Raw genomic sequence first — 56,855 nt, forward strand, 5'->3', positions numbered from 1 at the left:
TCAGTTGCGCTCGCGTCACACACCACGGTCTACCGGATCAGGACCCGCCGCGAAGGTGAATCACACAGATTGATCACGACCGAATACGTGCCCTAGAAGCCCGGCAGGTAGCGCACCAGGACGTCCGCGCGGGTGCCGTCCAGGGCGCCGTACAGCAGCGTGGTGCCGAGCGCGTCCACGGCGGGCGCGGAGGACGGGCCGACGGCCTCGGCGACCCGCTCGATCCGGCCGGTCCGCAGGTCCCGCCGGAAGACGTCCGTGGCACCGTTGGTGTCGTCGGGCACCAGACCGGCGTCGTCCGAGGCGAAGTAGGCCCAGCGGTCGTCCGCCGTCATGACGGCCGGCTGGGTGCCGGCGGGGGCCACCTCGGTCACCGCGCCCGTGTGCAGGTCGCGGGCGTAGAGCGCGACCCGGGTGGCGCCCTGGTCCGGTTGGAACACCCGGAACAGCGCGAACCGCCCGTCTGCGCTCAGCCGCCCCTGGCGCGCGGCGTCGCGCAGGGCACCGCTCGGGTCGACGCTCGCGCCCTCGGTCCGGCCGGTACGGGTGTCGTGGACGTAGAGCGGGAACAGCTGGCGGGTGGGCGGCGGCTTCAGGGCCTTCGGGGCGGGCTGGGCGACCGGCAGCAGGTTGGCCGCCTTCGAACGGAAGGCGACGGTCCTGCCGTCGGCGCTGAGCGAGGGCTCCACCGAGCCTCCGTCGGCGGGGGCGCCGCCCTGCCCGGCGGTCACCAGGCGGGTGGTACCGGTCAGGCGGTCGGTCAGGTAGATGTTGGCGATGCCCGCCCGCGCCCCGGGGGCGAGGTCGGCGCGGTCCGAGGAGTAGGCGACGAAACGGCCGTCGGCACTGATCGCGGGGCTGAGCGAGTTCCCGACGCCGGTGCCCGCGATGAGCAGCTCGGTGTGGCCGGTGCGGCGGTCGCGGACGTAGACGTCGGTGCGTCCGCTGCCGTGCCCGGGGACGGCGTTGGCGGCGTCGCTGCTGAAGGCGACGTACCGGCCGTCGGCGCTGATCGCGGCCTGGCTGCTGGAGCCGTCCAGCTGGGCACCGTCGTCGGCGAGGCTGACCCGCTCGGTCTGCCGCGTCCACAGGTCGCGGACGAAGACGTCGTAGAGGCGGTTGGTGTCACCGGGCACCAGGTTCGAGGCCAGCGAGGTGAACAGGGCGTAGCGGCCGTCGGCGCTCAGCCCGAGCGGCTCGGACCAGTCGTCGGCGGGCGCGCCGTCGGGGCCCACGTTCACCCGCACCGTGTCGCCGGTCGTCGCCGCGAACGCGAGCGTGGACGCAGGTGCAGGCGCGGGCCTGGCGTGTGCCGCCGGTGCCCCGGTGCCCGCCAGCAGCGCGGCCGCCAGCGTGCAGGCCATCCGTACCGTCGTCGTCTTCATGGGCTCCATACCTTTCTTGGTGGGTTGGTCCGGGTCATTCGTAAGATCAGGACACCCAGGGTGTCGGGTATGGCTGTCATGGGTTAGCCGCTGTCGTGGCTTGAGGGGATTGGCCGCCCGACACCCCGCGACGACTCGACCGCTAACTGGGATGCGCGAACCAGATCGCTCGTATGGACACGTCGGCGAGGTCGTCTGCTGGGACCGAGTACACGTACGTCGAGTGAGGAGGGCCTGGTGCCCGAACTGTGGGCCGGGACGGATGCGGGCAAGGCCGAGCACCACTGCACGGTGATCGACACGGACGGCAAGACGGTGCTCTCCCGCCGGGTGCCGAACAGCGAGGCCAAACTGCTCGAACTGCTCGGCGACGTACTGGAGTTGGCCGAGGGCGGTCGGGTGACCTGGGCTGTCGACCTGAACGCCGGCGGGGCCGCTCTGTGGATCGCCCTCCTGGTCGGCCACGGGCAGCAGCTGCTCTACATCCCCGGCCGCACCGTCCACCACGCCTCCGGCTCCTACCGGGGCGACGGGAAGAGCGACGCCAAGGACGCCTTCGTCATCGCGGACCAGGCCCGGATGCGCCGCGACCTCCAGCCGCTCCAGGAGGCGAGCGAGATCGCCGTCGACCTGCGCATATTCACTGCCCGTCGCCTGGACTTGGCGGCCGACCGCACCCGTGCGATCAACCGTCTGCGCGCACAGATTCTGGAGTACTTCCCCGCCCTGGAACGCGCCTTCGACTACAGCGCGTCCAAGGCGGCCCTGGTGCTGCTGACCGACTACCAGACTCCCGGCGCCCTTCACCGGGTCGGTCGCACGAGGCTGACGACCTGGCTGAAGAACCGCGGCGTCCGCAGCGCGGCGAAGGGCGCCGACGCCGCGGTTACCGCTGCCGAAGCCCGGCGCACCGTGGTCCCCGGGGAGAAGACCGCCGCGAAGATGGTCCACACCCTGGCCAAGGAGGTGATGGCCTTCGACGAGGGGATCGCCCTGACCAACGCCCTCATCGAGGGCCGGTTTCGCGAGCATCCCGACGCAGAAGTGATCACCAGCATGCCCGGCGTCGGCACACTGCTCGGCGCCGAGTTCATCGCCGCCACCGGCGGAGACATGAGCGCCTTCGGCAGTCCCGACCGCCTCGCTGGCGTCGCAGGCCTCGCCCCGGTCCCACGCAACTCCGGGAAGATCAGCGGCAACATGAAGCGGCCCCGTCGCTACAGCCGCCGGCTGCTGCGGATGTTCTACATGTCGGCCCAGGTCGCATCGACCTGCTGCCCTGTCTCGAAGGGCTTCTACCAGCGCAAACGCCCCGAGGGGAAGTCCCACAAGCAGGCCGTCCTCGCCCTGGCCAGGCGCCGCCTCAACGTGCTCTGGGCTCTCATACGCGATCGGCGGCTCTTCGAGGTGGTCACGCCCGGGTCCACTGCCGCAGCGACATGAGGCAGTCACAAGGCGTCACCGCCTCGGCTTGACAACATGATTGGGAATCCCCTCCCCTGTGCTCCGGCCGAGCCAACCGTCCGGCCGTGGCCACGGTCAACCCGGCCGCCCGCCCATGGACACGATTTCGCCAACTCCCGCACACAGCAAGCGCGCACCGACCGCACGGCTCGACCCGGAGAGGCCACCGCAACCGGCCCGAACGGGAGGACGAGAGCCCGGGGACGACCTTGTGCGAGTGCTCTGCCGTGGCCACCGGCCCTGCCGGGGCCCGCCACGGACGCGCCTGCGCATCGGGCGCGTTCCCGCTCCGCCCTGCCTGATCGGCAAAACTCCTTGGACACGGATGACCTTCGGTGCGAAGGTCCATGAATGACCGTTGACGAACCTTTTGCCCTGCCCGCGCCCCTGCCCGGCGGCCTGCTCCTGCGCGAGTCCGGGCCGGCCGACCTGGAACAGATCGGCGCGCTGCTCGCCGAGCGCGGCGTCCCGGCGGACGCGATCGACCACCGCCTGGTGGTCGAGGACCCGGACGCCGGCTGGTCGGCCTGCGCGATGGTGGTCGACGGCGACCGGGTGGTGTCCACGGCCACCCTGCTCGACGAGGAACTGCGCCTCGGCGGCGTCCGACTGCCCGCCGGGCAGGTCGAACTGGTCGCCACCGCCGAGGACTACGAGGGCCGCGGCCTGGTCCGGGCGCTGATGCAGTGGGCGCACGCGCGCTCCGCCGCCCGAGGGCACCTGGTCCAGGTGATGATCGGAATCCCGTACTTCTACCGGCTGTTCGGCTACGAGTACGCGATCGACATCCCGGTCTCACGGCCGGTGCGCGGCACCCCGCCCGCCGAGGGCACGCCCGCCCTGCGCACCGCCCGGGCCACGGACCTGCCCGCCCTGGCCGCGCTCCAGGACCAGGCGCAGCGCGGGTTCGACCTCGCGATGGGCCACTCCCCCGCCCGCTGGCGCTGGCTCCTGGCCCACGACGCGACCACGCTGCGGGTGGTCGAGCGTGCGGGCGAGGCGGTGGCCATGGCGCGCACCACCCCGGTGGACGACGGCGAGTTCCACCTCGCCGAGGCGGCCGCCGTCGACGAGCGCGCGGCACGCGAACTGCTCGCAGGCGTCGCCGCGCTGGCGCCCGAGGCCCAGCTCCACGTGGTGGACCGCCCCGGCACCCTGCCGGCCACCGCCTGGCACGAGCTGCTGGACCACACGCCGCGCCCCGAGGCGGAGCAGTACTACGTCCGCATCCCCGATCCGGCCGCACTGCTCGACCGGCTGCGCCCGCTGTTCCGGCAGCGCCTCACCGCCGCCGGACTGGACCTCGCCGGCCGCGAACTGCTGCTCTCCACCTACCGCTCGCACTACCGCATCCCGGTCGGCGCGCAGGGGCTGGGCGAGGTGGTCACGGGCGGCACGATGCAGCGCCCCGGCTCGGGCGGCGGCGTGGGCGTGGCACCGGACCAGCTGGCGGCGCTGCTCTTCGGCCCGTACGGGATCGAGGGGCTGAGCCGCATCCGTCCGGACGTGTACGTCCGCGGGGAGGACGAGCCGTACCGGGCGCTGTTCCCGCCGCAGACGGCCGACCTGCTGACGTACTACCTGCCGTGACATCCGCCGCCGGGATGTCGGCCAACCCCCTGTCGGGACCCGGCGGGTGGGGCGTAGGGTCCGCCAGGTGAACGAACTGATCTTCCGGGGGAAAGACCTGTTCCGCCCGTCCTGGTCCACCTTCGCGGTGCCACTGCTCGCCCTCGCCGTCGAAACCGTCATCGGCTACGTGAAACTCGGCGCCTTCGGCATGACCCTGCTGCTCGCCGGGACCGTCCTGATCGCCGTGCCGGCCTGGATCCTGGTCCTCCGGTCCTGGAGCCGGGTCGGCGCCGACGGGATCACCGTCAACTGGGGCCTCGGCAGCGGCCGCACCTACGCCTGGCAGGAGGTGCGCTGGATAGACGTGCGGGAGACCAAGGGCAACGGCACGGCCACGTACGCGGCCCGGATCCACCTCGCCGGCGGGCGGCGCCGCTCGCTGCCGGGCCTCAGCAGCAGCACGATGTACCCCGGCCGGAACTTCGAGGCGGACTTCCGGCGGCTCCTCGACTGGTGGAAGCACAGCACCGACCCGGCACAGCGCGTCCAGCCGCAGAAGCAGTTCCGGGACCGGCTGACGCCCACGGTGGTCGGGGTGGTGCTCGCACTCGTCCTGATCCCCGTGATCTACGTCGTCTTCTACGTGCTGCGGCAGCGGTAGCCGCCGGGGCGCGCGGCCGGCCCCGGCTCCCAGGGCGGGAGCCGGGGCCGGTGTGCGTTCAGCCCGCCTGACGGACGCCTGACGAACCGTCACCGCCGCCCCGGGTAGCCCGGCCGGCCCTGCGCTGGGCTCCGGCGTTTCGGTCAGCGCAGGCCGTCCCACAGGAGTCGTTCGGGCCGGGCGGGGTCGTGACGGACGGCGGGTGCGGTGGCGTCCAGGAACATGACGGACCGGCCGGGCAGGTAGGCGGGCCAGGGTGGCAGGTGGCCGCTGGTGGGGCGGCCGTGGTGGGCGAAGGAGGTCCAGGCGCCGCGTATCCGTTCGGACAGCAGCGGATGGGCTGACGTGTCCGTCAGCGGGTCGTGCGGGTTCCCGAAGACGGGGCCGAGTTCGGCCATGTGGCAGGCGCCGAGGGAGCCGTCCAGGGCCGGGGAAGGCTGGGTGAACTCATAGAAGTAGGTGTCCGCGCCGTGGGCGGCGCGGGCCTCTGCGATGCGGACCGCCGGCAGACGGTAGCCGTGGTCGGTCATCACTGCCGAGAACAGGTCGGCGGCACTGGCCTGCGGTCGGGCCTCGGCGTAGACGGCCCGCGCGGTTACGGGCTCCAGCCCGAGAGCGTCGAGGAAGCCGTGCAGGAAGCCGTCGTCGATGTGGTCGGCCATGCCGAGCGGTACCAGGAACAGGCGGAACTCCTCGGCGGTGACGCCCGTGAGCAGATCCAGCCCGCGGCCCGCACCGGCAGCGATGGCGTCGACGGGGCGCTCGGGCAGCGTCGCGGTCCCGGCCACAGGCAGAACGGTCGTGCCGCCTCCTGCGGACTCGCCCCACTGGCCCGGATCGGTACTGCGGGCGATCTCCTGAGCGAGTCGGCTGTTGGCTGCGGCCAGGTCCTGCGATGGGACGGCGGCGAGGGCTTCAACGGTGCACTCGGCGCCGACGAGTGCGGCCAGGCGTTCGGTGATGCGGCGCGCGGTCTCGGGCGTGTGCGCGTGATGTCCGGCCCCGCTCTGGGTGATGGCCCGCCGGAACAGGCCCTCGGCCCGGGGCATCGCCATGAGCGCGGTGATGCTGATCGCTCCGGCCGACTGCCCGAAGACGGTCACGTTGCCGGGGTCGCCGCCGAACGCGGCGATGTTGTCGCGCACCCACTCCAGCGCGGCGATCTGGTCCATGAGACCGAGGTTTGCGGTGCCGTCGGGCAGCAGGAGGAAGCCCTCCGCGCCCAGCCGGTAGTTCAGGGTGACGCAGACGACGCCGTCGCGGGCGAGGACGGAGCCGTCGTAGGTGGGCAGCGAGCCGGACCCGTTGCGGAAGGCGCCGCCATGGATCCACACCATGACGGGTAGCCCTTCGCTGGACCGGTGCGGCGAAGGCGTCCAGACATTGAGGTTGAGGCAGTCCTCGCCCTGGGGGCCCGCCTCCGTGAGAAGGCCGGCCATGGCAGGGGCGTAGCCCGGCTGCGGTGCGCTCGGGCCGTGGACGAGCGCGTCGCGCACGCCGCTCCACGGCTCGGGGGTCCGGGGCGGACGCATCCGGTTCACGCCGAACGGCGGTGCCGCGTAAGGGATGCCCAGAAAGGACGCTACGCCCTCGTGGAGGTGACCGCGGACCTGACCGTAACGCGTGCTGACTGTGACGTTGCTCATCGGGAAGTCCATTTTCGGAAGAGCTCGGGATGTTGGGAGCGGTAGGAGCCTTCCGCCCGCCCAGCACGGCCGCAACCGAATTCCCTCCCGCCCGCGGCATCTCCTGTCCCGGCCCACTTCCGCCCGGACCCCGGACACGGTCCGCGCCCGTGCTTCACAGCCCCCGCACAGCAACGGCCCGAGCACTCCTCACGACCCGACTGTCGGCTGACAATCGGCTGACAGTCAGCGGACCACGGTGACGGTGAAACCCTCCGGCGCCCGCAGGTCGACCGCGCCCGTGTGGTCGGTGGTCACCTCGATCGGCAGTCCGGCCACGGTCAGCCCGTCGATCCGCAGCGACTCGTACCCGGCCGGCACCTGTGCCCGGACCTTCAGCCGGCGGCCCGGCGCATCCGCCTCCAGGCCGAGCACCGACTGGAGGACCGCGACGGCGGAGGCGGCGGCCCAGGCCTGCGGCCGACAGGACGCCGGGTACGGGACGGGCCGGGCGTAGTGCTCGCGCGGGTGGCCGCCGAACAGCTCGGGCAGCCGGTGGTCGAAGGCCGCGGCAGCGCGTACCAGTCCTGCGGCCAGCGGCGCGGCCGCCTCGTGCAGCCCGGCCCGGGCGAGGCCGTGGACGGCGATGGCGCTGTCGTGCGGCCAGACCGAACCGGTGTGGTAGCCGAGCGGGTTGAAGCCGGCCGCGGCCGCGTCCAGGGTGCGCAGGCCGAAGCCGCCGGCCATGCCGGGGGCGGTGAGGCGACGGGCCACCAGTTCGCTCTCCTCGGCGTCCAGCAGCCCGGTGCCGAGCAGGTGGCCCATGTTGGAGGCGATCGAGTCCACCCGGCGCTTGGCCCCGTCGAGGGCGACCACCGGGTAGCGGCCGTCCTCGTCCTCGGTCCAGAAGTGGGCCCGGAAGCGCTCGCGCAACCGCTCGGCCCACTGCCGCCAGTGGTCGGCGCCGGGGCGGCCGAAGGCCTCCAGGAGGTCGGCCGCCGCGAGCGCCGCCTCGTGGGCGTACGCCTGGACCTCGCTGAGCGCGATCGGGGCGTCGGCGATCCGCCCGTCGCGGTAGCGGATGCTGTCGGAGGAGTCCTTCCAGCCCTGGTTGGACAGGCCGCGGCCGGTGCTGTCCAGGTACTCCAGGAAGCCGTCGCCGTCCGCGTCGGCGTATCGCTCCAGCCAGCCGAGGGCGGCCTCGGCCTGCGGGAGGAGCTCCTCGACCTGGTCGGCGGGCAGGCCCCAGCGCCAGGCGTCGTGCAGCAGGACGAGCCACAGCGGGGTGGCGTCGGCGGTGCCGAAGTAGCAGGGCGGCAGGTGGGAGCCGGTGTCGAGGTGCTGCTCCTCGCGGCGGACCTCGTGGAGGATCTTGCCGGGCTGCTCCTCGGTGGCCGGGTCGACGGTGCGGCCCTGGCGGCGGGCGAGGGTGCGCAGGGTGCCGGCGGCGAGCTCGGTCCCGAGCGGGAGCAGCATCCGGGCCGCCCAGAGCGAGTCACGGCCGAACAGGGTGAGGAACCAGGGCGCGCCGGCGCCGAGGAAGGTGTCGGCGGGGCTCAGCGGGTCGGTGAGCAGCAGGCCGCGCAGGTCCTGGTGGGAGCGGGCGAGCCAGTGACCGAGGTCGTGTTCGCGGCCGGTGACCGCGGGGGTGTGCCAGGGGGCGGCGTCGGTGGGCGGGGCGGGGAAGAGGTCGCCGTCGCGGTGTTCGGCGGTGCACTCCAGGACGGCCTGCCAGGACTGCCCGGGGGCCAGTTCCAGGTCGTAGCCGAGGGTGCCGGTGGCGGCGTCGAGGTGGTCGGGGGCCGGGCTGAGGGCGAGGACGGCGGTGAGCGGGCCGTCACTCCAGCGCAGCCCGTCCGGCTCGGCTTCGGCGGTGTGGGGGGTGCCGGTGCGGCCGGCCTTGACGGTGTCCATGGCGGCGAAGTCGCTCTCGGCGCGCAGGTCCAGGCGCAACCGGGCGGTGAGGTCGCCGGCGTTGCGGACGGCGAGGTGTTCGACCAGGCGGCCGGGCCGCAGTTCGCGGCGGCGTTCGAGGGTGACGGCGGGGTCGGCGGTCAGTTCGGCGAGGCCGCGCAGCACGGTGACGAAGGTGGTGCTGCCGTCCGGGCCGTCGGCGGTGGCGACGGGTGCGTTGGGGACTCCGGCGACGGTCGCCTCCAGGCGGGAGAGGATCCGCCGGTCGCCGTGGTAGAAGCCGTCCGCGCCCTCGCCGATCCGGCCGTCGGGGCGCGAGGCGCAGAAGCTCGGGGCGGCCACGGAGAGCCGGGCGTCGTGCAGGAACGGCTGCAGCTCAATCGCTGACATGGTCTCTTCATCCTCTGCTGGGGGCTTGACAGTTGCTTCCACCCGGGCGCAACCTTTCTGCCGTTGGAGCGTTCCAAGACATTAACCCCCCTGGTGGGAATGATGGAACCCCGTATTGGAACGCTCCAAGATCTTGTCAATGAAGACAGAACCTAGGATCGCCGTCATGCATGCACACTCATCGCCCCGGCCCAGGGCAGGGTCCGCCGTGACCCTCGAAATGGTCGCCGCCCGGGCCGGCGTGGGCCGTCAGACGGTGTCCAACGCGATCAACTCGCCCGAACTGCTGCGCCCGCAGACGCTGGAGCGGGTCAGGCGCGCCATCGACGAACTCGGTTACCGGCCCCACCGGGCCGCGCAGGCGCTGAAGACCAGGGCCAGCCGGCTGATCGGCTACGGCATCCGCTCCAGCAGCACCGGCGTCCCGACCCCGGTCCTGGACCAGTTCCTGCACTCGCTCTCCGAGGCCGCCGACCGGGCCGGGTACCGGGTGGTGCTGTTCGCCGTCGCCCCCGGGGACGACGAACTCACCAGCTACCGGCAGCTGCTCGACGAACACGGCGCGGACGGCTTCGTGCTCAGCGGCACCGACCGCGGCGACCGCCGCCAGGGCTGGCTGCACGAGCAGGGCGTCCCGTACGTCGCCTTCGGCCGCACCTGGACCGGCCGGGACGTCGGCGACTGGGTCGACGTGGACGGCGCCGCCGGGACGTCCACCGCCGTCCGGCACCTGGCCGGGCTCGGCCACCGCAAGATCGGCTTCCTCGGCTGGCCGAAGGGCTCCGGCGTCGGCGACGACCGCGCCCGCGGCTGGCAGAACGCGATGCGCGACCTCGGACTGCCCACCCGGGGCCGCCGGGCCGAGAGCCCGGACGACCCGGAACGCGCCGCCGAGGCCGCCGAGCGGCTGCTGGCGGCCGGCGCCACCGCGGTCGTGGCCGCCAGCGACACCCTGGCACTCGGCTGGTACCAGGCACTGCGCCGGGCCGGCCGCATGCCCGGCCCGGACGCCGCCGTCATCGGCTTCGACGACTCGCCGATCGCCCCACTGCTGTTCCCGTCCCTGTCCAGCCTCGCCCAACCGCTCGACGCGGTCGGCCGCGCCTGCATGCGGCTGCTGCTGGAACGGCTCGGCGACCGGCAGCGCCCGACCGAACACGTCCTGCTGGAACCCGAGTTGGTCCTACGCGAAAGCGTGTGACCCCTCCCCGAGCCATCTCCGCCCACCCCCACCCACCCTCGCAAGGAGATCCCGCATGGCCACCTCCCGCACCCTCGCCGCGGCCGCCGTCTGCGCGGCCGTCGCCCTCGGCGCCGTCACCGGCTGCTCCTCCTCCGGCGGCTTCGGCGACTCGACGGCCAAGCAGGCCTCCGGCGGCAGCCAGGACCTGACGGTGCTCATCGCCACCTCCGGCGAGGCCGAGACCGCCGCGGTCAAGGCGGCCACCGCCGCCTGGGCACAGAAGACCGGAAACACCGTCACGGTGCAGATCGCCAGCAACATCAACCAGCAGCTCGGCCAGGCCTTCGCCGGCGGCAACCCGCCGGACCTCTTCTACGTCAACTCCGACCAGTTCGCGAACTACGCCAAGGGCGGCTCGCTGTACGCCTACGGCGACCAGGTCCCGGACGCCGCGGACTTCTCCGAGCAGCTGCGCAAGGCCTTCAGCCACGACGGCAAGCTCACCTGCCTGCCCAAGGACAGCTCCACCCTGGGCCTGGCGATCAACACCGCCATGTGGCAGCAGGCCGGCCTGACCGAGGCCGACTACCCGACCACCTGGCAGCAGCTCTCCGACGACGCCGCCAAGCTCACCAAGGACGGCGTCACCGGCCTGGTCACCGCCCCCGACTACCAGCGGCTCGGCGCCCTGCTGAAGGAGGCCGGTGGCTGGATCACCAACCCGGAGCAGAACGCGATGACCGCCGACAGCCCGGCCAACAAGCAGGCGCTGGAGTACCTCCAGTCCATGATGAAGGCCGGCTCGGCCAAGTACGTCGCCGAGGTGGACGCCGGCTGGGGCGGCGAGGCGCTCGGCAAGGGCAAGGCCGCGATGACCATCGAGGGCAACTGGCTCCAGGGCGCGATGGCCAAGGACTACCCGAACGTCGCGTACAAGGTGCTCCCGCTGCCCGCCGGCCCGGCCGGCCCCGGCACCCTGGCCTTCAGCAACTGCTGGGGCATCGCCGCCAAGAGCCGGCACCAGGCCGCCGGCGTGGACCTGGTCAAGCACCTGACCTCGGCCGACCAGCAGCTGGAGTTCTCCAAGGCCTTCGGCGTGATGCCCTCGCGCACCAGCGCGCTCGCCACGTACGCCGAGAAGTACCCGGAGTCCAAGGCCTGGGTGGACGGCGTCGCCACCTCCCAGGCGCCGGTCACCATCGCCGGCTTCAACCAGGTGCTCACCCAGTTCAACACCGACCTCCAGTCGCTGAAGACCGGCGACCCGGCGGCCATCCTGGGCACCCTCCAGCGCAACGGCGAGCAGGCCCTGAAGAATGGCAAGTAAGCGCACCATACGCACGGCCCGCGCCCGGACCGGGCGCGGCCTGCGCGAGGGAGCATGGGGCTGGCTGTTCACCGGCCCCATGGTCCTCGTCCTCGGCCTCTTCATGGTCCTGCCCATCGCGATGGCCCTGTGGGTCAGCCTGCTGCACTGGGACGGGCAGTCCAACCCGTTCAGCGGCAACGCGGACTTCGTCGGCCTGGACAACTACCGGCGGCTGTTCGCCGAGGACGGCCTGGACCGTACGCTCTTCGCCACCTCGATGCGCAACACCCTGTACTACGTCCTGCTGACCGTCCCGCTCCAGACGGTGCTGGCACTCTTCCTCGCCATCGCCGTCAACCAGCGGATGCTGCGCGGCCGCAGCGCCCTGCGCACGGTGTTCTACTTCCCGTCCGTCACCAGCTCGATCGCCGTCTCGACGGTCTTCCTGTTCCTCTTCCAGGGCAGCGGCGCCGTCAACCGGATGCTCGGCTGGCTCGGCGTCCAGGGACCGAACTGGTTCGCCGACCCGCGCGGCCTGGTCTGGCTGGTGCTCGGCTGGTTCGGCGTCGACCAGCCGGCGCCCGGCGCGGGCGGCCCGCTCGGACTGTCCTGGTCCGAGTGGTTCGCCGGGCCCTCGGTCGCGATGTGCACCCTGATCCTGATGGCGGTCTGGACCACCTCCGGCACCTTCATGCTGATCTTCCTCGCCGCTCTCCAGGACATCCCGCGCGAAGTGGAGGAGGCCGCCGCGCTGGACGGCGTCAACCGCCGCCAACTGCTGCGCCACGTCACGCTGCCCGCGCTGCGGCCGGTCCTCTTCCTGGTCCTCACCCTCGGCCTGATCTCCACCTGGCAGGTCTTCGACCAGGTGTACGTGATGGGCAAGGGCGCCCCCGGCAACACCACCCTCACCCCCGCCTACCTGTCCTACTCGGCCGGCTTCGACAACGCCGACTACGGGCAGGGCGCCGCCATCGCGTTCGTCCTGCTCGGCCTGATCCTGCTGCTCACCGCCGCCCAGCGGTGGGTGCTGCGGGAACGGGACGGCAAGCCGCGAGGCGGCCGGAAGGGAGCCCGCCGTGCCGCGCACTGACACCCCGCGGGCCGAGGACCGGCCGGTCCTCGGCCGCTTCCCCCGACCGCTGCGGTACCTCGGCTACGCGGCCCTGGCCGGCTTCGCGCTGCTCTACCTGCTGCCGTTCCTGCTGCAGCTGGCGAACAGCTTCAAGACCGACCCGGACGCGGCCGCCCACCCGATGTCCCTGCTGCCGGACGGCGCCACCCTCGCCTCCTACCGGCGGCTGTTCGGCCTGGCCGACGACGTGGAGAACGTCCCGTTCCCACGCTGGCTGGGCAACAGCGTGGTGGTGACGGTCCTGGTCACGGCCGGCCGGGTGCTGTTCGACTCGATGGCGGGCTACGCGCTGGCCCGGATCAGGTTTCCCGGGCGCCGGCTGCTGTTCGCCTTCGTGCTGGCCGTGATGGCGGTGCCCGGTGTGGTGCTGCTGATCCCGAAGTTCCTGGTGCTGAAGAGCTTCGGCATGTTCGACACCTACAGCGGAATGGTCCTGCCGCTGCTGGTCGACGCCGCCGGGATCTTCATCATGAAGCAGTTCTTCGAGTCGGTGCCGCGCGAGATCGAGGAGGCCGCGCGGATCGACGGCGCCGGGACCTTCCGGATCTTCTGGTCGGTCGTGCTGCCGATGTCACGGCCCTCGCTGATCACCCTCACAGTGCTCTCCTTCCAGGGGTCCTGGAACGAGTTCACCCACTTCCTGGTCTCCACCCAGTCCAGCGACCACGACACCCTGACCACCGGCCTCGCGCACTTCGTCGCCGGCGGCCTCGGCTCCGGCACCCAGTACCCGCTCAAGCTGGCGGCGGCGCTCGTCTCCACCGTCCCGGTGGCCGTGCTGTTCTTCCTCTTCCAGCGGCACTTCGTGCGCGGCGCCAACTCGGGCTCCTCCAAGGGCTAGCCCGGCCCCGCTCGCTTCCCGTCCCTTCCGAACCATCCTGGAGAACGCCCGTGCCCGCCCGCATCGAGGACTACGCGCTGACCGGCGACATGCAGACCGCCGCCCTGGTCGGCCGGGACGGCTCGGTCGACTGGCTGTGCCTGCCCCGCTTCGACTCCCCGGCGGTCTTCGCCGGCCTGCTCGGGACCGACGAGCACGGCTTCTGATCGGCACCATCGAGGCGATCCAGCGCGAACTGTCCACCGAGGACGGCTTCGTGCTGCGCTACCCCACCCACGACGACACGTCCGGCGACCACGTCGAGAACGTGGACGGCCTCTCCGGCCACGAAGGCGCCTTCCTGGCCTGCTCGTTCTGGCTGGCCGACGACCTCGCCATGATCGGCCGGGTACAGGAGGCCCGCGAACTGTTCGACCGGCTGCTGGCACTGCGCAACGACCTCGGCCTGCTCGCCGAGGAATGGGACCCACGCCTCAAGCGCCAGGGTCGCCCTTCGACCCCGCCGGGCTCCTGGCAGGAGCCGGCGGTGAGGATGTGCCGATTCACCGGAGGCGCTCCGGTGTCGAGGACGGTCGTCAGCGAAGCCCCGGCCCCTGCGTGACGGGCAGGCACTCGGCGAGCAGGGCGAGGATGTCGCGCCAGGCCCGCTCGGCGTGCAGCGGGTGGTGGCCGACGCCGGGGAGGACGGTGTGGTCGACCGGCGGGTGGTGGAAGGCGTGCCGGGCTCCGCCGTAGACCACGAGGCGCCAGTCGACACCTGCGGCCTGCATCTCGGCGGCGAAGGCGTCCCGTTGCGCGGCGGGCATGATCGGGTCCTCCGAGCCGACCCCGGCCCACACGGGGCAGCGGATGCGCGCCGCCTCACCCGGTCGGCCCGTGGTGAGCGCGTTGACCGTCCCGATCGCCCGGAGGTCGACGCCGGCGCGTCCGAGTTCCAGCGCGATCGCGCCCCCGGTGCCGTAGCCGATGGCGGCGATCCGGTCGGGGTCGGTCCGGGGTTCGGCGCGCAGCACGTCGAGTGCCGCACGGCCGATGCCCCGCATCCGGTCGGGGTCGGCGAGCAGCGGCATCACGCGTGCCAGCATCTCCTGCGGGTCGGTGAACCAGCGTCCGCCGTGGAGGTCGAAGGCCAGGGCCACGTACCCCAGTTCGGCGAGGGCGTCGGCTCGGCGGCGCTGGAAGTCGTTCAGGCCCGGCCCCTCGGGGCCGATCAGGACCGCGGGCCGGCGGCCGGTACCGGCGGGCAGCGCGAGGTGCCCGATCATCGTCAGTCCGTCGGCCGGGTACTCGACCGTGCGTGTCGTGACCATCGTCATGGGACGGGACAGTAGTGCCGGCCGGGCCCCGGTTGGGCCGGTCTTCGCCGTCGGCAGAGGAGGTGGCGCGGGCCCTCACGCCGTGCCGGTCGGGCGGCGGCCCGTAGTTCCAGCCCGTCGAGGATCAGGTCGAGCCCGAACTCGGACTCGTCGCCGTACGCGTAGCCAGGTTGCAGCAGGTGCCCGGCCCCGGACGGGCCGCCAGACGGGGCCTGCCCGAAAAGATTTGCGGCTCTTGGCCATCGTTTTGGTCGATGTGGTTAAAGACCCGGCCAAAAACTCGGGTGAACCCTTGCCGATAATGTGATCACATGTGCAGGCACTGTGGCGTTGTGCGTCGCAGGGGAGGGAACGGTCCGCTCCACCGAGCGGGCCCGATCAACAGGAGTCGTACCATCAACACCGCCATCCGCAAGGCCGCCCGTGGGGCGATGCCCGTCGCCGTCACCGCCTCCGTGCTCGCCACCGGCCTCACCGCCTGCGGCACCGTCCAGCAGCTGTCCGCCGCACAGAAGGTGTCGAAGGCCTTCGACAAGGTCGGTGACGGCAAGTCAGCCGGCTTCACCCTCTCCATCGCTGCCACCCCCGAGCAGGTCGCCGCGTTCGCCAACACCGGCGAGCACAAGGGCGGCAAGGGCCTGGTCGGCTCCGCCCGGGGCGGCGACCGCGAGATGGACGAGAAGACCGCCAAGGCGATCTCCGGCCTCTCGGTCTCGGTCGCGATCTCCGCCGACAAGCCGCTCAAGGAGGTCGAGGCCTTCAAGAACGCCGGCAAGAACGGCGAGAACACCGACCTGACGCTCGACAAGTCGGTGCGCATCTCCTACCTGCTCTCCGACCGCAGCGGCACCGCGCTGCTGGAGTACCGCCAGGTCGACGGCACGGGGTACCTGCACGCCGATGCCAAGGGCCTGGTGAAGCTCGTCGGCGAGGACCCGTCCTCGGTGGACGAGCTCCGCAAGGAGCTGCCCGAGGACCTGAAGCCGGTCGGGGACGTGCTGGCCGGCAAGTGGGTCTCCATCGACCTCCAGTCGCTCGCGGACCAGGCGAAGGAGTCCGACGGCAAGAAGGCCGCCCCGGGCGCCGCGCCCACCGTCGACCCGGAGCTCGGCGGCCAGCTGCTCAACTCGATCAAGGACGTGCTCGGCCGCACCGTCACGTACGAGGACAAGGGCAAGAAGGACGGCACCGAGCACCTCTGGATCAGCGCCCCGGCCCGGCAGCTGGTGGACGAGATGTACAAGGCCGTCAAGCCGCTGTCCGCCAAGTTCCCGAAGCAGCTCGGGCAGTTCCCGGACCAGGCCCCGAGCGACGTGCCGGACCGCCGGATCGGTGTCGACCTCTACCTGAAGAACGGCGACTTCTCCTCCGCCACCTTCGACCTCGCCCAGCTGGCGGACAAGGTGGAGCCGGGCGTCAACTTCCCGGTGAAGCTCGCCTTCAACCAGACGGCCCCGAACGTCCAGGCGCCGTCCGACGCGGTCAAGTTGACCAACGACCAGCTGATGGACGCGGTACTCGGCCTGGCCACCTCGGGCGGCGCGGGCGGCTTCGACCCCGAAGACATGGGCGGGATCACGGTCCCGACCGTCCTGCCGCTGAACGACCCCCAGCTCAAGGAACTCGCCGGGCTCGGCATCACGGAGACCGAGGCGCTCGCTTTCAACAAGGCGGGGCTGTCCTTCGAGGACATCAAGGAGATCGCCCTGGCGGCCACGCCGCCCAAGGCCTGACCTCCACCTGTGAGCGGCCGACCGCATGCCCGCGGTCGGCCGCTCGCGCGTTCCCGGCCCGCGCCGGGGGCCCGGTCACCGGCCGCGCGGCGGCGTCGGCGTACCCGGACGTACCCGACGTGCCCGTCGTCAGGCGTGGGCGGCGGCGCACTCCGGGTGGCCCCAGGAGCTGCCGACCTTGGTGATCTTGTCGCCCTTGGCGTACGGGCGGCTGCACGGGCAGGTACCGGGGAAGCGGGCGTTCAGGGTGCGCGAGCCACCGCTCCGCTTGGCGGTGCCGCCCGTTCCGGTGGCGGCGGGCCGGGTGGTGCGCGCCTTGGGGGCCTTCGTGGCGGCGGCCGGCTCGGGGACCGGCAGGTCGGCGGCGGTGCCGGAGGCGTCCTGCTGGGTGCGGGCGGCGTCGCTGGCCGCCTTGTCGGCGATGGCGTTCAGCGGGTCGCCGTCCACCTGGTGGGCCGGCACGTACACGAAGGTGACGTCCCGGCCCTCCAGCAGGGCGTCGATCGCCTGGATGAGCTCCTGGTTGGCCACCGGCTTGCCGGCCGCCGTCTTCCAGCCGTTGCGCTTCCAGCCCTTCAGCCACTTGGTCACCGAGTCGCGGGTGTAGGTGCTGTCCAGCCGCACCTCCAACGGCACCGCCGGGTCCGTCGCGGCCAGCAGCTGCCGCAGCGCCGTCAGCTCGCCCACGTTGTTGGTGCTGTGCCCGAGCGCGCCGGCCTGCCAGCGCTGGGGCGCCCCGGCGGCGTCCGCGACCACGTAGGCCCAGCCCGCCGGACCGGGGTTGCCCTTGGCTGCTCCGTCACACGCTGCAATGACTCGTTCGACCATGCCCCGATCATGCCTGGTCGGGCGGCCCGGAGCCAAAGTCGCTCAGCTGCGCAGCAGCGGCAGCAGCAGCGCCGCCGACCAGCTGAAGTTGGTCGCGTTGCGTCCCTCCCCCGTCAACGGGTCGTAGTTCTCCCGCACCGGGCCGTCCCCGGCCAGCCCGGCGGCGGTGGCCAGCAGCCGCTCGACCGTCCGCCGGGCGTCCTGCTCCCAGCCGTAGCGGCGCAGGCCCTCGACGGCGAAGTAGGTCTGGTCGAGCCAGGCCAGGCCCCGCCAGTAGCCGGCCGGGTCGAAGGACGGCGAGCTGCGGGCCACGGTCGGGAACGGCATGGCGGTGCCGAACTCGGCCGGGTCGAGCAGCAGCCGGCGAACGGCACGGGCCTGGGCGGCGGTGGCGGTGCCGGACCAGAGCGGGATCGCGCCCTCGATGCCGCGGCCGCGGGCGGTGAGGCGGGCGCCGGTGGCCAGGTCGGTGTCGTGGAACCAGCCGGTGGCCGGGTCGTACATGGTGTCGCGTACGGCGGCGTCGATCCGGTCACCGCGGGCGCGAAGCCGTTCGGCGGCGGGCCGGTCGCCCAGTTCGGCGGCGATCAGCGCCAGGTGGCGGTGGTCGGCGGCCAGGTAGGCGTTGAGGTCGACCGAGCGCTGGTCGAGCGACCAGCCGAGCAGCGTCCCGTTCGCGTCCCGGTTGGGGACCACGGTCGCGGCGTCGAAGCGCGGGGCGTTGTCCATCCCGGACTCCCAGGCCGCCGCCTCCCGGCAGTCCTCGGCGGTGGCGTTGGCCGGGTCCACGGTGGCACCGTACTCGCACAGGCCCTCGCCGAGGTGGTCCCGGGTGCGGTACCACCAGTCCTGGTAGGCGGTCAGCCGGGGCAGCATCTCCCGCAGGAAGGCCCGGTCGCCGCTGCGCCGGTAGACCTCCCAGACCGCCCAGGAGGCCAGCGGGGGCTTGGAGTTGCGCTCGTTCCAGTTCCCGCCGCCGGTGCCAGGGTCGTTGTAGAAAACGCAGTCGGGGACCATTCCGGCGTCCTGCGGGCGGTCGACGGAGCCGACCCCCGTCCGGTGATCGAACGGCGTCTGGTGGTCGAACACCGCCCGGATCTGGTCGGCGGCCAGGCCGGGCGCGAAGGCGGCGGTGCCGACGGCCTGCTTCCAGGTGTCCCACGCCCAGACCCCGCTGAACCACTTGTAGGACAGCGTGGGGGTGACGGCGTCGTGCCGGATACGCCCGGCCGGGCTGCGCCAGTTGGTGACCAGGGTCTGCACGCACTTGGCGGCCGTGCGGCGGCGGGCGGCCGGGACGCCCTCGGTGGCCCGGGTGAGGTACCCGTGCCACCGGGCGGTGCCCTGCGCCGCGACCCGCTCCGGGGTGCGCAGCGCGGCGTCGGACTCGGCGGCGGCCCGGGTGTACTCGGCCTCGGTGAAGGTGTAGCTCTCGGTCCAGTCCAGGCTGCGGGTCTCCCCCGGCGCCAGCCGTACCGGCTCGGCGAGTTCGGTGCGGTGGCCGTCGCCGTCGGCGCTCAGGACGACCCGGACGGGCCGCGCGTGGCGCACGGCGAAGCGCTCGGTGCCGTCGGTGAGGTAGTCCCAGGTCTGCCGGACCCTGGCGAAGCGCACCTCCGGGCCGCGTTCGGCGGCGACCAGCTTCGGCGCGTCGTGCTGCGGGCCGGTGGCGGGGCGCAGCAGTCGGCCGGCCCAGGCGACGGCCAGGGTCCGGACGGCCGGGCCGGTGTTGGCCAGCCGGGCCCGGAGCAGGGCGGTGCGGTTGCCGGCGAAGCGCAGTTCCAGGGTGAGGGCGAGGCCGCCGCCGAGGTCGTGGGACAGCCGCAGCAGGCCGGGCAGCGAGCTGCTGCGGGTGGGTGCGCCGGCGGTGAGGCCCAGGGGGCGGCCCTGTTCGGTGAGCTGGAGGCGGCTCAGGCCGTCGCTGAGCCACCAGGGGTACTCCTGGGCGATGTACAGCGGGCCGGTGAAGCCGCCGGGCTGGTCGGTGGGGCGGGGCAGGGCGTAGGCGTGCCAGGCGCCGAGGTCGGCGAAGACGTTGATCGGGTTGTTGCCGCGTGCGTCGCCGGGGTAGGCCTGGGCGGGGGTGCCGTGCAGGTCGAGGACGTCGGCGTAGCGGTCCTCCGGCCAGGCGTCCGCGACGGGGGTGTCCGCGTGGGCGGCGCAGGCGCCTGCGAGGGTGCCGGCCGCGGCGAGGGCGGCAGAGCCGACCAGGACGTGGCGGCGGGTCAGCGGGTTCACGGGCGCTCCTGGGCGGCGGGGAGACGGATGACGGCGGCGCCGAGCGGCGCGAGGGTGACGGCTCCGGCGGCCTCGGTGCCGGTGAGCAGGTCGGTGCCGGGTGTGGGGAGCGGGACTCGCAGCTCGTGCGGGGCGTGGTTGAGCAGGAAGAGGTAGCCGGTGCCGTCATCGGCGTGCCGGCGGGTGGCCTCGACGCCCGCCGGGAGGTCCGGCAGTTCGGCGCCCGCCCCGGCCTCGGCGAGCGCCAGGTCGAGCACCGGGCCGGGGCCCGCGCCGAGGTGGCAGCTCAGGTACCAGGCGCTGCCGGTGCCCAGGCGGTTGCGGGTGACGGCCGGGAGGCCTGCCAGCGCGCCGGAGTCGTAGTGGGCGACGGTCTCGGCGGCCTCGGTCTCGATCCATTCGCTCCAGCGCTCGGCGTGCAGCTCGGTGTGCGGCTCCGCGCCGTCCAGCCGTACGACGGTGCTCGCGCCGTCCGGGATCGGCCAGTGCTCGTCCACCACGATCCCGAGCAGCTCGCGCAGCGGGCCGGGGTGGCCGCCGGGGTGGATGTGGTCGTGGCGGTCGGTGATGCCGCTGAACGGGCCGCAGACCAGCCGGCCGCCGTCCCGCACGTAGGCCGTGAGCCGGTCGGCGGTGGCCGTGTCGAGCAGGTAGAGGTTGGGGGCGAGCACCAGCGGGTAGCCGTCGAGCTCGGCGGTGGGCGGGACGAAGTCGACGGTGACGCCGCGCTCGTACAGCGCCGCGTACCAGGGGCGGAGCAGGTCGGGCCAGCGCATCCGGGCGGAGGGGTGGTCGTCCAGTTCCAGCGCCCACCAGCTGTCCCAGTCGAGCAGGACGGCGGCCCGCCCGCGCAGCCGGCTGCCCGCGATCTCGCCGAGCCGGCGCAGTTCGGCGCCGAAGCGGACGGTCTCCTGCCAGCCCCGCGAGGCGGTGCCCCGGTGCGGGAGCATCGCGCTGTGGAACTTCTCGGCTCCGGCCACCGAGGCGCGCCACTGGAAGTGCAGCACCCCGTCGGCGCCGCGGGCCAGTGCCTGGAGCGACCAGAGGCGGTAGAGGCCCGGGTGCTTGGGCACGTTGACCGGCCGCCAGCTGACCGCGGAGGGGGCCTGTTCCATCAGCAGCCAGGGGCGGCCGCCCTTGAGCGAGCGCATCAGATCGTAGTTCATCGCGGCGTTGACGTGGGCGCGCGGGTCGGCCGGGTCCGGGTAGGCGTCGTCGGAGACGAAGTCCTCGTGCCGGCTCCACTCCCAGTAGTCCAGTGCCTTGAGCATCGACATGAAGTTGGTGGTGACCGGGACACCGGGCGAGACCTCGTCCAGCACGGCCTTCTCGGCACGGTGGAGGCCGAGCAGGGCGTCCGAGCAGAACCGGCGCCAGTCCAGCAGCTGCGTCGGGTTGACCGGGCCGGGCGCGGTGCGCGGCGGCTCGATCTGCTCGAAGGAGTTGTAGTGCTGGGACCAGAAGGCGGTGCCCCAGGAGCGGTTCAACTCCTCGATGGTGCCGTGCCGTTCGCACAGCCATCGGCGGAAGTCGGCGGCCGAGGCGGGGCAGAAGCACTCCTGGACGTGGTCGCCGTACTCGTTGTGGATGTGCCACAGGGCGAGCGCGGGGTGGTCGCGGTAGCGCTCGGCGAGCGCCCGGGTGAGCCGGACGGCGGCGTCCCGGTAGGCGGGCGAGGAGGGGCAGTAGTGCTGGCGCGAGCCGAACTCCAGCCGCACCCCGTCGGCGGTGACCGGCAGCAGCTCGGGGTGGGCGCGCACCAGCCAGGCTGGCGGGGAGGCGGTGGCGGTGGCCAGGTCGACGGCGATGCCGTGTCGGTGGACCAGGTCGAGCAGGCGGTCCAGCCAGCCGAACTCCCAGCTGTCGGGGTCCGGTTGGAGTCGCGCCCAGGAGAAGACGCCGACGGTGACCAGGTTGACCCCGGCCTCGGCCATCAGCTTCACGTCCTCGGCCCACACCTGCTCGGGCCACTGCTCGGGGTTCCAGTCCCCGCCGTACAGCAGGCCGGGCACCCGGGTGAGGTGGTTCCTACGGGGGGTCATTCGGGGGTCATCCCTTCAGCGCCCCGCCCAGCAGGCCAGCCACGAACTGCCGCTGGAAGACCAGGAAGAGCACCATCAGCGGGAGCGTGGCCAGGAAGGAGCCGAGCATCAGGCCGGAGTAGTCGACGTGGGTCAGTCCGGTCAGTGTGTTCAGCGCGACCGGCACGGTGTACTTGTCCTCGGTGTTGAGCATCAGCAGCGGCCAGATGAAGCTGTTCCACTGACCCATGAAGGTGAAGATGACCAGTGCGCCCAGCTGCGGCCGCACGCACGGCAGCACGACCTGGTAGAAGGTGCGCAGCTCGCCGGAGCCGTCGATCCGGGCCGACTCCAGCAGCTCGTCGGGGAAGTCCAGGAAGCCCTGGCGCATCAGCAGGATGCCGAAGGAGTTGGCCAGGAACGGCACGATCACGGCCTGGTAGCTGTCGATCCAGCCGAGGCTGGCCATCATCTGGAACAGCGGGACCAGCAGCACCTGCAGGGGGATCATCATGGTCGCCAGCACCAGGCCGAGCAGCAGCCCGCGGCCGCGGAAGCGGTACTTGGCCAGCCCGTAGCCGCACATCGCGGACAGCAGCGCGCTCAGCACGGTGTAGACGACGGCGATCCCGAGGCTGTTGAGCAGCACCCGGCCGAAGCCGATGGTCTCCTGGAGGTGCACCAGGTTGCGCAGCAGGTTGCCGCCGGGCAGGAACGGCGGTGGGGAGTGGAACAGTTCGGAGCTGCTGTGGGTGCTGGCGATCAGCATCCAGGCGAAGGGCACCAGGCTGAGCACGGCGCCGAGGGTGAGAACGGCGAGGACGGCGATGCGGCCGAGCCGGGCGGGCAGCGGGGTGCGGCCGAGCCGGGCGGGCCGGCTTTCCGGCGAGGTGCTGATCATCGGCGGCGTTCCCTTCCGTAGAGCCGGAACTGCAGCAGTGAGACCGCCGCGATGATCAGCACGACCACCCAGGCGATGGCGGCCGCGTAGCCGAAGTCGAGCTGCTGGAAGCCGACCTTGTAGAGGTAGACCACCGGGGTGAGCGTGGCGTCGCCGGGGCCGCCTCGGGTCAGCACGTAGTTCTCGTCGAAGAGTTGCAGGGTGCCGATGGTGGAGGTGATGACGCAGAACAGCACCACCGGGCGCAGCTGCGGCAGGATCACGCTGGTGTAGGTGCGCACGGTGCCGGCGCCGTCGAGGGCGGCGGCCTCGTACTGGTCGCGGCCGATCGCGTGGAGTCCGGCCAGCAGGATCACCGCGTTGTAGCCGGTCCATCGCCAGGTGACCGAGCCGATCAGCGAGATCCTGGCCCAGGTGGGCGAGTTGAGCCAGTCGACCGGGCCGAAGCCGAGGGCGTGGAGGAACTGGTTGGCGAGGCCGCCGTCGGTGCGCAGCAGGACCTGGAAGACCACGGCGTAGGCGACCAGGGTGGTGATCGCGGGCAGGAAGAACACCGCCCGCCAGCCGGATCGGAACCGCAGCCAGGACTGGTTGAGCAGGACGGCCAGCACCAGGGCGAGGCCGATCATCACGGGCACCTGGACGGCGAGGATCATGCCGGTGTTGACCAGGGAGTGCAGGAAGGCGGGGTCGTCGAACATCCGTCGGTACTGGTCCAGGCCGACCCAGACGTCGGCGCCGTCGCGGCGGGCGGTGAAGCTCTGGTAGAGGCTGGCGCCGAGCGGGTAGGCGAAGAAGGCGACGAAGAGGACGGTGGTGGGCCCGGCGAACAGCCAGGCGGCGGTGCGTGGGGAGCGCCGGCGGCGGGCGGGGGCGGCCTGGCTCGGGGCCGCCGCTTTGCGCAGGGAGGCCGGGAGGCTGCTGGTCATCGGGCCCGCCCCTACGCGACCGTTTGGCGGCCGGTCGCGGTGGCGATCTGGCGGGCGGCGGAGCGCAGCACGGTGCCCGGGTCGGCGCCGTTGTGCAGGACCTGGTTGACGGCGGTGGTGACGATGTCGCCGGCCTTGGAGTCGTCCGCGGTGAGCTCGACGGTGGGGATGCCGCGGGTGAGCCCGGCGAACATCTGCATGGTCGGCTGGCCGCCGTAATAGGGGGCGGGCTGCTGGAAGTACGGGTCGTCCAGGGCGGGGAGGTAGGCGGGGAAGAGGCCCTCGTGCTGCATCATCGAGGCCTGGTTGGCCTTGTCGGCGAGCAGGAAGGAGAGGAAGGCCCAGGCCGTCTCCGGGTTCCTGCTCTGCGCGGTGACACACAGGGTGGAGCCGCCGGTGTTGGAGGTGCGGACGCCGCCGGGAGTGAAGGCGGGCAGCGGGACGACGCCGAACTTGCCGCTGAGGTCGGCCATTTCGGCGGTGAGGGTGCCGTCCCACCAGGCGGCGGTGGGGGTGGTGGCGGCCTTGCCGTCGTGGGTGCCGGAGACGAGTCCGTCCCAGCCGTTCTCGAAGTCCACCAGGTCGCGGTCGACGAGCTGCTTCAGCAGGGTGAGCGCGCGTTCGGCGGCGGGGGTGGCGACGGCCACCTTGCCGTCGGTGAACCAGCGCTGGCCCTGCTGTTGGAGCAGCATGGCGAAGAGGCTGTCCTGTTTGGCGTCCAGGATGAGCAGCTTCTTGCCGGTGGCGGCCTTGAGGGTGGTGCCGGCGGTGACGTAGTCGTCCCAGGTGTTGAGGCCGGCCGGGTCGATGCCGGCCTGCCGGAACAGGTCGCGCCGGTAGAACAGGGCGCACGGCCCGCTGTCCCAGGGCAGGGCGTGGACCCGGCCTCTGGCGTCCGTAACGGTGCGCCAGGAGGCTTCCGCGAACTGGGACTTGAGGTTTAAGGCACGGCTGGTGAGGTCGACCAGGGCGTTCGGGAAGTTGCCGATGTAGGTGGGCAGTTTGTGGCCCTCGACGGTGAGGATGTCGGGCAGTCCGCTGCCGGCGCCGAGCCCGACGGTGATCTTGTCGTAGGCGTTGTCGTAGCCGATGTCCACCACCTCGATGGTGGTGCCGGGGTGGGCCTGTTCGAAGACCTTGCCGAGCCGCTGCATGGCCTTGGCGGCGACGTCCCAGGACCAGATGGTGACCTTCCCGGCGAGGGCGGCGCCCGGGCTGCCGGTGAGCTGCTTGGCGCTGGTGCCACCGGCACCGCCGGTCGCACAGCCGGTGGCGCCGGCCACCAGCAGTGCGCTGCCCGCGAGTCCGGCCGAGAGGATGCGGCGGCGGGACGGTCCTGGCGCTGATCCGCCCTGGTCACGGGCGAGTTGGGGATGTTTTCTGTGCCGGGTTTCTGCGGACATCTTGCCTCCCGACTGGTGAATGCCGAATGCTGTATACAGAACTCAGCATTCACAACCCCGTCAAGGCTTGTGACTGAAATCGCGGAAGGTGCCCCGATGAGCACACGCGTCCCCCGAACCCACCCGTACATCCCCAACTCCGCCCCGGAGGTGAGGAAAGCGATGCTGGCGGCGGTCGGCGCCCAGGACGTCGAGGAGTTCTACGCCGACATCCCCGCCGCCCTCCGGCTGGACCGCCCACTGCGGCTGCCCGAACCGCTCGGCTCCGAGGCCCGGCTGGTCGCGCACATGGAGGATCTGCTCTCCCGCAACACCGCCGTGCCGCCGGGCCGCAGCTTCCTCGGCGCCGGCTGCTACCGCCACCACGTGCCCGCCGTGGTGGACGAGATCGTCAACCGCAGCGAGTTCCTCACCGCCTACGCGGGCGAGCCGTACGAGGACCACGGCCGCTTCCAGGCGCTGTGGGAGTACCAGTCGCTGATGGCCGAGCTGCTGGCCGTCGAGGTCGTCAACGTCCCGACGTACGACGGGTTCCAGGCCGCCGCCACCGCACTTCGGATGGCCGGACGGGCCACCGGGCGGCGCCGGCTGGTCCTCGTCGGTGAGATCGACCCGGACCGGCTCTCCCGGATCCACGACTACGTCCGGGGCGTCCACGAGCTCGTGCCCGTCCCGGCCGATCCCGCCGCCGTGCAGGCCGCGCTGGCCGAGGGCGACGCGGCCGCCGTCTACGCACAACTCACCGACCACTGCGGCCGGGTGGACCAGGAGCTGCCAAGGTACATCGAACTCGCTCATCAGGCAGGAGCGTTGGCTGTCGTCCACGTCAACCCGATCAGCCTCGGCGTGCTCACCCCGCCCGCCGAACTCGGCGCCGACCTCACCTGCGGAGACCTCCAGCCGCTCGGCATCCACCCCAGCTTCGGCGGCGGCAACGCGGGCTTCATCGGCAGCCCGGACGACGAACGCCTGGTCGCCGAGTACCCGAGCCGACTGTTCGGCCTCGCCCCCACCGAAGTCCCCGGCGAGTACGGGTTCGGCGACGTCGCGTACGAGCGCACCTCCTTCGCTCTGCGCGAGGAGGGCAAGGAGTGGGTCGGTACCGCCGCCGCCCTGCACGGCATCGCCGCCGGGGTCTACCTCGCACTGATGGGCCCGCACGGCATGCGCGAGATCGGCGGGACGATCCTCGCCAACACCGCCTACGCCCGGCAGCGCCTCGCCCGCGTCCCCGGCGTGGAACTGCCGGACCCGGAGGCCGTGCACTTCGCCGATTTCACCGTCCGCTACACCGGCGAGCGCAGCGCCGCCGAGATCGCCGAGGCGCTGCTCGCGCTCGGCCTGCACGGCGGCACCCCGGCCGGAGCCGACGAGGGCCGCTACTGCGTGACCGAGCTGCACACCCGGGCCGACATCGACCGCCTCGCCGACGCACTTGAGGAGATCGTGAAGTGACGAACCATCAGGCTAATGGCCCCGTGGACCCCCGGATCGCCCCCAAACCCGCCCTGCGCCGTTTCCACCAGGCCCGCTGGGACGAGAAGCTCGTCTTCGAACTGGGCGCCCCCGGCGAGCGCGGCGTCCTGCCCCCGCTGCCCGAGCCCGCCGTCACCGCCGCCGTCGGAGACCCGGCCGAGCGGCTGCCCGCCGCGCTGCGCCGCAGCGCGCCGCCCGCCCTGCCCGAACTCGGCCAGCAGCAGGTGCTCCGGCACTACCTGCGGCTCTCCCAGGAGAACCTCGGCGCCGACCTCAACGTGGACGTCGGCCAGGGCACCTGCACCATGAAGTACAGCCCCAAGGTCAACGACACCTTCGTCCGCGACCCCCGGATCGCCTCCCTGCACCCGGCGCAGGACGCCTCGACCGTCCAGGGCGTGCTCGAACTCGTCCACCGGCTGGAGCAGTTGCTCAAGGAGATCTCCGGCATGGACCGGGTCAGCCTCCAGCCCGGCGCGGGCTCGGCGGCGATCTGGACCAACGTCTCGGTGATCCGCGCCCACCACGCCGCGCGCGGCGAGCTGGAGCAGCGCGACGAGGTCATCACCACCGCCTTCTCCCACCCCTCCAACGCCGCCTGCGCCAAGACCGCCGGCTTCAGGGTGATCACCCTGCACCCGGACGCCGACGGCTACCCCGACATCGAGGCACTGCGCGCCGCCGTCGGCCCGCGCACCGCCGCGCTGCTCATCACCAACCCCGAGGACACCGGCATCTACAACCCGCGGATCACCGAGTTCGTCCGGATCGTCCACGAGGCCGGCGGCCTGTGCGCCTACGACCAGGCCAACGCCAACGGCATCCTCGGCATCACCCGGGCCCGCGAGGCCGGCTTCGACCTGTGCCACTTCAACCTGCACAAGACCTTCTCCACCCCGCACGCCTGCGGTGGCCCGGCAGCCGGCGCCTGCGGCGTCACCGCCGAACTGGCGCCCTACCTGCCGCGCCCCACCGTCGAGTTCGACGGCGAACGGTACGTCCTGGACGACGACCGGCCCGACTCGGTCGGCAAGATCCGCCCGTACCTGGGCGTCGTGCCGAACCTGGTACGCGCCTACGCCTGGATCACGGCGCTGGGCGCCGAGGGGCTGCGCGAGGCCGCCGAGACCGCCGTGCTCAACAACAACTACCTGCTGCACCTGGTGAAGCAGATCCGCGGAGTCTCCGTCCCCTACGCCGAGGGCCGCCCCCGGGTCGAGCAGGTCCGCTACAGCTGGCAGCAGCTCAACGAGGACACCGGCCTGCACAGCGAGGACCTCGGCTACCGGGCCGCCGACTTCGGCACCCACTACTGGACCAGCCACCACCCGTACGTCGTCCCCGAGCCGATGACGCTGGAGCCCACCGAGTCCTACTCCCGGGCCGACCTGGACGAGTACGCGGCGATCCTCGCCGAGGTCGCCCGCGAGGCGTACGAGGACCCTCAGACCGTCCGCACCGCGCCGCACAACTCCACCGTGCACCGGATCCGGCACGAGCCCCTGGACGACCCGGCGGTCTGGTCGGTCAGCTGGCGCGCCTACCGCCGCAAGGTCCTCGGCGAGCAGCCGTGACGCCCGCCCCGAGCGCCCGGATCGGGCTCGTGGTCAACCCGGTGGCCGGCCTCGGCGGCCGGGTCGGCCTCAAGGGCAGCGACGGCGCCGAGGTCCAGCGGCGGGCCCTGGCGCTCGGGGCCCGCCCGCAGGCCGTCGCCCGGGCCGCACTGACGCTTCGCCACCTCCCCTCGGACGTGGAGCTGATCACCGCCGACGGCACGATGGGCGCCGAGTCCGCCCGCGTGGCCGGCCGGCCCGCGCGGGTCGTCCACCGGCCCGCCGGGGCGGACACCACCGCCGCCGACACCCGAGCGGCGGTGCGCGCCCTGGTCGCGGCCGGCGCCGGGCTGCTGCTGTTCTGCGGCGGCGACGGCACCGCCCGCGACGTGCTCGACGCACTCGGGCCCGAGCCCTGCCTGCCGGTGCTCGGCATCCCGGCCGGCGTCAAGATGCACTCCGCGGTGTTCGCCGTCCACCCCCGGGCCGCCGCCGAGGTCGCGGCCGCCTGGGCGGCCGGCCGGGGCGTGCGACTGACGGCCGCCGAGGTGGTGGACCGGGACGAGGGCGCGCTGCGGGCCGGCCGGGTCTCCGCCCGACTGTACGGCCGGCTGACCGTCCCGGTGCTGCCCGCCCGGGTGCAGCAGCGCAAAACCGGCAGCTCCGGACCCGATCCGGGAACGCCGGCCGGCATCGCCGCCGAGGTCGCCGAACGGGTCGGCCCCGGCGGGCTGCTGCTCCTCGGGCCCGGCAGCACCACCTACGCGGTGGCCACCGCACTCGGGGCGCCGGGCGCCAGCCTGACCGGCGTCGACCTGCTGCGGCTCGGCCCCGACGGCGCGCTCGGCCCCGACCGCGCCGACGGCCTCGCCACCCCCGCCCGGGTACTGATCCACGACGCCCGGGCCGACCAGCTGCGCACCCTGCCCGCCACCCCCTACATCGCCCTCTCCCCGATCGGCGGCCAGGGCTTCCTGCTCGGCCGCGGCAACCAGCAGCTCACCCCCGAACTGCTGCGCACCGCCGGCCGGGAACGGCTACTGGTGCTCGCCACCGAGGCGAAACTCGCCGCCCTGGCCGGCCGCCCGCTGCTGCTGGACACCGGCGACCCCGAACTGGACGACGCCCTCTCCGGACACGTCCGGGTGATCACCGGCCGCCGCTCCGGCGCCGTCTACCGGCTGTCGGCCTGACCCTCCCACCCCTTGCAGAGGAGCTCCCCCATGATCGACCTGCACGGCAAGCGCGCGATCGTCACCGGCGCCGCCTCCGGCATCGGCCGGGCCACCGCCGCCCTGCTCGCCGAACTCGGCGCCGCCGTCGTCCTCGTCGACCTCGACGCCGAACGCGGCGAACAGGCCGCCAAGGAGATCGGCGGCACCTTCGTCCGCTGCGACGTCTCCCGGCGCACCGACTGCGAGCGCGCCGTGCGCACCGCCGTCGAGCAACACGGCGGCGTGGACGTGCTGTTCAACAACGCGGGCATCATCCGCCGCTCCACAGTCACCGAGATCAGCGACGAGGACTGGGACCTGGTGATGGCCGTCAACGTCCGCTCGATCATGCTGCTCAGCGGGCTGGTGGTGCCGCTGATGGCCGCGAACGGCGGCGGCAGCATCGTCAACACCGGCTCCGGCTGGGGCATCAAGGGCGGCGGCCAGGCCGTCTCCTACTGCGCCTCCAAGGGCGCCGTGGTCAACATGACCCGGGCGATGGCCATCGACCACGGCCCCGACAACATCCGGGTCAACTGCGTCTGCCCCGGCGACACCGACACCGGCATGCTCGCCGAGGAGGCCCGCCAACTCGGCGAGAACCCGGACGCCTTCTACACCGACGCCGCCGACCGCCCGCTCGGCCGGATCGGCCGGCCCCGGGACATCGCCCAGACCGTCGCCTTCCTGGCCAGCGACGCCGCCGCCTTCGTCAGCGGCGCCGTCATCGCCGTGGACGGCGCCGGCACCGCCTGACCCGGAACACAGCCCTGTCGACGGCTGCGGGCGACCGGCCGTCAGCGCCGGTCGCCCGGCCGGTACGCTACGGACCGAGGAAGAAGGGAAGCCCGATGGCGATCGAGCGGCGTCCGCTGCGCGAGCAGGTGAAGGACGAACTCCTGGAGCAGCTCGGCCGCGGCCGGTTCACCCCTGGCGAGTCGATCAACGAGGTCCAGCTCGCCGAGGAACTGGGCGTCAGCCGAACCCCCCTGCGCGAGGCCCTGATCAGCCTGGAACGCGAGGGCATCATCACCAGCGAGCGCGGCAAGGGCTTCCGCTTCGCCCCCACCGGCAAACAGGAGTTCCTCGACCTCACCGCGATCGTGATCGCCCTGGAGTCGCTGGCCCTGCGCACCTCCGACCCGGCGCACCTGACCGAGATCGCCCCCCGGCTGCTCGCCGAGGCCCGCGCCTTCTCCGCCCCGCAGGCCCCGCACGGCACGATAGAGCGCTACGACGACGCCTGGCACGCCCTGCTGCTCTCCGGCTGCACCAACGCCCGGCTGCGCGAGATGATCGACTCGCTGAAGCTCACCCTGCACCGCTACGAGCGGGTGGTGGTCGGCGACCACGAGATCCTGGAACGCGCCGCCGAGGAGCACGAGCGGATCGCCCAGTTCCTGCTGAACGGCGACCTCGAACAGGCCGTCACCGCGCTGGAGGCCAACTGGACCAGCGGCATGGAGCGCATCCTGGACCGGCTGCCCCCGGTCGCCGCCCTCTGAACCCCGTCCGGTCGTCAGTCGAGCATCTCGGCGACGCCCGGGGTGAGCCAGTGCAGCCGGTCGGCCAGGCCCGCCGCCGCGAACCGTGCGGTGGTCTCCGTCCGCCCCTCGGTGAAGTGCTCCCACGAGGTGTAGTGGACGGGCACGACCCGGCGGGCTCCGATCGAGGCGGTGAGCGCGGCGGCCTGCGCCGCGTCCATGGTGATCAGCTCACCGCCGCCGAAGGCCTCGATCCGGGCGGCGCCGAGGTGCAGCAGGGCCGTTCCGATCCGGAACCTCCGCCCCACCTCGGCCAGTTCGGGGATGTGGACGGTGTCGCCCGAGACGTACAGCGCCTCCTGCTCACCCGGTACCTCGACCACGAACCCGGTGACCTCCCCGACCGGCCCGTGCACACCGGGCGTGCCGGTCACCCGCAGGGTGCGGCCGTCCACGGTGAGGTCGCGGGTCTGCCACGGCGCCAGCCCGAGCGCGCCGCCACCGAGCCGGGCCGCCCCGCCGACCGTGGTCAGCACCGGCCGCCCGTCGAGCAGGGTACGGCCGGTGGCGTCCAGATTGTCGGGGTGCTCGTCGTGGCTGAGCAGCACGGCGTCCACCGGCGGCAGCTCGTGCACGCCGGTCGCCGGGCCCCGGGTGCTGCGCAGGACCACCGGGTCGTGCCGGTACTCGGCGGGGGCCGGGTCGAAGACCGGATCGGTGAGCAGCCGCAGGCCGCCGACCTCCAGCAGGACCGTCGCCGTTCCGATGTGCGTGGCCTTGATCATCACAGTGTTCCTTCTCTCGTCACGAATTGATGTTCAGTCGGTGTTCTCGGCCGGGATCCGGAACCGGCGCCGGTAGTCCCCCGGAGTGGTGGACAGCCGGTCCCTGAACACCCGGTGCAAGGTCTCCACGGAACCGAGGCCGCAGGCCCGGGCGACGCCCGGCAGCGGATGGTCGCTGCGCTCCAGCAGCCGGCGGGCGGCCTCCAGGCGCAGCTCCTCCACGTAGGCCCCGGGGGTGGTGCCGGTCTCCGCGCGGAAGACCCGGGCGAAGTGCCGTTCGCTCATGGCGAGCCGCCCGGCGAGCACGGGCACCGAGAGATCGGCGTCCAGGTGTTCGGCGATCCAGCGGCGCAGAGCGCCCAGGTCCGCCCGGCCGCCCGTACGGTGCGCCAGAGGGACGCTGAACTGGCTCTGGCCGCCCGGTCGTTGGAGGTACATGACCATGATCCGCGCGATCTGCAGCGCCAGGTCGTCCCCGTGGTCCTCGGCGACCAGGGCGAGGGTGAGGTCCATGGCGGTGGTCAGACCCGCGCTGGTCCAGATCCGCCCGGAGCGGATGAACACCGGGTCGGCGTCCACCTCGACGGCCGGGTGGTCGGCGGCCAGCCGCTCGGCGGTCGCCCAGTGGGTGGTCGCGCGATGCCCGTCCAGCAGTCCGGCCGCCGCCGCCACGTGGGCGCCCGCACAGACCGAGGCGATCCGCCCGGCCCGCGGCCCGGCCTCCCGCAGCCAGGCGACCACCGCCGGATCCACCTGCGGCACCGGTCCGTCCGGCCCCAGGTCCACCCGCCCCGGCACCAGCACCGTGTCCGGCCGCACCCGCTGCTCGGCCAGGGTGTCGGTCACGTACAGCGGCACCCCCGAGAAGGTCGCCACCGGCCCGCGCCGCTCCGCGCACACCCGCACCTCGTACCCCGGCCGCCCGGGCGGCAGCAGCCGACCGGCCAGCGCGAGGACCTCGGCGGGCCCGGCCACGTCCAGCGCGTTCACTCCGGGGAACACCGGGATCACGACCAGATGCGGCAGGCGGGGTGCGTCGTTCATGCCCCCCACCCTTGCCCGGCGGCACCGATGGCGGCAATGACGGGACTCTGCAAGATCCGGCCACCGCCACATCCGGCAACCGCCCCGGCGCAGGCCCTACGCCCCTGGTCCGACCGCCCCGGGGCCGGCGCCCGATTGACGCTCCGCCGTCTCCCCGCAGCATGATGGCCCGCATGTGGGGCAAGTGGATCGACTGCCGGGTGACGCCCGGAGCACACGAGGCGTTCGCCGCCGGCCAGCGCCGCTGGTCGGCGATCTCCGACCAGCCGGGCCTGGTCGGCCAGGCCGGCGGCTGGGCGCCCGACGCCGACCGGGCCCTCCTGCTCGGCCTGTGGACCGACGAGCCCGCGTACACCCGCTTCATGCGCGAGCGCCACGACCGGATCGCCGCCCAGGCCGCCCAGCCCTCCGGCTACAGCTCGATCGAGGTCGCCGCCGGCCCGGTCGTCCTCACCATGCCGGGCGCGGCCCCCTTCCTTTCCGACGCCCTCACTCGCGCCACCGTCCTGCGGGCGGCCGACTGCCGACTCCACCCCGGCCGCGCCGAGCACTTCCTCGACGTCCAACGCCGGCTCTGGGCCCCGGGCATGGCCGCGGCGGACGGCATGCTCGGCGGCACCGTCACCCGCCTCGCCCCCGACCGCTGCCTCGTCACCACCCTCTGGACCACCCCCGCCGCCCACCACGCCTACACCACCCACCACCTCCCCGCCCTGCTTCCCCGCGCAGCGGTCCCCACCGACGTCCGGACGCTCACGGGGCACCTGGTTCCCCTCGAACCCTCGTGGCTGGTCCAAGCGGAACCGGGCCCACGCTGACCGGCCTCGGCGGACGCAGCCCGACGACCGTCACGACCAGGCCGCAGCGGGCACGGCAGTCGGGCCCGGTACGGTGACGGCAGGTGAACCCTCAGGTGCGGGTGGAGGTTGCGGTGGCGGAGCAGGAGTTCCGGGTGCGGGCGATCGGGTGGGTGGAGTCGCCGTTGGTGGAGCGGGCGGGGGCGCCGAGGCAGGGGGACGAGGGCGGGCCGGAGGCGTGGGTGGTGTTCGAGGCCGGGGTGGAGCGGGGGCTGCGGGACCTCGCGGCCGGGCAGGAGGTGCTGCTGCTGACCTGGCTGCACCGGGCGGACCGGGAGGTGCTCACGGTGCATCCGCGCGGGGAGCGTTCCCGGCCGGAGACCGGGGTGTTCGCCACCCGCTCGCCGGACCGGCCGAATCCGATCGGGCTGCACCGGGTCACCGTCCTGGCGGTGGACGGCCCGCGGCTGCGGGTCGAGGGGCTGGAGGCGATCGACGGCACCCCGGTGCTGGACGTGAAGCCGGTGCTGCCCGGGCCTTCCGAGCGGTAGCCGGTCGAAGGGAGGTCAGGCGGGCCAGCGCAGCACCGCGCCGAGGCCGCCGGGCGGGCCGGGGGCGGTGTCCGGGACGAGCAGGGCCTCGGCCGCGCAGGCCGTCGCGGCGCGCAGCAGGGCGTCGGCGGCGGGGGCCTGCGCCGGGCGGCGGACGCCCATGTCACGCAGGTCGGCCCGGTGGACGCCGAGGTGCTCGGGTTCGGGGCCGGTCCACACCGGGCGCTCCGGGTCGTGGCCGCCCGTCTGGAGGAGCAGCGCGGCGAGCTGGTGCTGCCGGGCGGCGCTCAGCACGGCGGGGATGCCCTGGGCGGCCTGGCCGGGCGCGGTCTCGGTCCCGGCGGCATCGGTGCGGTGTTCGCCGGGGCGGCCGACACCGGTGTGGAAGGCGTCCAGCAGCTCGGCCAGGTGCCGGCTGCGGTGCTCCTTCCAGGCTGCGGCGAGGCGCCGGTCGAAGGCTTCCCGGGAGGTGCCGCCGGTCCCGGTGCCGCCCTCCAACTCGACAGTCGCCGAGTGGAGTTGCTGTGGCAGCCGGTCCTGGACGGCGCGGCGCTCGCGGGCGCCGCCGGTGAGGACGAGCAGCTGGGCGCCGCTGTGCGGCCAGGTCCGGGCGAGGTGCCCTGCGACGATCCCGGCGGTGCGCTCCCAGGTGTCCTCGACCCGGTGCCGGTAGTGCCACTCGTAGCGGTCGGCGGGCGGGGCGCGGTGCCCCCGGCCCTGCCACTGCGGGCCCTCGACCGTGCCCATCGGCTCGCCGCGTCCGAGTTCGTAGCGCTCCAGGTCCGCCCCGGTGCGGTCGACGGCCGCGACCAGGCAGGCGGGCACCGCGTCGTCCAGCAGGCCGAGCAGCGGGCCGGTGTGCGGAAGCGGGGCCCAGGTGGCGGCGACGTCGGGCGGGGAGAAGGCGAGCGGGACGTCCAGCGCCACCTCGCCGTCCGCCGCGAACAGCGCCCGCCCGGGCGGGGACCCGGCCGTGGGCGCCCCGGCCAGGTGGTCGCGGACGGCCGCGCAGCTGGGTGCGTCGGCTCCGGCGCCGGCCAGCCGCTGAACGGCGGCGCGGTCGAGCAGCGCCCGGCGCCGGGCGGCGTCCTCGGTGGCGCGGGAGGTGTCGAGGTAGACGGAGGCCCAGGGTCCGGGCCGGTCGAGCAGCGGGGTGAGGAACGCGAGGTCCATGACGGCCTCCCGGGATCGGGTCTTGGAGTCGGTGGGCGGGGTCGGTTCGAGCTCCCGGCGAAGGGGGCTCAGTGCCCGAGCAGGTGCCGGATCCGGCCGACGGGGCGTGCCTCCCTCTCCCGGCCACCCTGTTCGGCGGCCCGCTCCTTCGGCGGCACCCGCATCTCGTCGGAGCCGCCCACGGCGCGTTCCGCCGGGGCGGAGTGCCGCACCGGCGACTCCATCGGCGCCATCGGCCGGCCCTCCGGGCGGCCCGACCCGCCCTGCGCCGACCGCTCCACGGGAGTGCCGGCCCGCCGTGGCCTTCGCGGCGCCCGCCAGGACAGCCCGATCATCGCGAGGCCGAGACAGAAGAGCACGGCCAGCGCCACACCGGAGAGGAGGATGCCCAGGCTGTTCAGCACCACCAGGTTGCTGCCCAGGATCGTCACCGGGTGACCGGGCCCGCCGGGGAGGTTGTCCGCGATCGGCAGTGCGACGAATGCGCCGGACGCAGCCGTCAGCGGAAGTCCCAGCAGCACCATGGGAATCCCTTCCGTCCTGGTCTCGACCGACCCCCGCGTGGATCCGCGCCTACCCGCCCCGCGCGGCCCGTAACGGCCGCTGAGGAATCCGGAGGACCGTCAGCGGCCGGCCGTCGCGACGAGGCGGCGCAGCGTGGCCCGGGCGGGTGGGCCGAGCGTCACGGGGCGGTCGGCCGGGCCGGGGTGCCGGTCGCGCGGCAGGTCCCGCACCGGTTCCGCGGTGACGTCGATCCCCGCGTGGGTCATACGGAACAACGGTACATGCGGAGCAACGGCAGTCGGGCAGCGGCGGGTAGCGCTGGAAACGGGCCTACTCGGTCTGGACGGCGATCAGGCAGGTGTCGTCGTCGGTGTCGGCGGGGCTGAGTTCGAGCAGCCGGTCCAGGTACTGCTCCAGGTCCGGACCGGGGGCACCGGCCGCCCCGATCAGCTGCTCCACCGACTCCTCCACCGGGCGGTCCCGGCGCTCGACCAGCCCGTCGGTGTAGAGCAGCAGGACGTCTCCCGGGTCGAGCCGGGCGGTGCGCTCCTCGTACTCGGCGTCGTCCAGCGCGCCGAGCAGCACGCCGTGCGGCAGCGGCAGCACCTGGGCGCCGTCCGAGCCGAACCGGATCGGCGGCAGGTGGCCGGCCCGGGCCCAGTGCAGTTCGCCGCCGAGCGGGTCCAGCAGCACGCAGACGGCGGTCGCGGTGACCTGGCCCGGTTCGCGCAGGGCGACGGTGTTGGCCCACGCCAGCAGCCGGCCCGGGCCGGCTCCGGTGACAGCGAGGCCGCGCAGGGCGTGCCGCAGTGCGACCATCCCGGTGGCCGCGCCGACGCCGTGCCCGGCCACGTCCCCGACCGCGAGCAGCACCCTCCGGTCGGGCAGCACCATCACGTCGTACCAGTCGCCGCCGACCCGGTCGCGCTGGGCGGCGGGCCGGTAGCGGACGGCGGCGTGCAGACCGGTGACGCCGAGCGGGGGAGGCGCGGCAGGCAGGATCGCCTGCTGCAGCCGGAGAGCCAGCTGCGCCCGCTCCGCCGACTCCTGCTCGCTGTCGGCCAGCCGCTCCCGGGTGGCGCCGAGGGCGACCTCCGTCCAGTGCTGGGCGGAGACGTCGTGGTACGCGCCGCGGACGGCGACCAGTCGGCCGGCCTCGTCCACCACCGGCTCGGCGATCACCCGGGTGAAGCGGTGGGTGCCGTCCGGGCGGTCCAGCCGGACCACCGCGGAGGCGGTGCGGTGGTGGTGCCGGACGGTGTCCAGCAGGCGCCGGATCGCCGGCCGGTCGTCCGGGTGGGTGTGCCGCGCGAGCCGGTCCAGCGGTACGGGCGGAGCGCCCGGCGGTAGCCCGTACAGCTCGTACAGCCCGTCGCTCCAGCGGATCCGGCCCTCGGCGGGGCGCTCCTCGAACCCGGCCACCCGGGCCAGCCGCTGGGCCTGGCGGAGCAGGGCGACGCGCTCGTCCTCCTCCCGATCGTCGTCCAGCTGCCAGCAGAGCAGCAGCCGGTTGCCGAGCGGGACGACCGAGAGCAGGACGGCCGCCGGGACGGCCGGCCCGTGCTCCCGGAAGGCCAGCCGGACCCGCTCGGCGGTCGACGGCACGCCGGTCTCGTACGCGCGCAGCAGCCGGTCGAACAGTCCGGCGGCGCAGGCCACCGGGTAGGTCTCCAGCAGCGAGGCGCCCTCCAGCGTCTCCCGGGGGCGGCCGAGCGGGTCGCGGAACCGGGCGTTGACCCGCAGCACCGTGAAGTCGGCGATCCGCTCGGCCCGGAGGGCGGGGGCCAGCAGCAGCGCGGGCGTGAGCAGCCCGTCCAGGAGGGCGGCGGCCTGTTCGGGGGCGGCGGCCTCCGGCGGCGGGCCGAGCAGGGTCGTGCACAGATCGGCGAGGGCGTACAGCTCGCGGCGCCGGGCCGGGCCGAACACCGGGGTGGCACCCGGGCCGGCGGCCGGCCAGAGCAGTTCCAACGCGCCCCTGCGGCGGCCCCGGTCGAGCAGCGGGAGGACCGCCCGGGTGGCGCCGACGCCCACCGAGGGCCCGTCCGTCCCGGGCTCGCCGGGCCACAGTTCGGCTCCGCTGCCGACGACGAGCTGCGCCGGGGTGGGGACGCCGGGCGGCACCCGGGCCCAGTCGGCCGCCTCGTCGGCGCAGAGCCCGGCGTGCGCGGCGAGGGCGAGCGCGCCGCCGGGCAGCCGCTGCCAGACGGCCACGGCACGGACGCCGAGCGCCGCCGCGGCCTGGTCCAGCACGGCGCCGGTGGCGTGCTCCAGGTCGGGCGCGGCGGCGAGTGCGGGCGCAACGGGTGGGCCGGCCTCGGGCGGCTCGGCGACGGGAAGGCCGGCCTCGGGTGGCTCGACGACGGGAGGTGGGACGGCCGACGGCGCCCGCCCCACTTCCGGCCCGGTCCCCACTTCCGGCCCGGTCCCCGCTTCCGGCCCAGTCCCCGCTTCCGGCTCCGGCGTCGGCTGCGGAAGCTCCGGAAGCCCCGCGATGTCCGCTGCCAGCGCGAGCACCGGCACGCCCGCTTCCCGGGCCAGCCGGGCGAGGTGCGCGGCGGCCTCGGCGACCGGCAGGCCGAGCCGCTCGGCCAGGATGCCGGTGGCGAGGTCGACGGCGGCCTTGGTCCGCGCCTCGGCGTGCGCCCGGGCGGCGGCCGCCCGGAGGCGGCGGACGGCCTCGGCCAGGGCCCGGGCCGTGCGTTCCGCGGACTCCTGCCCGCCGGTCACGGCGTACCCCGGAGCCGGGCCACGGTGTCCGCACGCCGGGCCGCACCGCCGCCGTGCCGAAGAGTGGTCATGACGTGTCCAGCCAGTCCCTCATCCGTTCCAGCAGCCGGCCGGTGTCGACCGGTTTGGTGACGTGGTCGTCGGCCCCGGCGGCCAGGCTGCGGTCCCGGTCTCCGGGCATGGCCTTGGCGGTGACGACGACGACCGGCAGCCGCTCGAAGCGCGCGTCGGCCCGGATCGCCGCGATGGCCGCGTAGCCGTCCATTCCGGGCATCATGACGTCCATCAGCACCAGGTCGGTCTCCGGGTGGGCGCGCAGCAGGTCGATCCCGGCGCGGCCGTCGGAGGCGTGCAGGACGGTCAGTCCGTGCTGTTCCAGGGCTGCGGTGAGCGCGAAGACGTTGCGGATGTCGTCGTCGACGATCAGCACGGTCCGCCCGGCGGGCGGTCCCGCCACGACCGGGCCCGCGGCGGCCGGCCCGGCCGCCGGGGGACTCTCACCTCCGAGCGCCCGGATCACCCGCACCCGCAGCTCGTCCAGTCCGCCGACCTGCTCCACGCCCCCGGGCGGCGGGCCGCTGCCCCCGTACCCGAGCACCGGCGGGCCCTCCTCCGCGAGCTCCCCGAGCAGCGGCGCGAGGTCCGCGGAGCCGACCAGGTCGAGCAGGACGCACCGGTACGGCCCACCCGTGAGCGCGGCCCGCAGCCCCGCCTCGTCATCCACCCCGTGGATCCGCACCGGCGACGCCGGACCGCCGTCCGGTGGAGCTTCCGAGCGTCCGTCCGGGGAACCGCCCGACGAAGCCTCCATCTCCCCGACCGCCGCCCGGGCGAGCTGGGTGAGCAGCCCCGGCGGCTCGGGCTCCACCACCAGGACCCGCGGCTCGGCCCCGCCCTCCGCCACCTGCTCGCCCAGCGGCAGGTACAGCGTGAACCGGCTGCCCTGCCCCGCCGCCGAGCGGACGGTGATGGTGCCGCCGAGCAGCCGGGCGAGCTCCCGGCTGATCGACAGCCCGAGGCCGGTGCCGCCGTAGCGCCGCGCGGTGGAGCCGTCGGCCTGCTGGAAGGCGCCGAAGATGGTGTCCAGGTGGGCCGGGTCGATGCCGATCCCGGTGTCGTCCACGTGGAAGGCCACCGCGGCGTGCGCCCGGCCGAGTCCGGACGGCAGTTCCGCCTCCTCGACGCGTTCGATCCGCAGCTCGACCCGGCCGGTGTCGGTGAACTTGACGGCGTTGGACAGCAGGTTGCGCAGCACCTGGCGCAGCCGGGCCTGGTCGGTGACGATCCGCTCCGGCACGGCCCGGTCGACGGACATCTCGAAGGCGAGGCCCTTCTGGTCGGCCAGCGGCCGGAAGCCGGACTCCACGTACTCCAGCAGCTCGCGCACCGCGAAGGGTTCGATGGCCAGGTCCATCTTCCCGGCCTCCACCTTGGAGAGGTCGAGGATGTCGTTGATGAGCTGGAGCAGGTCGGTGCCGGCCGAGTGGATCACACCCGCGTACTCGACCTGCTTGGGGGTGAGGTTCCCGCTGTTGTTCTCGGCGAGCAGCTGGGCCAGGATGAGCAGGCTGTTCAGCGGGGTGCGCAGCTCGTGGCTCATGTTGGCCAGGAACTCCGACTTGTACATCGACGTCCGGGTCAACTCCCGCGCCCGCTCCTCAAGTTCCTCGCGCCCCTGCTCGATCTCCAGGTTCTTCGCCTCGATGTCCCGGTTGCGCTGGGCGAGCAGCGCGGCCTTCTCCTCCAGCTCGGCGTTGGAGCGGCGCAGTTCCTCCTGCCCGTCCTGCAACTCCTCGGAGCGGGCCTGGAGTTCGGCGGTGAGCCGCTGGGACTCGCCCAGCAGCTCGTCGGTGCGGGCGTTGGCCAGCAGGTTGCCGAGGTTGGCCCCGCAGGCCTCGGCGAACTGGGCCAGGAAGTCGCGGTGCACTTCGGTGAACGGGTGGACGGAGGCGAACTCCATCACGCCGATCAGCCACTCCTCCAGGGCGATCGGCAGGATGACCACCGAGCGGACGTCACCGCTGCCCGCGGCGGAGGAGACGGTGGCGTAGCCGGGCGGCAGATCGTCCACGGCGACGGCCCGCCGGCTGCGGGCGGCCTGGCCGACCAGGGACTCCCCCAGCCGCAGCCGCCGTTGCTCCCCGGCCGGCCTGCCGTAGGCGCTGATCAGGGCCAGTTCGGTCTCCTCCGCGCCCTCCTCGGCGAGGAAGAACGCGCCGTACTGGGCGCCGACCAGCGGGGTCAGCTCGTCGGTGATCATCTCGGCGACGGCGCGGATGTCCCGCCGGCCCTGGATCGCGGCGGAGAAGCGGGCCAGGTTGGTCTTGAGCCAGTCCTGCTCCTGGTTGGCCAGGGTGCTCGCGCGCAGCGATCCGACCATCGCGTTGATGTTGTCCTTGAGGTCGGCGACCTCGCCGGAGGCGTCCACGCTGATCGAGCGGGTCAGGTCGCCGGCCGCGACGGCGCTGGTGACCTCGGCGATCGCCCGGACCTGCCGGGTCAGGTTGCCGGCCAGCTCGTTGACGTTCTCGGTGAGCCGCTTCCAGGTGCCGGAGACGCCCTCCACCCGGGCCTGCCCGCCGAGCCGGCCCTCGCTGCCGACCTCCCGGGCCACCCTGGTCACCTCGGCGGCGAACGAGGACAGGGTGTCCACCATGGTGTTGACGGTGGTCTTCAGCTCCAGGATCTCCCCGCGCGCATCCACGTCGATCTTGCGGGTCAGGTCGCCCTCGGCGACGGCGGTGGTGACCTGGGCGATGTTGCGCACCTGGCTGGTCAGGTTGTGCGCCATGAAGTTGACGTTGTCGGTGAGGTCCTTCCACGTCCCGGCGACGCCCCGGACGGTGGCCTGCCCGCCCAGGATGCCCTCGGTGCCGACCTCGCGGGCCACCCTGGTCACCTCGGCGGCGAACGCGGACAGGGTGTCCACCATGGTGTTGATCGCGTCGGCGAGGGCCGCGACCTCGCCCTTGGCCTCGACGGTGATCTTCCGCGACAGGTCCCCGCGGGCCACCGCCGTCGCCACCTCGGACATCGAGCGGACCTGGCCGGTCAGGTTGGAGGCCATCACGTTGACGTTGTCGGTGAGGTCCTTCCACGTCCCGGAGACGCCCCGGACGGTGGCCTGCCCGCCCAGGTTCCCGGCGGTGCCGACCTCCCGGGCCACCTTGGTCACCTCGTCCGCGAACGAGGACAGCTGGTCGACCATCGTGTTGATGGTCTCCTTCAGCTCCAGGATCTCGCCGCGCGCGTCGACCCGGATCTTCTGGGTCAGGTCGCCCTCCGCGACGGCGGTGGTCACCTCGGCGATCGAGCGGACCTGGGCAGTGAGGTTGTCGGCCATGACGTTGACGGACTCGGTGAGCGCCTTCCACGTGCCGGAGACGTCCCGGACGTCCGCCTGACCGCCCAGCCGGCCCTCGGTGCCGACCTCGCGCGCGACCCGGGTGACCTCGGCGGCGAACGAGGACAGCTGGTCGACCATGGTGTTGATGGTCGTCTTGAGTTCCAGGATCTCCCCGCGCGCGGCGACCGAGATCTTCTGGGTGAGGTCCCCCTCGGCCACGGCGGTCGCCACCTGGGCGATGTTGCGCACCTGCCAGGTCAGGTTGCCCGCCATCGCGTTCACCGAGTCGGTCAGGTCGCGCCACGTCCCGGCGACGCCCGGCACCTGGGCCTGACCGCCGAGCCGGCCCTCGCTGCCGACCTCCCGGGCCACCCTGGTCACCTCGGCGGCGAACGAGGACAGGGTGTCCACCATGGTGTTGACGGTGCACTTGAGCTCCAGGATCTCCCCGCGCGCGTCCACCTCGATCTTCTGGGTGAGGTCGCCGCGGGCCACCGCCGTGGTGACCTGGGCGATGTTGCGCACCTGCCAGGTCAGGTTGCCCGCCATCGCGTTCACCGCGTCGGTCAGGTCCAGCCACGTCCCGGTCGCGTCGGGCACCTGGGCCTGACCGCCGAGCCGCCCGTCGGTGCCGACCTCCCTGGCCACTCGGGTCACCTCGGACGTCACCCGGGCCAGCTGGTCGGCCATGCCGTTGAAGACCACGGCGATCTCCCCCAGCACCCCCGGCACGTCCGCGGCGAGCCGGGTGCGGAAGTCCCCGTCGCGCACGGCCGTCAGCCCGGCGAGCAGCTGCCGCAGCGCCTGCTCGGCCGGATCGGCCGCGGGGGCTCCGGGTACCGGCTGCTCGTCCATCCGTCCACCGTCCGGATCGCTCGCACGGCCGGGGCGCTCCGTCCGGGCACCTCGGCCCCGAGGGCGGCGGGCCGCCGCCCTGCTCCCACTGTGCCACCGCGGGCCGGGGGTGACACGCGGGGCGGTTCACTCGGGGCCGGGCGGCCGGCGCGGGCCTCAGGCCGGCACGGTCTCGTGGATCGGGAAGGCGTCGACGGCACCGGTGAGTTCGAGCATCCGCAGGATCAGCGGCCGGGGCCGGGCCAGCTCGATCCGGCTGCCGTCCGCGGCCGCCCGGGCCTTGGCCCGCAGCAGGGCGTTGAGCCCGGTGGAGTCGCAGAACTCCAGCCCTGCGCAGTCCACCACGACCACGGTGGCGGGCTCGGCGAAGGCCCGGTCGAGCGCCTCCCGCAGGTCGGCGATCGAGTCGAGGTCCAGCTCGCCGAGCAGTACCAGCACGGTGCCCAGGGCCCACGGCCGGATCTCGACGGTGAGCCCCTCGGCCCGGCCCAGGGCCGGGTTCCCGGATCTCGACGGGCGCTGCGTCATGGCTGCGGGGCTCCTCTCGCTCGGTCCGGATCCCGCACCGATCGGTGCCGACGCTCACGCCCATGCGGCTATCCACTGCGGCGCACCGGAAACCCCTCGGGCCGGGAAGGACGCCGGCCAGTCGACCGGTCGGGCTCCCCGTCCGCACCGTCCGCCGTCAGGGCCGGCGGGCGCGGCACCTCCAGCCAGACCAGCTTCCCGACGCCCTCGGGCTGCGAGCCCCAGGCGCGGGCCAGCCGGTCCACGACCCGCAGCCCGTGCCCGCCCGGCCGTCCCGCACCGCCGAACGGGCGCAGCCGCGGCTGGACGGGGCTGGCGTCCGCGACCTCCACCCGCAGCCGGGCACCGTCCCAGTGCAGCCGCAGCTCGCGCGGGCCTCCGGGTGCGTGCAGACAGGCGTTGGTGACCAGCTCGGAGACCATCAGCAGGACGTCCTCGGCCGCGGCCCGCCGGTCCGCGTCGGCGGCCGGCAGCCAGTGCCAGGACATCAGCGCCCGCCGGCTGAACTCGCGGCTACGCTGCACCGCGCCGGCGCTGCCCTGCAGCGCCAGCCGCCTGGTCTGCTCCCGGCCTGGCGGCCCACCGTTCCCGGGGCGGTCCATGGCCTGCCTCCTACCTCGGCCCGGACGGCTGGACGGGCCCGGCGGAGCCCTCGCCGGAGGCCGCCAGCGCCGTGCGGAGGTCGGGGTGGACCCGCAGCACGCCGTCGGCCTCGGTGATCGCGAACAGCCGCGCCACCGACGGGCCGGGGCCGGCCGGCTCCAGCCTCAGCCCGGCCGTCTGCGCGTCAAGCCGGGCGCGCAGCAGGACGTTCAGCCCGGTCGAGTCGCAGAACCGCAGGCCGGTGAGGTCGGCCACGATCCGTTCGGCGTCGTCCGCCGACGGCGGGTGGGCGAGCGCGGCACGCAGTTCGTCCGCGGTGTCCCGGTCCAGCTCCCCGACCACGGTGACGATCCGTACCGGCCCCCGGTCGCCCACCGCGATCCGCAGGTCGCCGGACTCGTCGCCCCCGGTGGGCTCGCAAGGCTGATCGGATGGCCGTGACATGGCCCGCTCCCGGTCCGGTCCGGACGGCGGGGCGCCGTCGTGGCCGTCATCGCGCGCACCGTGCCGGGCCGCGCGAACGGCCGTACCCGCGAACATCCCGGGTACGGGCGGGAGCACCATCCGTCGGTCGTCCATGCCCCGCGCCTGCCCCGACCCCACCGGGTCACACGCGCCGGCCCGCATCACGACCTGACCGTACCCCGGACGTTAGAGCCCGCCGCGGCGGGGAAGGCGCCAAGTGGAGGGGCTTGGCGGGCGCTTGCCCGCAGGCCGCTCGCCGGTTCGTGCCACCCCGTCCCGACCGGGGCGCGCGAACGCATGGAGGACAAGGACAGGCCGTGAGATTCCTCGACCGCAGCACCGCCGGACACCAGCTGGCCCGCAGGCTCGTCCCGCTGCTGGGCGGGCGGGCCGGTGCCGGGGTGGTGGTCCTCGGCCTCGCCCCCGGCGGGCTGCCGGTGGCCGCCGAGGTCGCCGAGGCCCTGGATGCCCCGCTCGACGCCACGGTGGTCCGGCCGCTGGCCGTGCCCGGCCACGACCGCCCGGTCGGCGCGATCGCCGACGGCGACCCGCCGCTGTTCGACGGGTACACCCTCAGGACCCTCGGCGTCACTCCGGCGGAGCTGGGTGCGAGCGTCAAGCGGGAGCGGGTCGAGGTCCACCGCCGCGAGGCGCTCTACCGCCAGGGCCGGTCCCGGCTGTCACTGCACGGGTGCACCGCCGTCCTCGTCACCGACGGCCTGACCGACGCCCTCACCGCCCGAGCGGCCCTGCACGCCCTCGCCGCCGACCGCCCGGCGCACCTGATCCTCGCGGCGCCGGTCGGCGACGCCCGGATCGCGGCCGACCTGCGCCGGGACGTGGACGCGGTGGTCTGCCTCCACCTGCCCCGCTACGCGCACGCCGCCGGGCCCTGGTACGGCGAGTTCCACGAGGTCACCGACCGCGAGGCGGCCGTCCTGCTGCGGCGGCACACCCCGGCGGGCGGACGGAGCTGAGGGGCGACCGGCCCCCACCGCCAAAACCCGTTGCCCGGTGAGAGGTGCCCGGACCATCCTCCCGTCATGAACCTTCCCGAGCACGTCATCACCCTGGACGAGGTGACCCTGCGCCGCTTCGACGGCGAGGCGGACCTGCCCGAGTTCTTCACGGTCATCGAGGAGTCGCTGGAGCACCTGCGGCCCTGGATGCCCTGGGTGGCCGAGCACAGTCGCGCCAGGACCGCCGAGTTCCTCGCCGGCCGCGCGGAACGCTGGGAGAGCGGGCGGGACTTCACGTACGCGATCGTGCTCGACGGCGCGATCGTCGGCGTCTGCGGGCTGTTCAGGCGCGAGGACGCTCCGTCGGACACCCGGGAGATCGGCTACTGGCTGCACCCCGCCGCGACCGGGCGCGGGCTGGTCACCCGGGCGGTGCGGGCCGTGGTCGAGCAGGCGTTCCGCCTCCCCGGGGTGGAGTGCGTCGAGATCGTGCACGACCCGGCCAACCGGGCCAGCGGCGCCGTTCCGGCCCGCCTCGGCTTCACCGAGCACCTGCGCCGACCCGCCGAGGCGATCGCCCCGGCGGAGAGCGGCGAGGAGTTGGTGTGGCAGCTCACCCGGGAGCAGGCCTCGGCTTGATGATCCCGGCGGTCCAACTACGCTCTGCCGCGTACCGGGTCAGCGTGTACTGACCCCGGCCGTCCAAGGGCCTGTCCTCGAACTCGCGCCTGCGGGGCGAGCTCGAGGACGGGCCCCGGCTGTGGGCCGGCGCTCAGCCCGCGTACACGTCCTCGACGTACCGACCGGCCTCGATCAGCCCCTGCAGCCAGGCCTGCGACCGCTGCTCGTCGGCGCCCGGAGTGCGCTCCCGGTACAGCGCCCGGAAGGCCGCCCGGACGCCCGGCGCCATCCGGGCCCCGTCACCGCACACGTACACCTCGGCACCGGCTTCGAGCAGCTCCCAGACCTCGGCCGCCTCGGCGGTGATCCGGTCCTGCACGTAGCGCCGCCCGTGCTGCGGCCGCTCGCTGAAGGCGGGCCGCAGCGACACCGCGCCGGCCTGTTCGGCCGCCTCCAGCTCGCCCCGGTGCAGGTAGTCCGCCGCCGCGTCGTCGCAGCCGAAGTACAGCAGCGCCGGGGCGAGTTCGGCCCCCTCGGCGAGCAGCGCCCGGCGGTCGGCGACGGCGCCCCGGAAGGGTGCCAGGCCGGTGCCGGCCGCGATCATGACCACCGGGGTGCGGTGGCCGATCCGGAACGCCTCGCGGCAGGGCTGGACCCGGGCCAGCACGGTGTCACCGACGGCCACCCGGTCGAGGTGGCCGGAGCCGGTGCCGCGGAAGGTGCCCCGGCCGGAGCGGGCCGGCCCGCTGAGCACCGAGACCATCAGGTCCACCTGGCCCGGGTCTCCGGCGGGCGAGGAGGAGATCGAGTAGTGCCTCGGTCGGATCGGCGACAGCAGCTCCAGCAGCACCGGCCAGGTGAGCCGCTCCTGCACGGCCGGGTGGTCCTCGATCAGGTCCAGCAGGGTGCGCGGGTCGTCCTCCGGCAGCGCCCGCAGCGCGGCCTGCTCGGGCGGGCAGGGGTTGAGCGCGGCCAGTGCGACGCGCTGCTCGGCACTCGGGCGGTCCTGCAACTCGACGTGGTGGGTGAGCAGTTCGCGCACCGTCAGAGGGCGGTCGACGGCCGGTCCGGTGCGCCGGTGCGCCACGATGCCCAGCACCGTGTCCGGGTCGGCGCCGAACAGCTTGGCGGCGCGCTCGACCAGCGCCGGGTCGTTGGCCGGCAGCACGGTGAGGTGGTCGGCGGTCCGGTAGCCGGTGCCTTCCGGCAGGGCCAGGCGGACCAGCCGCTTGACCCGGTGGTAGTCGGGGTCGGTCAGGCTGCCGACGGCGGTGACGGTCAGCTCCGCCATGTCGTGCCGGGCGGCCAGCGCGGCCAGCGGGCCGCCGGTCACCTCGGTCACCGAGTAGGCGGCCTCCGGCTGCGGCGCGGCGGGTGCGTCGGCGTCCCCGTAGCGCGCCAGCAGGGCTTCGCGCAGTGCCCCGGTGAACTGCCGTACGGTGCCGGCCAGGTCGCCGGAGGCGTCGGCCTCGGCGCGGGCCAGCAGCCGGGTGCCGCCGAGCGCGGCGAGCCGGTCGTCGATCAGCGCCGGGACGCGCTGGTAGGTCGCGGCGTAGGTGCGGTCGCCGATGCCGAGCACCGCGTACTCGACACCGTCGGCCGTCCCGCCGTCCCCGGACTCGTGGGAGTCGTGCGACTCCTGGAGCCGGCGGACGAACCGGGCCGCGTCGTCGGGCGGCTGCCCGTTGTACGAGGCCGCGGTGATCACCACCGGCCGGTCGGTGGGCAGCCCGTCCGCGTACGCGTCCAGCGGGGCGATCTCGGTCTCGCAGCCGAGGTCGGCGGCGGCCTCCGAGAGCTGCCGGCTGAACTCCCGGCAGGCGCCGTAGTTCGATCCGTGCAGGAGCAGCAGTCCGGTCCCCCGCCGGACCCGCCCGGGGCGCTCGGCGGCCGGGCCGGCCTGCCGGTCCACGGCCGTCGGCGCGGCGGCGAGGTCGACGGTCCGCACGGGCGTGCGCCGGGCGAGGCCGAGGGTGAACCCGTCGGGCTTGATGGTGAGCGTCTGCTTGACGGTGAGCCGGTAGTCGGCGTGGTCGATCAGCCGGTAGCGGTGGACCAGCATGCCGAGCAGCATGACGGCCTCGTGCAGCGCGAACTGCCGTCCGATACAGGCGCGTTCGCCGGTGCCGAAGGGCTTGAAGGCGTGCGGGGAGCGGGCCTGCTCGCACTCGGGGTCGAACCGGGACGGGTCGAACAGCTCCGGGTTGTCGCCCCATGCCGGGTCGCGGTGCAGCATCGGCGTGCTGACGAAGACCGTCTCCCCGGCGCGCAGCGGGATGCGGCCGCCGAGCAGGGTGTCCTCGCGCGCCTCCCGGCTGAACGCGGGCGCCGTCGGCCACAGCCGCAGCGCCTCGTTGAGCACCTGGCGGGTGTGGCGCAGCCGTCCGACGTCCTCGTAGGAGGGCTCCGGGTCGGCCTGGGTGCCCCAGAGCGCGTCCACCTCCCGCTGTACCTGCCGCAGCACGGTCGGGTGCTTGACCAGGTAGTACAGCGCGAAGGAGAGCGCGCCCGAGGTGGTCTCGTGGCCGGCGATCAGGAAGGTGATCACCTGGTTGCGGATGTTCTCGGCGTCCAGCCGGGTGCCGTCCGAAGGCCGGACCGCACCGAGCATCAGGCCGAGCAGGTCCTCGGCCGGGCCCTGCTCCTCCTCCCCGGCACGGGCGGCGATCACCTCGTCCACCACGTTGGCCAGGTAGTCGGCGTCGGCCCGGAAGGCCGCGTCGCTTTCGCGGTGGTCCGCCTGTGGGTCACGGGTGAGCCTGGTCATCGCCCAGTTCAGGCAGCGCACCATCGCCTCGACGAAGGGGTGCGGCTCGTCCCGCTCGAAGGATCCGAAGTCGAAGCCGAATCCGGCCAGCCCGATGGTGTCCAGGGTCATCCGGGTCATGTCGCCGGGCACGTCCACCGGCAGTCCGGCGGCCTGCCGGCGGTCCCAGGAGTCGACCAGCCGGCGGGCCACCCGCAGCATCACCGGGTGGTAGGTGCGCATCGAGCCGAGCGCGAAGGCGGGCATCAGGATGTCGTGCGCCCGGGCCCAGTTGGGCTCGTCGTTGTAGGCGGTGAACAGGCCGTCGCCGGTGAACTGACGGACGTTCTCCAGCGCCGGGCCGATCGACTTGGTGAACCGGGTCTCGTCGGCCAGCTCCGCCACCAGCTCCAGGCTGCTGACGACCAGGAGGTCCCGGCCGTGCAGCCGCTGGACGAAGGCCGGGCCGTGCTCTCTGGCCAGTTCCATGGTGCGCAGCATCGGGGCGGCGGCCGGCGGCGCCGCCGAGATGTCCACCAGGGGGACGGCCCGGCCCTCCGCCCCGGCCGCCCGCTCGTCCTCGGTCATGCTCTCCACGGTCTCGGTCATCGCTGTGCCCCTCCCACGGCAGGAAACTTTTCGGCTTGCACCACTGTGCGCCCATCGGACGGCGGATCCGGCCGGGATCACTACATGATTGTGTAGTACCCGGGGCGGTCGCGGACTTGCCCACGAACCGTCAGCTCTGGCCCCCGGCAAGGAGAACCACAGATGCGAACGACCGAGGGCTGCGGCCCCGCGCCGGGCAGCCGGCCGGACGCCGCCGTGATCTGGCGCAACCGGGCGCTGCGGCTGATGGACCACGTACCGCTGCCCATCGCGGTGTGCGAGTTCGGCGGGCGGATCCTGATCGTCAACCGCGCGATGGCAGCCGAATTCGGGCGTTTGCCGGGGCAGATGCGCAACCGTAGGATTCTGGAGTTCTTCACCCTCCGGGACAGCGGCACCCTGGAGGCGCTCACCGAGGCCGTGCGGCTGCACCGCCGCTCCCAGTACCCGGCCCGGGTCTCCTGGACACCCGCCGGCGGCCGCGGGCGGAACGGCGAGATGACTGTCGCCCTCGTCGGCGACACTCCGGAGCAGACCCCGAGCCTGCTGCTCTCCCTGCAGGCCGCAGAGCCCGCCGACGAGGCCCCGCCGCCCGGCCCGCAGGCCGACACCAGCCCGGTCGAGGCCCGCATCCTGGCCGCGGCGGCCCGCGGCGACACCACCGCACAGATCGCCCGGGAGATCGGCGTCACCCCGGACGGGGTCAACTACCACCTGGCCCGGCTCTCCCGCCGCTGGCGCGTCCCCAATCGCACCGCCCTGGTCGCCCGGGCCTACGCCACCGGCGTCCTGGCCCCGGACACCTGGCCGCCGCGGCCGGCCGGTCCGGTGTGACGTACCGCCGGGCCCTCGGAGTCAGTCCGCGGCGACCCGCTGCGCCTCGATGAACGCCGTCGTGGCGGTGGGGTCCGGCAGCGGGCGCCCGTAGCTCTCCCCGAGCCGGACCAGGGTGGTGACCTCCGCCGTCCAGCCGTGTCCGGCGAGCCACTGGTCGGTGCCCGGGCCGAGCCCGCCCCGCCGCCGACCCGGCCGACGGGCGGCGCACCCTGCTCACCGTCTCCGACCCTGCCCGGCGAGCCGTCCACGCCCACGTCGCCCGGCCCGCCGAACCGGTCATCGCCAGGGCCGTGCCGGCCCCGGAGAAGGCCCGGAGGGTCACCGAACTGCTGGACGAGCTCGCCGGCCTGCTGCTGCCCTGACCTGCGACGCCGCCGGCCCCTCGCCCCGCCCCCCTTGCGGAGTTCCACAAGTCGGTTACAAGCTCCCCCCGTTGCTCCCCGCACGGGGCCGATCCCTGCCATCATCCCGGCTGAACCCGGGAGGCACCCGGGAGAGGCCGAGGGAGTGCCATGGACGCGCGGATCAGGGTCGCCGGCGGCGACGGGCTGCGGGAGACGGCGGAGCTCTGGGACTGGCTGCGCCGGGAGCGCGAGCTGGCGGGGCTGGTTCGTCCCCTTCCGTCCCCGCCCGCCGACGGGGAGCTGGGCGGGGTGACCGAGGTGCTGGAGATAGCCCTCGGCGCCGGGGGTGCGGGCGTGGCGCTGGCCGGGTCGCTGTCGGTCTGGCTGCGGACCCGCCGCGCGGACGTGTCGCTCGAAGTGACGACCAAGCGCGGCCGGGTCAAGCTGACCGCACGGCAGATGAAGCAGGAGGACGTCGTCCCGCTCCTGGCCGAGGTGCTGGGCGACGACGATGAGTGAGCTGCCCGGCCCCCCGCACTTCGCCGACTCCCGCGCGATCCTGATCGGCACCGGCACCTACCGGGACACCGGCCTCTCACGGCTGCCCGCCGCCCTCAACAGCCTGCGGGCGCTGCGCCGCACCCTCACCGACCCACGGCTGTGCGGCTGGCCCGAGGAGCGGGTCACCGTGATCGAGGACGCGGCCGACATGCCCGCCCTGGTGCAGACCCTGCGCCTGCTCGCCCGCGAGACCCGCGGCGTCCTGCTGCTCTACTACGTCGGCCACGGCCTCGTACGGCCACGCGGCCAGCTGTGCCTGACGCTCGCCCACACCTCGCCCGAGCACGCCGACGTCACCGGGCTGGACTTCGAGAAGATCCGCGAGGCGTTCCTGGACAGTCCGGCGAAGGTCAAGGCCGTCGTGCTGGACTGCTGTTTCGCCGGCCGGGCCATCGAGGCCCTGGCGGGCGAGGCCGCCCAGGCCGCGTCCACGGACATCCTCGGCACCTACATCCTCACCGCCAGCGACCGCACCGCCCACGTCGTCCCGCTCGCCGAGCAGGCCGACCGGACCACCTCGTTCACCGGCACCATGGTCGACCTGGTCCGCAGCGGGCTCCCCGAGGGGCCGGAGTGGCTCACCCTCGACGCCCTCTACCCGTACCTGCGCGACGAGTTGATCCGGCGCGGGCTGCCCGTGCCCAACCGGCAGGGAACCGACACCGCGGGCCGGTTCGCGTTCACCCGCAACCCCGCCCACCGCCCCGCCCCCGCCCGCGCCTCCCGGCTCGCCCGAGCACTGGCCGCGGCCCTCGCCGAGTGCGCCGACGTCGGGCCCGCCGGCACCGGACAGCTGGCGGAGGCGACCGGGCACTCTCCGGAGCAGGTCGAGGCCTACCTGGCCGGCCGGACCGTCGCCCCGGGCGCCTTCCTGGACGGCTTCGCCGCCCACCTCTCCCGGCTCGGCCGTCCGCCGGCCCCGTCCCGGCTGCGTGAACTCCACGACCTGCGCGCCGCCGAACTGCGCGACAGCCCGGACCCCGCCGACCAGGTGGTCTACCTCCGGGAGGTCACCGAGGAGCTCCGGCGGGCGATCGACGCCCTCACCGCGGAGCGGGACGAGGCCGACCGGGCCCGCGCCGACGAACAGGAGCGCGCCCGTCTGGAGGCCGAGCGCCTCGCCGAGCAGCTCGCGGCCGAGCAGGAGCGCAGCCGACGGCTCCAGGCGGAGTCCGCGGAGAAGGGCCGCCAGCTGAACGCCGCCGCCGGGTTGAACCGCGCGCTGGAGGCGGACCTGGCCCACGTCCGGGAGCAGGCCGAACTCATCACCCGGGAACTGCTCGTACTGCGGCGGCAGGTCGAACACCTGCTGGACCCACCGGACTCGCCGGAGCCGGCCGACGCGCTGCCCGCCGCGGTCACCGCCGCCCGCAGCACCGCCGCATCCGCCGGCGGGGCGCAGGCCGTGACCGACCGGATCCCCTCACCGCCCGCGGGAACACCGCCGCCCCGTCAAACAGCTCCCCCGGCGCCCCGCCGCCCGCGGCGCCACGGCAGCCGGTTCGACTGGCGGAATGCGCTCTCCCCCGCCCGTGTCGTGGCCCAGGCCCTGCTCGTGCTCACGGGCCTGTCCACCGTCGCCCTCGGGTTCTCCTGGTACGTCGACGCCTACGACGACACGGTCGCCTACCGCAGCGCTCCGCTCTGCGGCGCCCCGGGCACCGCGCCCGGCACGGGCTGCACCACCCAGGAGACCGGCCGGGTGACGGGCAAGAAGACCGACCAGAGCAGCGATTCCACCACCTACGACGTCACGGTCTCCCGCGAGGCGGCACCCACCGCCGCCTACAGCGTCACCGAGGAGCTCTACGACAGTGTGGAGAACGGCACCAACGTGGACCTGACGCTCTGGAAGGGCCGTGTGGTCCAGGTCTCCCACCAGGGCCATCGTTCCGCCGTCGTGAGCGCCCTCTGGCTCACCTCCCTCAAACTGGCCCTCCTGGTCGGCCTGGGAACCATCGTCAGCATCTACGGCCTGCTCGGGCGTCGCCTCGAAAGCTGGGGGATCCCGCTCACCGTCCTCCCCTTCCTCGTCTTCCTCACCTTCATCGGCAGCGTCATCCTCCTCATCGCCCAGTGGCCCTTCGCCGTCACCCTCGCCGTCCCCGTCATCGCCTGGCTGGTCCTGACCGCCATCGCCACCGTGATGTCCTGGGAGGGTTAGCGAAGGCCGGCCAGCCGTCCCGGGCCCCACCTTGACCTCAAGTCCGCTTGAACCACGACCCTGGTCGGATGCCTCTCCCCGTGACGACCCGTCTGTTGCCGCGTCCGTACCGGCCGCTGTTCGCCCGCCACGACTTCCGCCGACTCCTGCCGGCCCTGGCCGCCTCCGACCTGGGGGACGGAATGAGCGTGGTCGCCGTGGCGTGGCTGGCCGTCCTGATCGCGCCTCCGGGCCGGTCGGGGCTGGTCGTCGGCGCCGCAGTGGCCGCCTACGCCCTCCCCGGCGCCGCCGGCGCGCTGCTCTTCGGCCGTCGGCTGCGCCGCCTGCCTCCCCGGCGGCTGATCGCCGCCGACAGCCGGGTCCGCGCGCTGCTCCTCGGGTGCGTGCCCCTGGCCTGGGCCGCAGGGGTGCTGCACCCGGTCCTCTACGTCGTCCTGCTCGCCGGGTCCTCGGTGCTGCACGCCTGGGGCAGCGCGGGGAAGTACTCGCTGCTCGCCCGGATGCTTCCCCCGGAGCAGCGGCTGGCCGCGAACGCGCTGGTCAGTGCGAGCGCCTCGGCGTCCGTCATCGTCGGCCCCGCACTCGCCGGATTCCTGGCGACGGCCGTCGGCCCCGCCTGGATCATCGGGCTCGACGCGCTGTCCTTCGCCGTCCTCGCTGTCCAGGTCGGGCGGCTGGGCGACCCGGGCGAGGCGCCGGCCACCGGCGCGCCGACCGACACCGGCCGGTCCGCGGCCGGCCTCCCGCTGTTGCGCCGCCGGCCCGAGCTGCTCGGGATCCTCGCCCTGACCTGGGCCTTCAACCTCCTCTACGGGCCGTTGGAGGTCGCGCTCCCGCTGCATGTCACCGAGGACCTGCACGCCGGTGCCGGCCTCCTCGGGCTGTACTGGACGGTCTTCGGCATCGGTGCGGTTCTGGGGGCACTGGCCGCGGGCACCCTGCGCAGGCTCCCGCTCTGGCCCGTCACCCTGGGCATCATCGCCGGCTGGGGCCTGGCCCTCCTGCCGTTCGGCCTGGGGGTGCCCGCCTCCGTCTCCCTCGTCTGCTTCGCCCTGGGCGGCGTGATCTACGGCCCCTTCACCGCACTGTCCTTCACCCTGTTCCAGGACCGCACCCCGGCGGCCTGGCTGACCGCGGTCCTGGCCGCCCGAAGCGCCGCCCTGCTCACCGCCGCCCCCGTGGGCACCGCACTCGGCGGCCCCCTCACCGCCGCGCTGGGGCCTCAACGGGTGCTGGCCGCTTCGGGACTCGCGACCATCGCGCTCGCCCTCGTGGTCGCCGCGGCGCGAACCGCGGGAAGGCATCGGGCGCCGTCGAGGCCCGCCGGAACCGCAGCCGGTCGGGACGGCGAGCGCCACGCGACAGCCACCTCCGACACCGACGTGACGACCGGTCAGTACCATCTCGGCCGCTCAGCCCAGGGGCACGTCCAGGCAGGCCCGGCGGTGGCTGAAGGTGTCGATCGACCAGCGGCCGTGGTACCGGACGGATCCGCGCTCCCCCACACCGCCGAACGGGAGCTCCGGGATGCCCAGGTGGGCCACCGGGAGGCCGAAGTTGAGGCCGCCGGAAGCGGTCTCACCAAGGGTTCCGCGGGCTCTGAAGGCCATAGCGGCGCAGACGCACCCCGCGGTGATCCACCGTGAAGCCGCTCCTGCAGCGCCCGCCGTGGGCCGGCCGACCCGACGCGCTGTCGGATCGACCGGTACCACGGCGCGTCGGTGGCCGTGGCGCTCCACCTCGGGTCGATGGTCCGGGGGGACGGACGGATCGGGACGCGGAACAGCCGCTCGGTGCGCGCGGGGATGCGGGAGCAGGCGTTCAGAGCGTGCGCCGCACGCCCGCCTGGCGCTCCAGGTTGCGGAGCTGGACGGCCAGGTCGCCGTTCACGGCGGCCCGGGCGGGTCCGCTGCGGCCGATGGGCAGGACCTCCTCGCTGCGCATGTCCTCCAGCAGCAGGGCGAACGCCGTGTACATCGCGACGCACGCCACCAGGAGGCCGAGGGCCCCGGACGTGCGCGTGAGCCACTCGGCGCCCGTGAGGCCGGACAGGCCGGTGGCCGCCCAGCGGGGCAGCGAGACCACCAGCACGAGCCACAGCGCGCGCTTGGGCCGGGTCACGGCGGTCATCAACGCCCCGAAACACAGGAACGCCAGGTTGAACACACCCAGCACCCGGAGGCCGTCGGCGGCGCCGCTGAACATGACCAGCGAGTAGGCCAGCCAGCTGCCGGCGAACACGCCCATGAGTGTCGCCGCGATCACGTCACGGGCACCGAAACACAGGATGCTCACCAGGAACTGCAGGACGAAGGCGGGCAGCACGCACAGGGCGACGGCGCCGCGGGCCTCGGTGCCGAAGAGCCCGAGCTGCAGGCATCCCGTCATCACGGAGGCGATCGCCACCGTGAAGAAGCCCAGCGGCATGGGCGAGGCCATGGGGCGCAGGTTGATCCGGGTGATCGACCGGAGGTCCGGTTCGAAACGGCGCTCCTCGGAAGCGTCCGTCCCACCGGCCGGCGGTCCGTCGCCGCCGGCGGCGGCCGGGGAGGCTGTGGTCATCGTGCGAATCTCTCCTTCAATGTTCCAAGTGGAAGAGCACGTCGACGCCCGGAGCGGCCTGCACCTCGGCGATCTCGGACACGAGAGCCCTCTCGGAGCGATCGGTGGCACGCCCACCGCGTCGACGGCTCGGCATCCCCGAAACTACGACCGGCCCGACCGACCTCGTTTGCCCCCTGCGCCCATGAGTTGGCACGACAGCGCACTACCGGTCACGACGGAAGCCGGAGTCGCCGCCGGACTGCTCCCGCTGCGGTGGACAGGTGGCATCATCGGCGGTGTGGGCTTCGGCGCGTCGTTCTCCGGCGCCATCCGGACCATCATCCCGCTCGTACGGGCCGACCAGCGGGCCGGGCCGTTCGCGGCCGTCCACGTGGTCGCCCACCCGGGCTTCGGAGTGCCGGCGATCATCGCCGGCCTGCTGATCGCCCCCGCCGGCCTGCTCGCCACGGTTCTCGGCCACGGCGCCGCCGTCCTCGCCGTGGCGGCCCTCGGACCGCTCGCGCAGTATCGTTTCGCCGCCCACGGCCGCATCGACGCCCGCCCCTGACGGAGGACGCCGAGCGACCTTGACCCATCCAGAGGGAAGGACACGAACTCCCATGACCACCACTGTTGCCGCTTACGCCACTCCCGCCGCCAAGGCCCCGCTGGAACGCACGACCATCGAGCGCCGCGCCGTCGGCGAGCACGACGTGCTGATCGACATCGCCTTCGTCGGCATCTGCCACTCCGACATCCACCAGGCCCGCGAGGGCTGGGGCGAGGCGATATTCCCCATGGTGCCCGGGCACGAGATCGCCGGCGTCGTCACCGAGGTCGGCCCCGGCGTCACGAAGTTCACGGTCGGCGAACGGGTCGGCGTCGGCTGCATGGTCGACTCCTGCCGCACCTGCGACAACTGCCGGGCAGGCCTGGAGCAGTACTGCGCCGAAGGCCCGGTCTGGACGTACAACGCCGTCGGCAAGGACGGACAGCCCACCTACGGCGGCTACGCGAAGAACGTGGTCGTCGACGAGAGCTACGTCGTGCGCATCCCGGACGCCCTGTCGCTGGACGTGGCCGCCCCGCTGCTGTGCGCGGGCATCACCACCTACTCCCCGCTGCGGCACTGGAACGCCGGCCCCGGCAGGCGGGTCGCCGTCGTCGGACTCGGCGGGCTCGGCCACATGGGCGTGCAGATCGCCCACGCGCTCGGCGCCGAGGTCACCGTACTGTCCCAGTCCCTGCGCAAGAAGGACGACGGCCTGCGGCTGGGTGCCGACCACTACCACGCCACCAGCGACCCCGCGACCTTCCAGAACCTCGCGGGCACCTTCGACCTCATCCTCAACACCGTCTCCGCCCCGCTCGACTTCGCCGCCTACTTCTCCCTGCTGCGCACCGACGGGGCCATGGTCAACGTCGGTCTCCCGGAGGAACCCGTGCAGGTCGACCTCCGGTCGCTGAACGGCAACCGCCGCAGCATGAGCACCTCGGGCATCGGCGGCATCGCCGAG

Annotated in this window: 45 protein-coding genes and 3 pseudogenes (1 of these 48 running past the window's edge); 25 read left to right on the forward strand and 23 right to left on the reverse strand. The window is 73.7% G+C overall.

What is annotated here, in order from left to right; translation table 11 throughout:
* Window positions 1-92: 92 nt before the first annotated feature.
* Window positions 93-1,385, reverse strand: a complete 1,293-nt coding sequence (locus tag ACIRRH_RS21950; RefSeq protein ID WP_403069896.1) for a hypothetical protein — start codon at window positions 1,383-1,385, stop codon at window positions 93-95.
* A gap of 237 nt (window positions 1,386-1,622) precedes the next feature.
* Between ACIRRH_RS21950 and ACIRRH_RS21955 the strand changes: the two genes are divergently transcribed.
* The 3 genes from ACIRRH_RS21955 (at window position 1,623) to ACIRRH_RS21965 (ending at window position 5,082) form a co-directional block, all read left to right on the forward strand.
* On the forward strand, window positions 1,623-2,828 hold the full coding sequence (locus ACIRRH_RS21955; protein WP_403069899.1) for an IS110 family transposase: 1,206 nt from the start codon (window positions 1,623-1,625) through the stop codon (window positions 2,826-2,828).
* A 372-nt stretch (window positions 2,829-3,200) separates the two neighbouring features.
* Window positions 3,201-4,439 carry a GNAT family N-acetyltransferase gene (locus ACIRRH_RS21960; RefSeq protein ID WP_403069902.1) on the forward strand — a complete coding sequence of 413 codons (1,239 nt, stop codon included), beginning with the start codon at window positions 3,201-3,203 and terminating at the stop codon, window positions 4,437-4,439.
* Window positions 4,440-4,506: 67 nt separating this feature from the next.
* Window positions 4,507-5,082, forward strand: coding sequence for a hypothetical protein (locus ACIRRH_RS21965; RefSeq protein ID WP_403069904.1), 576 nt, complete (start codon window positions 4,507-4,509; stop codon window positions 5,080-5,082).
* Window positions 5,083-5,225: 143 nt separating this feature from the next.
* Here the strand turns inward: ACIRRH_RS21965 and ACIRRH_RS21970 are convergent, their stop codons facing one another.
* The gene (locus tag ACIRRH_RS21970; protein WP_403069907.1) at window positions 5,226-6,728 is read right to left on the reverse strand and encodes a carboxylesterase/lipase family protein; all 1,503 of its coding nucleotides are present in this window, start codon (window positions 6,726-6,728) and stop codon (window positions 5,226-5,228) included.
* A 225-nt stretch (window positions 6,729-6,953) separates the two neighbouring features.
* Entirely contained in the window at window positions 6,954-9,011 is a 2,058-nt protein-coding gene (locus ACIRRH_RS21975) for a glycogen debranching N-terminal domain-containing protein (RefSeq protein WP_403069910.1), read from the reverse strand.
* Window positions 9,012-9,219: 208 nt separating this feature from the next.
* Between ACIRRH_RS21975 and ACIRRH_RS21980 the strand changes: the two genes are divergently transcribed.
* From ACIRRH_RS21980 to ACIRRH_RS22005, 6 genes and pseudogenes are all read left to right on the forward strand, one after another.
* Entirely contained in the window at window positions 9,220-10,212 is a 993-nt protein-coding gene (locus ACIRRH_RS21980; RefSeq protein WP_403069912.1) for a LacI family DNA-binding transcriptional regulator, read from the forward strand.
* Between the two features lie 55 nt (window positions 10,213-10,267).
* A complete protein-coding gene (locus tag ACIRRH_RS21985) occupies window positions 10,268-11,521 on the forward strand; it encodes an extracellular solute-binding protein (RefSeq protein WP_403069915.1) in 1,254 nt (417 codons plus the stop codon).
* Complete coding sequence (locus ACIRRH_RS21990) at window positions 11,511-12,596, forward strand: carbohydrate ABC transporter permease (protein WP_403069918.1); 1,086 nt, start codon at window positions 11,511-11,513, stop codon at window positions 12,594-12,596. The genes ACIRRH_RS21985 and ACIRRH_RS21990 overlap by 11 nt, the downstream gene beginning before the upstream one ends.
* Window positions 12,583-13,479, forward strand: a complete 897-nt coding sequence (locus ACIRRH_RS21995; protein WP_403069921.1) for a carbohydrate ABC transporter permease — start codon at window positions 12,583-12,585, stop codon at window positions 13,477-13,479. The genes ACIRRH_RS21990 and ACIRRH_RS21995 overlap by 14 nt, the downstream gene beginning before the upstream one ends.
* Before the next feature lie 89 nt (window positions 13,480-13,568).
* On the forward strand, window positions 13,569-13,685 hold the full coding sequence (locus tag ACIRRH_RS22000; protein WP_403070463.1) for a trehalase-like domain-containing protein: 117 nt from the start codon (window positions 13,569-13,571) through the stop codon (window positions 13,683-13,685).
* Window positions 13,655-13,963: pseudogene (locus ACIRRH_RS22005) on the forward strand (glycoside hydrolase family 15 protein); the annotation flags it as partial. The gene ACIRRH_RS22000 and the pseudogene ACIRRH_RS22005, both read left to right, overlap by 31 nt.
* A 91-nt stretch (window positions 13,964-14,054) precedes the next feature.
* Here ACIRRH_RS22005 and ACIRRH_RS22010 read toward each other — a convergent pair.
* Window positions 14,055-14,795, reverse strand: coding sequence for a dienelactone hydrolase family protein (locus tag ACIRRH_RS22010; RefSeq protein ID WP_403069924.1), 741 nt, complete (start codon window positions 14,793-14,795; stop codon window positions 14,055-14,057).
* A gap of 431 nt (window positions 14,796-15,226) precedes the next feature.
* Here ACIRRH_RS22010 and ACIRRH_RS22015 point away from each other — a divergent pair, with 431 nt between their 5' ends.
* On the forward strand, window positions 15,227-16,528 hold the full coding sequence (locus ACIRRH_RS22015) for a hypothetical protein (RefSeq protein ID WP_403069927.1): 1,302 nt from the start codon (window positions 15,227-15,229) through the stop codon (window positions 16,526-16,528).
* A gap of 129 nt (window positions 16,529-16,657) precedes the next feature.
* On the opposite strand, the gene ACIRRH_RS22020 is transcribed toward ACIRRH_RS22015, so the two are convergent.
* Genes ACIRRH_RS22020 through ACIRRH_RS22045 form a run of 6 tightly spaced genes read right to left on the reverse strand, consistent with a single transcriptional unit; the run spans window position 16,658 to window position 24,848 of the window.
* Window positions 16,658-17,356, reverse strand: coding sequence for a ribonuclease H (locus ACIRRH_RS22020; protein WP_403069930.1), 699 nt, complete (start codon window positions 17,354-17,356; stop codon window positions 16,658-16,660).
* A gap of 42 nt (window positions 17,357-17,398) precedes the next feature.
* Window positions 17,399-19,594 carry an MGH1-like glycoside hydrolase domain-containing protein gene (locus ACIRRH_RS22025; protein WP_403069932.1) on the reverse strand — a complete coding sequence of 732 codons (2,196 nt, stop codon included), beginning with the start codon at window positions 19,592-19,594 and terminating at the stop codon, window positions 17,399-17,401.
* Window positions 19,591-21,636, reverse strand: a complete 2,046-nt coding sequence (locus tag ACIRRH_RS22030; protein ID WP_403069935.1) for a beta-galactosidase — start codon at window positions 21,634-21,636, stop codon at window positions 19,591-19,593. The genes ACIRRH_RS22025 and ACIRRH_RS22030 overlap by 4 nt, the downstream gene beginning before the upstream one ends.
* Window positions 21,637-21,643: 7 nt before the next feature.
* A complete protein-coding gene (locus tag ACIRRH_RS22035) occupies window positions 21,644-22,516 on the reverse strand; it encodes a carbohydrate ABC transporter permease (RefSeq protein WP_403069937.1) in 873 nt (290 codons plus the stop codon).
* Entirely contained in the window at window positions 22,513-23,445 is a 933-nt protein-coding gene (locus ACIRRH_RS22040) for a carbohydrate ABC transporter permease (protein ID WP_403069940.1), read from the reverse strand. Before ACIRRH_RS22040 ends, ACIRRH_RS22035 begins: the two co-directional genes overlap by 4 nt.
* A gap of 11 nt (window positions 23,446-23,456) precedes the next feature.
* Window positions 23,457-24,848 (reverse strand): ABC transporter substrate-binding protein, encoded by a 1,392-nt coding sequence (locus tag ACIRRH_RS22045; protein ID WP_403069943.1) that lies wholly within the window; start codon window positions 24,846-24,848, stop codon window positions 23,457-23,459.
* 96 nt (window positions 24,849-24,944) lie between these two features.
* Between ACIRRH_RS22045 and gcvPA the strand changes: the two genes are divergently transcribed.
* The 5 genes from gcvPA to ACIRRH_RS22070 all read left to right on the forward strand — a co-directional run bounded on the left by gcvPA (window position 24,945) and on the right by ACIRRH_RS22070 (window position 30,596).
* The gene (gene gcvPA, locus ACIRRH_RS22050) at window positions 24,945-26,303 is read left to right on the forward strand and encodes an aminomethyl-transferring glycine dehydrogenase subunit GcvPA (RefSeq protein ID WP_403069946.1); all 1,359 of its coding nucleotides are present in this window, start codon (window positions 24,945-24,947) and stop codon (window positions 26,301-26,303) included.
* Window positions 26,300-27,898, forward strand: coding sequence for an aminomethyl-transferring glycine dehydrogenase subunit GcvPB (gene gcvPB / locus ACIRRH_RS22055; protein WP_403069949.1), 1,599 nt, complete (start codon window positions 26,300-26,302; stop codon window positions 27,896-27,898). The genes gcvPA and gcvPB overlap by 4 nt, the downstream gene beginning before the upstream one ends.
* Window positions 27,895-29,070: an ATP-NAD kinase family protein gene (locus tag ACIRRH_RS22060; RefSeq protein ID WP_403069951.1), complete on the forward strand. Its 1,176-nt coding sequence runs from the start codon at window positions 27,895-27,897 to the stop codon at window positions 29,068-29,070. Before gcvPB ends, ACIRRH_RS22060 begins: the two co-directional genes overlap by 4 nt.
* 30 nt (window positions 29,071-29,100) lie before the next feature.
* The gene (locus ACIRRH_RS22065) at window positions 29,101-29,847 is read left to right on the forward strand and encodes an SDR family NAD(P)-dependent oxidoreductase (protein WP_403069954.1); all 747 of its coding nucleotides are present in this window, start codon (window positions 29,101-29,103) and stop codon (window positions 29,845-29,847) included.
* A gap of 95 nt (window positions 29,848-29,942) precedes the next feature.
* The gene (locus ACIRRH_RS22070; protein WP_403069957.1) at window positions 29,943-30,596 is read left to right on the forward strand and encodes a GntR family transcriptional regulator; all 654 of its coding nucleotides are present in this window, start codon (window positions 29,943-29,945) and stop codon (window positions 30,594-30,596) included.
* A gap of 14 nt (window positions 30,597-30,610) precedes the next feature.
* On the opposite strand, the gene ACIRRH_RS22075 is transcribed toward ACIRRH_RS22070, so the two are convergent.
* Together ACIRRH_RS22075 and ACIRRH_RS22080 are read right to left on the reverse strand one after the other, a co-directional pair.
* The gene (locus ACIRRH_RS22075) at window positions 30,611-31,360 is read right to left on the reverse strand and encodes an MBL fold metallo-hydrolase (protein ID WP_403069959.1); all 750 of its coding nucleotides are present in this window, start codon (window positions 31,358-31,360) and stop codon (window positions 30,611-30,613) included.
* Window positions 31,361-31,393: 33 nt separating this feature from the next.
* On the reverse strand, window positions 31,394-32,404 hold the full coding sequence (locus tag ACIRRH_RS22080) for a GlxA family transcriptional regulator (protein ID WP_403069962.1): 1,011 nt from the start codon (window positions 32,402-32,404) through the stop codon (window positions 31,394-31,396).
* 173 nt (window positions 32,405-32,577) lie between these two features.
* Here ACIRRH_RS22080 and ACIRRH_RS22085 point away from each other — a divergent pair, with 173 nt between their 5' ends.
* Both ACIRRH_RS22085 and tsaA read left to right on the forward strand, forming a co-directional pair.
* Window positions 32,578-33,222, forward strand: coding sequence for a DUF4937 domain-containing protein (locus tag ACIRRH_RS22085; RefSeq protein ID WP_403069964.1), 645 nt, complete (start codon window positions 32,578-32,580; stop codon window positions 33,220-33,222).
* A gap of 83 nt (window positions 33,223-33,305) precedes the next feature.
* Window positions 33,306-33,752, forward strand: coding sequence for a tRNA (N6-threonylcarbamoyladenosine(37)-N6)-methyltransferase TrmO (gene tsaA, locus ACIRRH_RS22090; protein ID WP_403069967.1), 447 nt, complete (start codon window positions 33,306-33,308; stop codon window positions 33,750-33,752).
* Between the two features lie 15 nt (window positions 33,753-33,767).
* Here tsaA and ACIRRH_RS22095 read toward each other — a convergent pair whose 3' ends face one another.
* The 8 genes from ACIRRH_RS22095 to ACIRRH_RS22130 form a co-directional block, all read right to left on the reverse strand.
* Window positions 33,768-34,925 carry a hypothetical protein gene (locus ACIRRH_RS22095; RefSeq protein ID WP_403069969.1) on the reverse strand — a complete coding sequence of 386 codons (1,158 nt, stop codon included), beginning with the start codon at window positions 34,923-34,925 and terminating at the stop codon, window positions 33,768-33,770.
* Window positions 34,926-34,993: 68 nt separating this feature from the next.
* A complete protein-coding gene (locus tag ACIRRH_RS22100) occupies window positions 34,994-35,449 on the reverse strand; it encodes a hypothetical protein (protein ID WP_403069972.1) in 456 nt (151 codons plus the stop codon).
* A gap of 99 nt (window positions 35,450-35,548) precedes the next feature.
* Window positions 35,549-35,695: a hypothetical protein gene (locus ACIRRH_RS22105; RefSeq protein ID WP_403069975.1), complete on the reverse strand. Its 147-nt coding sequence runs from the start codon at window positions 35,693-35,695 to the stop codon at window positions 35,549-35,551.
* 64 nt (window positions 35,696-35,759) lie between these two features.
* A complete protein-coding gene (locus ACIRRH_RS22110; RefSeq protein WP_403069977.1) occupies window positions 35,760-38,156 on the reverse strand; it encodes a PP2C family protein-serine/threonine phosphatase in 2,397 nt (798 codons plus the stop codon).
* A 67-nt stretch (window positions 38,157-38,223) separates the two neighbouring features.
* Window positions 38,224-42,357: a HAMP domain-containing protein gene (locus ACIRRH_RS22115; RefSeq protein ID WP_403069980.1), complete on the reverse strand. Its 4,134-nt coding sequence runs from the start codon at window positions 42,355-42,357 to the stop codon at window positions 38,224-38,226.
* 156 nt (window positions 42,358-42,513) lie between these two features.
* Window positions 42,514-42,885: an STAS domain-containing protein gene (locus tag ACIRRH_RS22120; RefSeq protein ID WP_403069983.1), complete on the reverse strand. Its 372-nt coding sequence runs from the start codon at window positions 42,883-42,885 to the stop codon at window positions 42,514-42,516.
* A 68-nt stretch (window positions 42,886-42,953) separates the two neighbouring features.
* Entirely contained in the window at window positions 42,954-43,487 is a 534-nt protein-coding gene (locus tag ACIRRH_RS22125) for an ATP-binding protein (RefSeq protein ID WP_403069986.1), read from the reverse strand.
* A gap of 10 nt (window positions 43,488-43,497) precedes the next feature.
* Window positions 43,498-43,932, reverse strand: coding sequence for an STAS domain-containing protein (locus ACIRRH_RS22130; protein ID WP_403069989.1), 435 nt, complete (start codon window positions 43,930-43,932; stop codon window positions 43,498-43,500).
* A gap of 338 nt (window positions 43,933-44,270) precedes the next feature.
* Between ACIRRH_RS22130 and ACIRRH_RS22135 the strand changes: the two genes are divergently transcribed.
* Window positions 44,271-44,930 carry a phosphoribosyltransferase gene (locus tag ACIRRH_RS22135; protein ID WP_403069991.1) on the forward strand — a complete coding sequence of 220 codons (660 nt, stop codon included), beginning with the start codon at window positions 44,271-44,273 and terminating at the stop codon, window positions 44,928-44,930.
* Window positions 44,931-44,996: 66 nt separating this feature from the next.
* On the forward strand, window positions 44,997-45,551 hold the full coding sequence (locus ACIRRH_RS22140; RefSeq protein WP_403069994.1) for a GNAT family N-acetyltransferase: 555 nt from the start codon (window positions 44,997-44,999) through the stop codon (window positions 45,549-45,551).
* Between the two features lie 133 nt (window positions 45,552-45,684).
* Here ACIRRH_RS22140 and ACIRRH_RS22145 read toward each other — a convergent pair whose 3' ends face one another.
* On the reverse strand, window positions 45,685-48,888 hold the full coding sequence (locus tag ACIRRH_RS22145; RefSeq protein ID WP_403069997.1) for a bifunctional cytochrome P450/NADPH--P450 reductase: 3,204 nt from the start codon (window positions 48,886-48,888) through the stop codon (window positions 45,685-45,687).
* Between the two features lie 162 nt (window positions 48,889-49,050).
* On the opposite strand from ACIRRH_RS22145, the gene ACIRRH_RS22150 reads away from it, so the two are divergent.
* The 4 genes and pseudogenes from ACIRRH_RS22150 to ACIRRH_RS22165 all read left to right on the forward strand — a co-directional run.
* Entirely contained in the window at window positions 49,051-49,722 is a 672-nt protein-coding gene (locus tag ACIRRH_RS22150) for a helix-turn-helix transcriptional regulator (protein ID WP_403070000.1), read from the forward strand.
* Window positions 49,723-50,237: 515 nt separating this feature from the next.
* The gene (locus ACIRRH_RS22155) at window positions 50,238-50,588 is read left to right on the forward strand and encodes a hypothetical protein (protein ID WP_363392426.1); all 351 of its coding nucleotides are present in this window, start codon (window positions 50,238-50,240) and stop codon (window positions 50,586-50,588) included.
* Window positions 50,581-52,794, forward strand: coding sequence for a caspase family protein (locus ACIRRH_RS22160; protein WP_403070003.1), 2,214 nt, complete (start codon window positions 50,581-50,583; stop codon window positions 52,792-52,794). Before ACIRRH_RS22155 ends, ACIRRH_RS22160 begins: the two co-directional genes overlap by 8 nt.
* Window positions 52,795-52,862: 68 nt before the next feature.
* Window positions 52,863-53,936, forward strand: a pseudogene (locus ACIRRH_RS22165) (MFS transporter); the annotation flags it as partial.
* A 270-nt stretch (window positions 53,937-54,206) separates the two neighbouring features.
* Here the strand turns inward: ACIRRH_RS22165 and ACIRRH_RS22170 are convergent.
* Window positions 54,207-54,374, reverse strand: a pseudogene (locus ACIRRH_RS22170) (aldehyde dehydrogenase family protein); the annotation flags it as partial.
* A 241-nt stretch (window positions 54,375-54,615) separates the two neighbouring features.
* On the reverse strand, window positions 54,616-55,356 hold the full coding sequence (locus tag ACIRRH_RS22175) for a GPR1/FUN34/YaaH family transporter (RefSeq protein ID WP_403070005.1): 741 nt from the start codon (window positions 55,354-55,356) through the stop codon (window positions 54,616-54,618).
* Window positions 55,357-55,540: 184 nt separating this feature from the next.
* Between ACIRRH_RS22175 and ACIRRH_RS22180 the strand changes: the two genes are divergently transcribed.
* Complete coding sequence (locus tag ACIRRH_RS22180) at window positions 55,541-55,906, forward strand: hypothetical protein (protein WP_403070007.1); 366 nt, start codon at window positions 55,541-55,543, stop codon at window positions 55,904-55,906.
* Between the two features lie 52 nt (window positions 55,907-55,958).
* Window positions 55,959-56,855 carry the 5' portion of an NAD(P)-dependent alcohol dehydrogenase gene (locus ACIRRH_RS22185; RefSeq protein ID WP_403070009.1) on the forward strand. 147 nt of this gene lie beyond the right edge of the window, so 897 of the gene's 1,044 nt are visible here — the first part of the coding sequence; its start codon is at window positions 55,959-55,961; its stop codon lies beyond the right edge, outside the window.

Source organism: Kitasatospora sp. NPDC101235, from assembly GCF_044767505.1.
Lineage (GTDB): Bacteria > Actinomycetota > Actinomycetes > Streptomycetales > Streptomycetaceae > Kitasatospora.

Excerpts from the sequence above, each read along its gene's own strand:
- ACIRRH_RS22120 (WP_403069983.1), bottom strand. The coding sequence starts at position 42,885 with ATGACGCAGCGCCCGTCGAGATCCGGGAACCCGGCCCTGGGCCGGGCC.
- ACIRRH_RS22045 (WP_403069943.1), bottom strand. The coding sequence starts at position 24,848 with ATGTCCGCAGAAACCCGGCACAGAAAACATCCCCAACTCGCCCGTGAC.
- ACIRRH_RS22125 (WP_403069986.1), bottom strand. The coding sequence starts at position 43,487 with ATGGACCGCCCCGGGAACGGTGGGCCGCCAGGCCGGGAGCAGACCAGG.
- ACIRRH_RS22150 (WP_403070000.1), top strand. The coding sequence starts at position 49,051 with ATGCGAACGACCGAGGGCTGCGGCCCCGCGCCGGGCAGCCGGCCGGAC.
- ACIRRH_RS22015 (WP_403069927.1), top strand. The coding sequence starts at position 15,227 with ATGCCCGTCGCCGTCACCGCCTCCGTGCTCGCCACCGGCCTCACCGCC.
- ACIRRH_RS22000 (WP_403070463.1), top strand. The coding sequence starts at position 13,569 with ATGCAGACCGCCGCCCTGGTCGGCCGGGACGGCTCGGTCGACTGGCTG.
- ACIRRH_RS22030 (WP_403069935.1), bottom strand. The coding sequence starts at position 21,636 with ATGACCCCCCGTAGGAACCACCTCACCCGGGTGCCCGGCCTGCTGTAC.
- ACIRRH_RS22020 (WP_403069930.1), bottom strand. The coding sequence starts at position 17,356 with ATGGTCGAACGAGTCATTGCAGCGTGTGACGGAGCAGCCAAGGGCAAC.
- gcvPA (WP_403069946.1), top strand. The coding sequence starts at position 24,945 with ATGAGCACACGCGTCCCCCGAACCCACCCGTACATCCCCAACTCCGCC.
- ACIRRH_RS21960 (WP_403069902.1), top strand. The coding sequence starts at position 3,201 with ATGACCGTTGACGAACCTTTTGCCCTGCCCGCGCCCCTGCCCGGCGGC.
- ACIRRH_RS21975 (WP_403069910.1), bottom strand. The coding sequence starts at position 9,011 with ATGTCAGCGATTGAGCTGCAGCCGTTCCTGCACGACGCCCGGCTCTCC.
- ACIRRH_RS22130 (WP_403069989.1), bottom strand. The coding sequence starts at position 43,932 with ATGTCACGGCCATCCGATCAGCCTTGCGAGCCCACCGGGGGCGACGAG.
- ACIRRH_RS22035 (WP_403069937.1), bottom strand. The coding sequence starts at position 22,516 with ATGATCAGCACCTCGCCGGAAAGCCGGCCCGCCCGGCTCGGCCGCACC.
- ACIRRH_RS22105 (WP_403069975.1), bottom strand. The coding sequence starts at position 35,695 with ATGACCCACGCGGGGATCGACGTCACCGCGGAACCGGTGCGGGACCTG.
- ACIRRH_RS22140 (WP_403069994.1), top strand. The coding sequence starts at position 44,997 with ATGAACCTTCCCGAGCACGTCATCACCCTGGACGAGGTGACCCTGCGC.
- ACIRRH_RS22040 (WP_403069940.1), bottom strand. The coding sequence starts at position 23,445 with ATGACCAGCAGCCTCCCGGCCTCCCTGCGCAAAGCGGCGGCCCCGAGC.
- ACIRRH_RS22175 (WP_403070005.1), bottom strand. The coding sequence starts at position 55,356 with ATGACCACAGCCTCCCCGGCCGCCGCCGGCGGCGACGGACCGCCGGCC.
- ACIRRH_RS22115 (WP_403069980.1), bottom strand. The coding sequence starts at position 42,357 with ATGGACGAGCAGCCGGTACCCGGAGCCCCCGCGGCCGATCCGGCCGAG.
- ACIRRH_RS22160 (WP_403070003.1), top strand. The coding sequence starts at position 50,581 with ATGAGTGAGCTGCCCGGCCCCCCGCACTTCGCCGACTCCCGCGCGATC.
- ACIRRH_RS22095 (WP_403069969.1), bottom strand. The coding sequence starts at position 34,925 with ATGGACCTCGCGTTCCTCACCCCGCTGCTCGACCGGCCCGGACCCTGG.
- ACIRRH_RS22155 (WP_363392426.1), top strand. The coding sequence starts at position 50,238 with ATGGACGCGCGGATCAGGGTCGCCGGCGGCGACGGGCTGCGGGAGACG.
- ACIRRH_RS21985 (WP_403069915.1), top strand. The coding sequence starts at position 10,268 with ATGGCCACCTCCCGCACCCTCGCCGCGGCCGCCGTCTGCGCGGCCGTC.
- ACIRRH_RS22065 (WP_403069954.1), top strand. The coding sequence starts at position 29,101 with ATGATCGACCTGCACGGCAAGCGCGCGATCGTCACCGGCGCCGCCTCC.
- ACIRRH_RS21990 (WP_403069918.1), top strand. The coding sequence starts at position 11,511 with ATGGCAAGTAAGCGCACCATACGCACGGCCCGCGCCCGGACCGGGCGC.
- ACIRRH_RS22180 (WP_403070007.1), top strand. The coding sequence starts at position 55,541 with ATGAGTTGGCACGACAGCGCACTACCGGTCACGACGGAAGCCGGAGTC.
- ACIRRH_RS22010 (WP_403069924.1), bottom strand. The coding sequence starts at position 14,795 with ATGACGATGGTCACGACACGCACGGTCGAGTACCCGGCCGACGGACTG.
- ACIRRH_RS22080 (WP_403069962.1), bottom strand. The coding sequence starts at position 32,404 with ATGAACGACGCACCCCGCCTGCCGCATCTGGTCGTGATCCCGGTGTTC.
- ACIRRH_RS22085 (WP_403069964.1), top strand. The coding sequence starts at position 32,578 with ATGTGGGGCAAGTGGATCGACTGCCGGGTGACGCCCGGAGCACACGAG.
- ACIRRH_RS22070 (WP_403069957.1), top strand. The coding sequence starts at position 29,943 with ATGGCGATCGAGCGGCGTCCGCTGCGCGAGCAGGTGAAGGACGAACTC.
- ACIRRH_RS22075 (WP_403069959.1), bottom strand. The coding sequence starts at position 31,360 with ATGATCAAGGCCACGCACATCGGAACGGCGACGGTCCTGCTGGAGGTC.
- ACIRRH_RS21970 (WP_403069907.1), bottom strand. The coding sequence starts at position 6,728 with ATGAGCAACGTCACAGTCAGCACGCGTTACGGTCAGGTCCGCGGTCAC.
- ACIRRH_RS22145 (WP_403069997.1), bottom strand. The coding sequence starts at position 48,888 with ATGACCGAGACCGTGGAGAGCATGACCGAGGACGAGCGGGCGGCCGGG.
- ACIRRH_RS21950 (WP_403069896.1), bottom strand. The coding sequence starts at position 1,385 with ATGAAGACGACGACGGTACGGATGGCCTGCACGCTGGCGGCCGCGCTG.
- ACIRRH_RS22100 (WP_403069972.1), bottom strand. The coding sequence starts at position 35,449 with ATGGTGCTGCTGGGACTTCCGCTGACGGCTGCGTCCGGCGCATTCGTC.